This is a genomic window from Streptomyces sp. Mut1, from assembly GCF_030719295.1.
In the GTDB taxonomy this organism is placed as follows: domain Bacteria; phylum Actinomycetota; class Actinomycetes; order Streptomycetales; family Streptomycetaceae; genus Streptomyces; species Streptomyces castrisilvae.
This window is the reverse complement of the sequence record NZ_CP120997.1, coordinates 4,960,139-5,016,507: the sequence shown is the minus strand read 5'-3', so window position 1 is coordinate 5,016,507 and position 56,369 is coordinate 4,960,139. Positions and strand designations below refer to the sequence as shown.

The 56,369-nt window shown below is 71.3% G+C and carries 52 protein-coding genes, 2 pseudogenes and 1 CRISPR repeat array (2 of these 55 running past the window's edge); of the genes and pseudogenes, 24 read left to right on the top strand and 30 right to left on the bottom strand.

Annotation, left to right across the window (positions count from 1 at the left end; translation table 11 throughout):
• From hutH to P8A18_RS21875, 5 genes are all read right to left on the bottom strand, one after another.
• Positions 1-1,126, bottom strand: the 5' portion of a protein-coding gene (gene hutH, locus P8A18_RS21895) for a histidine ammonia-lyase (RefSeq protein WP_306056865.1). 425 nt of this gene lie to the left of the window's left edge; 1,126 of the gene's 1,551 nt are visible here — the first part of the coding sequence; the start codon lies at positions 1,124-1,126; the stop codon falls past the left edge of the window.
• An 80-nt stretch (positions 1,127-1,206) separates the two neighbouring features.
• Positions 1,207-2,391 (bottom strand): GGDEF domain-containing protein, encoded by a 1,185-nt coding sequence (locus tag P8A18_RS21890; protein ID WP_306056864.1) that lies wholly within the window; start codon positions 2,389-2,391, stop codon positions 1,207-1,209.
• A gap of 85 nt (positions 2,392-2,476) precedes the next feature.
• Positions 2,477-3,289 carry an enoyl-CoA hydratase/isomerase family protein gene (locus tag P8A18_RS21885; protein WP_306056863.1) on the bottom strand — a complete coding sequence of 271 codons (813 nt, stop codon included), beginning with the start codon at positions 3,287-3,289 and terminating at the stop codon, positions 2,477-2,479.
• Positions 3,290-3,432: 143 nt separating this feature from the next.
• Complete coding sequence (locus tag P8A18_RS21880; protein WP_306056861.1) at positions 3,433-4,614, bottom strand: adenylate/guanylate cyclase domain-containing protein; 1,182 nt, start codon at positions 4,612-4,614, stop codon at positions 3,433-3,435.
• A 126-nt stretch (positions 4,615-4,740) separates the two neighbouring features.
• Positions 4,741-5,604, bottom strand: a complete 864-nt coding sequence (locus P8A18_RS21875) for a biotin--[acetyl-CoA-carboxylase] ligase (RefSeq protein ID WP_306056860.1) — start codon at positions 5,602-5,604, stop codon at positions 4,741-4,743.
• Positions 5,605-5,726: 122 nt separating this feature from the next.
• Here P8A18_RS21875 and P8A18_RS21870 point away from each other — a divergent pair, with 122 nt between their 5' ends.
• From P8A18_RS21870 to P8A18_RS21855, 4 genes are all read left to right on the top strand, one after another.
• Positions 5,727-7,319 (top strand): acyl-CoA carboxylase subunit beta, encoded by a 1,593-nt coding sequence (locus P8A18_RS21870; protein WP_306056858.1) that lies wholly within the window; start codon positions 5,727-5,729, stop codon positions 7,317-7,319.
• Positions 7,320-7,333: 14 nt separating this feature from the next.
• Entirely contained in the window at positions 7,334-7,540 is a 207-nt protein-coding gene (locus tag P8A18_RS21865) for an acyl-CoA carboxylase epsilon subunit (RefSeq protein WP_018519110.1), read from the top strand.
• A 77-nt stretch (positions 7,541-7,617) separates the two neighbouring features.
• A complete protein-coding gene (mmpB, locus tag P8A18_RS21860; RefSeq protein WP_306056857.1) occupies positions 7,618-7,746 on the top strand; it encodes a morphogenic membrane protein MmpB in 129 nt (42 codons plus the stop codon).
• Positions 7,747-7,832: 86 nt separating this feature from the next.
• The gene (locus P8A18_RS21855) at positions 7,833-8,441 is read left to right on the top strand and encodes a Maf family protein (RefSeq protein WP_306056855.1); all 609 of its coding nucleotides are present in this window, start codon (positions 7,833-7,835) and stop codon (positions 8,439-8,441) included.
• A 16-nt stretch (positions 8,442-8,457) separates the two neighbouring features.
• Here the strand turns inward: P8A18_RS21855 and P8A18_RS21850 are convergent, their stop codons facing one another.
• Positions 8,458-8,934 carry a hypothetical protein gene (locus P8A18_RS21850; protein WP_306056853.1) on the bottom strand — a complete coding sequence of 159 codons (477 nt, stop codon included), beginning with the start codon at positions 8,932-8,934 and terminating at the stop codon, positions 8,458-8,460.
• A 372-nt stretch (positions 8,935-9,306) separates the two neighbouring features.
• Between P8A18_RS21850 and P8A18_RS21845 the strand changes: the two genes are divergently transcribed.
• The gene (locus P8A18_RS21845) at positions 9,307-11,061 is read left to right on the top strand and encodes an acetyl/propionyl/methylcrotonyl-CoA carboxylase subunit alpha (RefSeq protein ID WP_306056850.1); all 1,755 of its coding nucleotides are present in this window, start codon (positions 9,307-9,309) and stop codon (positions 11,059-11,061) included.
• Between the two features lie 183 nt (positions 11,062-11,244).
• Positions 11,245-11,880: a TetR/AcrR family transcriptional regulator gene (locus P8A18_RS21840; protein ID WP_445978207.1), complete on the top strand. Its 636-nt coding sequence runs from the start codon at positions 11,245-11,247 to the stop codon at positions 11,878-11,880.
• Positions 11,881-11,931: 51 nt separating this feature from the next.
• Here the strand turns inward: P8A18_RS21840 and P8A18_RS21835 are convergent, their stop codons facing one another.
• Positions 11,932-12,882, bottom strand: coding sequence for a DeoR/GlpR family DNA-binding transcription regulator (locus P8A18_RS21835; protein ID WP_371933783.1), 951 nt, complete (start codon positions 12,880-12,882; stop codon positions 11,932-11,934).
• Positions 12,883-13,071: 189 nt separating this feature from the next.
• Positions 13,072-14,511, bottom strand: a complete 1,440-nt coding sequence (locus P8A18_RS21830; protein ID WP_018550425.1) for an NAD(P)H-quinone dehydrogenase — start codon at positions 14,509-14,511, stop codon at positions 13,072-13,074.
• A gap of 275 nt (positions 14,512-14,786) precedes the next feature.
• Here P8A18_RS21830 and P8A18_RS21825 point away from each other — a divergent pair, with 275 nt between their 5' ends.
• The 3 genes from P8A18_RS21825 (at position 14,787) to P8A18_RS21815 (ending at position 18,068) form a co-directional block, all read left to right on the top strand.
• Complete coding sequence (locus tag P8A18_RS21825) at positions 14,787-15,224, top strand: gamma-glutamylcyclotransferase family protein (protein ID WP_018519118.1); 438 nt, start codon at positions 14,787-14,789, stop codon at positions 15,222-15,224.
• Between the two features lie 165 nt (positions 15,225-15,389).
• Positions 15,390-16,214, top strand: coding sequence for a purine-nucleoside phosphorylase (locus P8A18_RS21820; protein ID WP_018550426.1), 825 nt, complete (start codon positions 15,390-15,392; stop codon positions 16,212-16,214).
• Between the two features lie 207 nt (positions 16,215-16,421).
• Entirely contained in the window at positions 16,422-18,068 is a 1,647-nt protein-coding gene (locus P8A18_RS21815) for a phospho-sugar mutase (protein ID WP_306056842.1), read from the top strand.
• A 52-nt stretch (positions 18,069-18,120) separates the two neighbouring features.
• Here P8A18_RS21815 and P8A18_RS21810 read toward each other — a convergent pair whose 3' ends face one another.
• Positions 18,121-18,759 carry a PH domain-containing protein gene (locus P8A18_RS21810; protein ID WP_306056841.1) on the bottom strand — a complete coding sequence of 213 codons (639 nt, stop codon included), beginning with the start codon at positions 18,757-18,759 and terminating at the stop codon, positions 18,121-18,123.
• Positions 18,760-18,940: 181 nt separating this feature from the next.
• On the opposite strand from P8A18_RS21810, the gene deoC reads away from it, so the two are divergent.
• Genes deoC through P8A18_RS21795 form a run of 3 tightly spaced genes read left to right on the top strand, consistent with a single transcriptional unit; the run spans position 18,941 to position 22,213 of the window.
• On the top strand, positions 18,941-19,888 hold the full coding sequence (gene deoC, locus P8A18_RS21805; RefSeq protein WP_306056839.1) for a deoxyribose-phosphate aldolase: 948 nt from the start codon (positions 18,941-18,943) through the stop codon (positions 19,886-19,888).
• Positions 19,889-19,893: 5 nt separating this feature from the next.
• The gene (locus P8A18_RS21800; RefSeq protein WP_306056838.1) at positions 19,894-21,333 is read left to right on the top strand and encodes an aldehyde dehydrogenase family protein; all 1,440 of its coding nucleotides are present in this window, start codon (positions 19,894-19,896) and stop codon (positions 21,331-21,333) included.
• A complete protein-coding gene (locus P8A18_RS21795) occupies positions 21,323-22,213 on the top strand; it encodes an aldehyde dehydrogenase family protein (RefSeq protein WP_306056836.1) in 891 nt (296 codons plus the stop codon). Before P8A18_RS21800 ends, P8A18_RS21795 begins: the two co-directional genes overlap by 11 nt.
• A 61-nt stretch (positions 22,214-22,274) precedes the next feature.
• Here the strand turns inward: P8A18_RS21795 and P8A18_RS21790 are convergent, their stop codons facing one another.
• Positions 22,275-22,691 carry a hypothetical protein gene (locus P8A18_RS21790; protein ID WP_306056835.1) on the bottom strand — a complete coding sequence of 139 codons (417 nt, stop codon included), beginning with the start codon at positions 22,689-22,691 and terminating at the stop codon, positions 22,275-22,277.
• A gap of 141 nt (positions 22,692-22,832) precedes the next feature.
• Here P8A18_RS21790 and P8A18_RS21785 point away from each other — a divergent pair, with 141 nt between their 5' ends.
• Positions 22,833-23,477 carry a uridine kinase gene (locus P8A18_RS21785; protein ID WP_371933701.1) on the top strand — a complete coding sequence of 215 codons (645 nt, stop codon included), beginning with the start codon at positions 22,833-22,835 and terminating at the stop codon, positions 23,475-23,477.
• Between the two features lie 345 nt (positions 23,478-23,822).
• Here P8A18_RS21785 and P8A18_RS21780 read toward each other — a convergent pair whose 3' ends face one another.
• The gene (locus P8A18_RS21780; RefSeq protein WP_026249389.1) at positions 23,823-24,566 is read right to left on the bottom strand and encodes a SigE family RNA polymerase sigma factor; all 744 of its coding nucleotides are present in this window, start codon (positions 24,564-24,566) and stop codon (positions 23,823-23,825) included.
• A 211-nt stretch (positions 24,567-24,777) separates the two neighbouring features.
• Between P8A18_RS21780 and afsQ1 the strand changes: the two genes are divergently transcribed.
• The 5 genes from afsQ1 to P8A18_RS21755 all read left to right on the top strand — a co-directional run bounded on the left by afsQ1 (position 24,778) and on the right by P8A18_RS21755 (position 28,571).
• Positions 24,778-25,455 carry a two-component system response regulator AfsQ1 gene (afsQ1, locus tag P8A18_RS21775; RefSeq protein ID WP_026171255.1) on the top strand — a complete coding sequence of 226 codons (678 nt, stop codon included), beginning with the start codon at positions 24,778-24,780 and terminating at the stop codon, positions 25,453-25,455.
• Positions 25,452-26,993 carry an ATP-binding protein gene (locus tag P8A18_RS21770; protein WP_306056831.1) on the top strand — a complete coding sequence of 514 codons (1,542 nt, stop codon included), beginning with the start codon at positions 25,452-25,454 and terminating at the stop codon, positions 26,991-26,993. Before afsQ1 ends, P8A18_RS21770 begins: the two co-directional genes overlap by 4 nt.
• Entirely contained in the window at positions 26,990-27,607 is a 618-nt protein-coding gene (locus P8A18_RS21765; protein ID WP_306056830.1) for a hypothetical protein, read from the top strand. Before P8A18_RS21770 ends, P8A18_RS21765 begins: the two co-directional genes overlap by 4 nt.
• Positions 27,608-27,714: 107 nt before the next feature.
• The gene (locus P8A18_RS21760; protein ID WP_018550438.1) at positions 27,715-28,263 is read left to right on the top strand and encodes a VanZ family protein; all 549 of its coding nucleotides are present in this window, start codon (positions 27,715-27,717) and stop codon (positions 28,261-28,263) included.
• 95 nt (positions 28,264-28,358) lie between these two features.
• The gene (locus P8A18_RS21755; RefSeq protein ID WP_306056828.1) at positions 28,359-28,571 is read left to right on the top strand and encodes a PspC domain-containing protein; all 213 of its coding nucleotides are present in this window, start codon (positions 28,359-28,361) and stop codon (positions 28,569-28,571) included.
• Positions 28,572-28,652: 81 nt separating this feature from the next.
• On the opposite strand, the gene P8A18_RS21750 is transcribed toward P8A18_RS21755, so the two are convergent.
• A complete protein-coding gene (locus P8A18_RS21750; protein ID WP_306056826.1) occupies positions 28,653-28,967 on the bottom strand; it encodes a hypothetical protein in 315 nt (104 codons plus the stop codon).
• A 134-nt stretch (positions 28,968-29,101) separates the two neighbouring features.
• Entirely contained in the window at positions 29,102-30,256 is a 1,155-nt protein-coding gene (locus P8A18_RS21745) for an adenosine deaminase (RefSeq protein ID WP_306056825.1), read from the bottom strand.
• Between the two features lie 102 nt (positions 30,257-30,358).
• Between P8A18_RS21745 and P8A18_RS21740 the strand changes: the two genes are divergently transcribed.
• Entirely contained in the window at positions 30,359-31,120 is a 762-nt protein-coding gene (locus P8A18_RS21740) for an alpha/beta hydrolase (protein ID WP_306056823.1), read from the top strand.
• A 612-nt stretch (positions 31,121-31,732) separates the two neighbouring features.
• Here P8A18_RS21740 and cas2e read toward each other — a convergent pair.
• From cas2e to P8A18_RS21695, 9 genes are all read right to left on the bottom strand, one after another.
• Entirely contained in the window at positions 31,733-32,092 is a 360-nt protein-coding gene (gene cas2e / locus P8A18_RS21735) for a type I-E CRISPR-associated endoribonuclease Cas2e (protein WP_306056822.1), read from the bottom strand.
• The gene (gene cas1e, locus P8A18_RS21730; RefSeq protein ID WP_306056820.1) at positions 32,089-33,063 is read right to left on the bottom strand and encodes a type I-E CRISPR-associated endonuclease Cas1e; all 975 of its coding nucleotides are present in this window, start codon (positions 33,061-33,063) and stop codon (positions 32,089-32,091) included. The genes cas2e and cas1e overlap by 4 nt, the downstream gene beginning before the upstream one ends.
• Before the next feature lie 4 nt (positions 33,064-33,067).
• On the bottom strand, positions 33,068-33,838 hold the full coding sequence (gene cas6e, locus P8A18_RS21725; protein WP_306056818.1) for a type I-E CRISPR-associated protein Cas6/Cse3/CasE: 771 nt from the start codon (positions 33,836-33,838) through the stop codon (positions 33,068-33,070).
• Positions 33,838-34,569: a type I-E CRISPR-associated protein Cas5/CasD gene (cas5e, locus tag P8A18_RS21720; RefSeq protein ID WP_306056816.1), complete on the bottom strand. Its 732-nt coding sequence runs from the start codon at positions 34,567-34,569 to the stop codon at positions 33,838-33,840. The genes cas6e and cas5e overlap by 1 nt, the downstream gene beginning before the upstream one ends.
• Positions 34,566-35,783 carry a type I-E CRISPR-associated protein Cas7/Cse4/CasC gene (cas7e, locus tag P8A18_RS21715; protein ID WP_306056814.1) on the bottom strand — a complete coding sequence of 406 codons (1,218 nt, stop codon included), beginning with the start codon at positions 35,781-35,783 and terminating at the stop codon, positions 34,566-34,568. The genes cas5e and cas7e overlap by 4 nt, the downstream gene beginning before the upstream one ends.
• 146 nt (positions 35,784-35,929) lie before the next feature.
• Positions 35,930-36,616, bottom strand: coding sequence for a type I-E CRISPR-associated protein Cse2/CasB (gene casB, locus P8A18_RS21710; protein ID WP_306056812.1), 687 nt, complete (start codon positions 36,614-36,616; stop codon positions 35,930-35,932).
• Positions 36,613-38,355: a type I-E CRISPR-associated protein Cse1/CasA gene (casA, locus tag P8A18_RS21705; protein WP_306056810.1), complete on the bottom strand. Its 1,743-nt coding sequence runs from the start codon at positions 38,353-38,355 to the stop codon at positions 36,613-36,615. Before casA ends, casB begins: the two co-directional genes overlap by 4 nt.
• Positions 38,348-41,290, bottom strand: coding sequence for a CRISPR-associated helicase Cas3' (cas3, locus tag P8A18_RS21700; RefSeq protein WP_371933700.1), 2,943 nt, complete (start codon positions 41,288-41,290; stop codon positions 38,348-38,350). Before cas3 ends, casA begins: the two co-directional genes overlap by 8 nt.
• Positions 41,291-41,518: 228 nt before the next feature.
• Positions 41,519-43,379: direct repeats of the CRISPR family, unit length 29 nt; unit sequence CTGCTCCCCGCACGCGCGGGGATGGTCCC.
• 720 nt (positions 43,380-44,099) lie between these two features.
• Entirely contained in the window at positions 44,100-45,050 is a 951-nt protein-coding gene (locus P8A18_RS21695) for a LysR family transcriptional regulator (RefSeq protein ID WP_306056807.1), read from the bottom strand.
• Positions 45,051-45,113: 63 nt separating this feature from the next.
• Between P8A18_RS21695 and P8A18_RS21690 the strand changes: the two genes are divergently transcribed.
• From P8A18_RS21690 to P8A18_RS21680, 4 genes and pseudogenes are all read left to right on the top strand, one after another.
• Entirely contained in the window at positions 45,114-46,433 is a 1,320-nt protein-coding gene (locus tag P8A18_RS21690) for an MFS transporter (protein WP_306056805.1), read from the top strand.
• Between the two features lie 71 nt (positions 46,434-46,504).
• Positions 46,505-46,615: pseudogene (locus P8A18_RS34340) on the top strand (murein L,D-transpeptidase); the annotation flags it as partial.
• Positions 46,616-46,618: 3 nt separating this feature from the next.
• Positions 46,619-46,711 (top strand): annotated as a pseudogene (locus P8A18_RS34335) (murein L,D-transpeptidase); the annotation flags it as partial.
• Between the two features lie 103 nt (positions 46,712-46,814).
• Entirely contained in the window at positions 46,815-47,849 is a 1,035-nt protein-coding gene (locus P8A18_RS21680) for a sigma-70 family RNA polymerase sigma factor (RefSeq protein ID WP_306056803.1), read from the top strand.
• 76 nt (positions 47,850-47,925) lie between these two features.
• On the opposite strand, the gene P8A18_RS21675 is transcribed toward P8A18_RS21680, so the two are convergent.
• Positions 47,926-48,795, bottom strand: coding sequence for an SDR family NAD(P)-dependent oxidoreductase (locus tag P8A18_RS21675; RefSeq protein WP_306056800.1), 870 nt, complete (start codon positions 48,793-48,795; stop codon positions 47,926-47,928).
• A 168-nt stretch (positions 48,796-48,963) separates the two neighbouring features.
• Between P8A18_RS21675 and P8A18_RS21670 the strand changes: the two genes are divergently transcribed.
• On the top strand, positions 48,964-49,539 hold the full coding sequence (locus P8A18_RS21670; protein ID WP_306056798.1) for a TetR/AcrR family transcriptional regulator: 576 nt from the start codon (positions 48,964-48,966) through the stop codon (positions 49,537-49,539).
• A gap of 31 nt (positions 49,540-49,570) precedes the next feature.
• On the opposite strand, the gene P8A18_RS21665 is transcribed toward P8A18_RS21670, so the two are convergent.
• From P8A18_RS21665 to P8A18_RS21635, 7 genes are all read right to left on the bottom strand, one after another.
• Positions 49,571-49,891, bottom strand: a complete 321-nt coding sequence (locus P8A18_RS21665; protein WP_306056796.1) for an STAS domain-containing protein — start codon at positions 49,889-49,891, stop codon at positions 49,571-49,573.
• An 81-nt stretch (positions 49,892-49,972) separates the two neighbouring features.
• Positions 49,973-51,250 (bottom strand): thymidine phosphorylase, encoded by a 1,278-nt coding sequence (locus P8A18_RS21660; protein ID WP_306056794.1) that lies wholly within the window; start codon positions 51,248-51,250, stop codon positions 49,973-49,975.
• 115 nt (positions 51,251-51,365) lie between these two features.
• The gene (locus P8A18_RS21655; protein ID WP_306061057.1) at positions 51,366-51,755 is read right to left on the bottom strand and encodes a cytidine deaminase; all 390 of its coding nucleotides are present in this window, start codon (positions 51,753-51,755) and stop codon (positions 51,366-51,368) included.
• Positions 51,756-51,766: 11 nt separating this feature from the next.
• Positions 51,767-53,032, bottom strand: a complete 1,266-nt coding sequence (locus P8A18_RS21650) for an ABC transporter permease (RefSeq protein WP_306056792.1) — start codon at positions 53,030-53,032, stop codon at positions 51,767-51,769.
• Entirely contained in the window at positions 53,029-54,147 is a 1,119-nt protein-coding gene (locus P8A18_RS21645; protein WP_018550459.1) for an ABC transporter permease, read from the bottom strand. The genes P8A18_RS21650 and P8A18_RS21645 overlap by 4 nt, the downstream gene beginning before the upstream one ends.
• On the bottom strand, positions 54,147-55,730 hold the full coding sequence (locus P8A18_RS21640) for an ABC transporter ATP-binding protein (RefSeq protein WP_306061054.1): 1,584 nt from the start codon (positions 55,728-55,730) through the stop codon (positions 54,147-54,149). The genes P8A18_RS21645 and P8A18_RS21640 overlap by 1 nt, the downstream gene beginning before the upstream one ends.
• 235 nt (positions 55,731-55,965) lie before the next feature.
• Positions 55,966-56,369: the 3' end of a BMP family lipoprotein gene (locus P8A18_RS21635; protein WP_306056789.1), read on the bottom strand. It continues 649 nt past the right edge of the window; only the last 404 of its 1,053 coding nucleotides appear in the window; the start codon falls outside the window, past its right edge; it ends in the stop codon at positions 55,966-55,968.

Genomic DNA, 56,369 nt, shown 5'->3' with positions numbered 1-56,369 from the left:
CGAGGAACGGCGGCAGCCCGTGCGAGCGGTTCTTGTCCAGCAGCCGGTCGGTGCGGCGCTCGGTGATCGAGCCGAGGTCGGCGGCGACGATCGCGAGGAAGTCCAGCACGTAGGCGACGGGCGCCCCGTGGAAGTTGCCGTTGGACTCCACCCGCCCGTCGGGCAGGACGACCGGGTTGTCCACGGAGGAGGCCAGCTCGCGGTCGGCGACGGTCGCGGCGTACGCGAGGGTGTCCCGGCCGGCCCCATTGACCTGCGGCGCGCACCGCACCGAGTAGGCGTCCTGGACGCGCGGCGCGTCGTCCTGGTGATGACCGGTGAGGCCGGACCCGGCGAGCACCCGCAGCATGTTGTCCGCGCTGACGCCCTGGCCGGGGTGCGGGCGGATGGCGTGCAGCTCGGGGGCGAGGACCTTGTCGGTGCCGAGCAGGGCCTCCAGGGAGAGGGCCGCGGTGATGTCGGCCGAGGTGTAGAGGGTCTTCAGGTCGGCCAGGGCCATGACCAGCATGCCGAGCATGCCGTCGGTGCCGTTGAGGAGGGCCAGGCCCTCCTTCTCGCGCAGCTCGACCGGGGTGATGCCGTGCGCGGCGAGGAGTTCACCGGCCGGGCGGACGGTGCCGTCGGGGCCCTCCGCGTCGCCCTCGCCCATCAGGGTCAGCGCACAGTGCGACAGGGGCGCCAGGTCGCCGGAGCAGCCGAGCGAGCCGTACTCGTGGACGACGGGGGTGATGCCCGCGTTCAGGACGTCCGCCATGGTCTGCGCGACCTCGGGGCGTACGCCGGTACGGCCGGAGGCGACCGTCTTCAGCCGCAGGAACATCAGCGCCCTGACGACCTCGCGCTCGACGTGCGGGCCCATTCCGGCGGCATGCGAGCGGACGATGTTGCGCTGGAGCTGCGCGCGGAGCTCCGGGCTGATGTGGCGGCTGGCCAGGGCGCCGAAGCCGGTCGAGACGCCGTAGACCGGCTCGGGCTTGGCGGCGAGCGCGTCCACGATCTCGCGGGCCGCGGCCAGCGCGGCCACCGCTGCGGCGGAGAGCTCGACACGGGCGTTGCCGCGGGCCACGGCGATGACGTCCTCAGCAGTGGTACCGGACGTCCCCACCACGACTGTATGCATATCCATATTCAGCAGCGTACGGATTGAAACCCTTCATGTCACCAGCGGTCGGCGGGTTGACCCCTTACGGCTTCCACGGGCGCCGGTCACAGTTCGGGGCGGTTGCCGCGGAGCCTGCGGCGGTCGTGCGGGGACTTCGGCGGGGAGTCGGCCAGCCGGATGACCTCGCCGTCGCGCCCCGCCACCACCGGGCGCGCCGAGCGGGCCGCCTTCGCCCGGTACTGAGCCGCGTCCGCGAGCCGGAAAAGCCGCCGGGCGGAGACCACCGGGCCGATCGGGTCCCCGGTGGAGGCGATCCCGCAGGCCACCCCGTTGCCGAATTCCAGCCCGGCCGCCCGCTCGCAGAGTTCGGTGGCCACGGCGACCACCTCGTCCGCCCCCGGCCCCACGGCCAGCAGGCAGAACTCGTCCCCGCCGAGCCGGGCGGCCAGCGCGCCGGGCAACATGGCCCCGCACCGGGAGAGCACCGAGCCGAAACGTTCCAGCAGCCGGTCGCCGACCGCGTGGCCATGGGTGTCGTTGACCCACTTCAGCCCGTTCAGGTCGCAGACCACCAGGCTGACCACGGCATCGTCCGCGCGGTGCCGCTCCACCGCCTCGTCCAGCCGCATGTCGACGGCCCGCCGGTTGGCGAGGCCGGTCAGCGGATCGGTGAAGGCGAGCTTGCGCACCTCCTCCAGGCGCTCGGTCTGGGCGAGCCCGGCGGCCACGACGGCGGCCAGCACGGTGGCGAAGTCGGCGTCCGCGCGCCCGAAGACCGGGGCGCCGGCCGGCCGCGCCACATACAGCTCGCCCCAGGCCCGCCCGTGCAGGACGATCGGCGCGACCACGCAGCACCCCCGCCCGCGCCGCCGCAGGGCCGCGACCCGCTGGTGGCAGTAGCCGGGCCCGTACCCGTGCGCGCCGCCGTCCCCCGCCTCCCGCCCGGTCTCCCCGTCCACCGGCCCCTCGGCGGTCTCCACCCAGGCGTCCGGCTCGCCGCCGCCGGCCCACCGCTCGTGCAGGAACTCGGTGATCTCCGGGAACTGATGGACCGGATAGACCTCCTCGTCGGGGAACTCCTCCTCGCCCTCGGCCCGCTCGCCCGCGTTGACCAGGACCTTCAGCCGCCCGCGCCCGCGCTCCCAGACCGAGAGCGCGGCGAAGCTGCCGCCCAGCGCCTCGCACGCCCCCAGGGCGGCCGCTCGCCAGCACCCCCGGGGGGTGTGCGCCGCGGCCATCGTCTGCGCAAGCGAAACCACGGCCCGCAGCCGCACATCGTCACCACCCATTGCGCCAGTTTAGGGCGATATGAGACAAGTGATCACTTAACGACTCCGGAGCGTGATCATTTGGGTCACATATGGATACCCAGGGTTACTCCCCGGGCCAGTTCGCCTTCCGCTTCTCGTTGAACGCGGCCACGCCCTCCGCCCGGTCCCCGGAGAAGGCCACCGACCGCCAGGCGGAGTCCTCGACTTCCAGGCCCGCCCGCAGGTCGAGCCCGTGCCCGAGCCGCAGCGCCCGCTTGGCCGCCCGCAGCCCGACCGGCGAGTTGGCCGCGATGCGCCCGGCCAGCGCGAGCGCCTCGGTCCGGTCCTCGCCCTCCCCCACCAGCTCGTCCACCAGGCCCAGCTCCCGCGCCTCGGCGGCCGGCACCCGGCGGGCGCTGAAGATCAGCTCGGCGGCACGGGCGGCCCCGACCCGGCGCGGCAGCAGCTGGGTGCCGCCGCCGCCCGGGATGACGCCGACGGAGACCTCGGGCAGCCCCACCACGGCGGTCGGGTCGGCCACGATCAGGTCGCAGGACAGGGCCAGCTCGAAGCCCCCGCCGAGCGCGAAGCCGTGCACCGCGGCGACGGTCGGCATCGGCAGCTCCAGCACCCCCGTGTAGGCGGCCCGCGCGGTGGGCCGCTGGCGCACCAGGTCCGCGTCGGTGAAGGAGTTGCGCTCCTTGAGGTCGGCGCCCACGCAGAAGGCCCGCTCGTGGCTGGAGGTGAGGACGGTGACCCGCACGTCACGGTCGGCGGCGAGCGCGTCGCAGGCGGCGCCGATCGAGCGGGCCATGTCGGTGGACACCGCGTTCATGGCCCTGGGCCGGTCGAGTACCAGCTCGGCGACGTGCTCCAGGCCCTCGTGGCCCCGTACGACGACGAACTCCCCGAACCGCTGCTCGGACGTCACGGTCATGGCTGCACCCCTGTCGGTTAACGAGCGTTACCGGAGGGATGATCGCAGAGCCGCCCCGCGAACGGGAGTGCCGGACCGGGCCGAAGGCGTACCGGCCCGAACCGAAAGAGCGCCGGACCGGGCCGAGGGAGCGTCGGACCGGCTCAGGTGGTGCCGCGGCGGGCCAGCAGCCACGGCTCGACCACGCCGAGGCCGCGCACCGGGCGCTGCCACATCGGCTGGAGCCCGAAGCGGTACGCGGGCACGGGGACGGGCTCCCCGTGCGCGCCTTCCTTCTCGGCCCGCTCGGCGGCCGCGGCGGCCTCCTCCGCGGCCCGCGCCTCCGAGACCGGGGCGTCGCCCGTGCGCGTCAGCTCCTTGGCGAACGCCCCGTCCACCAGGACCGCGTCCTTCGGCGCTATCGAGGTCAGCCGGCTGGCGAGGTTCACCGTGGTGCCGAAGACATCGCCCATCCGGGTGGTGACCGTGCCGAAGGCGATGCCGACCCGCAGCGCCGGCATCGTGTCGTCCGCGGCCATCGCCTCTATGAGGCGCAGCGCGATCTCGGCGGCGGTGCCCGCGTCGTCGGCGGCGAACAGGACCTCGTCGCCGAGGGTCTTGATGAGCCGGCCCCCGTGCGCGGCGACGAGGTCGGCGCAGGTGGTCTCGAAGGACTCGACGAGTTCGCCGAGCTCCTCCTCCTCCAGACGGCGGGTCAGCCGGGTGAAGCCGACGAGGTCCGCGAAGCCGACGGCCAGGCGCCGGTCGACCATCTCCTCGTCGTCGGCCGCCTGCACGACCCGGCCGGTGGCGGCGGCGAGCTGGCGCCGCCACACGTACACCAGGAATTCCTCCAGCTCCGGCAGGAGCAGCTCGACCAGCGGGTAGGTGACCTCGGTACGGGTCATGCCCGGCTCGGGCGGCTCGGTGAGACCCTCCAGGAACGAGTCGATCTGCCATTCCGCCAGCCGGGCGGTGGTCTGCCCGGTCGACCGGGCCACCTGGATCGCCATCGGCTCGCTGAGCAGCCCGGCCTCGACCAGACCGGACAGCCGCCGCAGCGCCAGCACGTCGGCCTCGGTGAGCGCCTTGGCCTGGCCGATGTCGGCGAAGCCCATGGCCCGCCAGAAGCGGGAGGCCAGGTCCATGGAGACGCCGGCGGTGCGGGCCGCCTGGAACGGCGTGTAGCGCCGGTCGGCGCCCAGGATCAGCTGTTCCAGCCGGATCGCGAGGGGGTCGTCGGTCGGCTCCGCCGTGTGGTCGACTTCGTGGTGCGGTGTGGCGTGGACCGAGGGGTCCGACGGAGGCTGCGTGCCATCGCCGGAGGTCGTGTCGTCGACGGTCACCAGCCGCCTCCTGCCCGTTCCCTGCGCACTGCCCTGCCGATCTGTCCGTCGGTGGATCACCTCAACGATACGGCAGGTGTGCCCTACCTCACGTCCTCAGGGCGAGGCCGCCCGGACCGGGACCGCTCAGGTCAGGCCGCCCCCGGCCCCTCGCAGGTGCACGATGTCCCCCGCCGAGACCGGTTCGCGCAGCCCGTCGCCGGTGGACAGGACCAGCCGCCCGTCCCCGTCGACGGCCACCGCCTCCCCGGTGAGCGTGCGGTCGCCGGGGAGCTGGGCCCGTACGGTGCGGCCGAGGGTCGCGCAGCCGGCCGCGTACGCCTCCTGGAGACCGCTCGCCGCCGCGTCGCCGTCCGCGTCGCGCCACAGCCCGTACCAGTGCTCCAGGGAGCGCAGGACGCCCCGCAGCAGCGTCTCGCGGTCGGTGGAGACGGCTCCGGCCAGGCCGAGCGAGGCCGCGGTGGGGGCGGGAAGTTCGTCGGCGCGCAGGGACACGTTGAGGCCGATGCCGATGACGACGCCGTCCCCGGCACGCTCGGCGAGGATGCCGCCGGTCTTGCGCTCCTGGCCACCGACTGTGACCAGCAGGTCGTTGGGCCACTTCAGGGCCATGTCCACACCCGCGCTGCGCGCCAGGCCGGTCGCCGCCGCGACCCCGGTGAGCAGCGGAAGCCAGCCCCACCGCTCGGCGGGGACGGTGCCGGGGGCCAGGTAGACCGAGAAGAACAGGCCGGAGCGGGCCGGGGCCGTCCAGGCGCGTTCCAGGCGCCCGCGTCCGGCGGTCTGCTCCTCGGCGACGAGGACGGTGCCCTCGGTGAGGGAGGCCGCCCGCGCGGCGAGGTCGGTGTTGGTGGAGCCCGTGCTCTGCACCACGTCCAGGGCGGTCCACAGCCCGCCGGGCCGCAGCAGGCCGCGGCGCAGCGCGGGGACGTTCAGGGGCGGCCGGTCGAGGTCCGACCAACGGCTCTGTGGCGCATCCGAAGGTGTCATGCAACCCACCCTAGGTGTGTCAAACGACGCACTGCCGAACCGTATCCGCGCCGATACGCTACGGCTCAGTAGCCGACCAGCAGCAGAGTCGTCCCCGTGACCAGGCAGGGAGCCGCCACCCGATGTCCGAGCCGGAAGAGATCGACATCCACACCACCGCGGGCAAGCTCGCGGACCTGCAGCGCCGCATCGGCGAGGCGACCCACGCGGGGTCCGCGCGCGCGGTGGAAAAGCAGCACGCGAAGGGCAAGCTGACCGCACGCGAGCGCGTGGATCTGCTGCTCGACGAGGGTTCCTTCGTGGAGCTGGACGAATTCGCCCGGCACCGCTCGACGAACTTCGGCATCGAGAAGAACCGGCCGTACGGGGACGGTGTCGTCACCGGCTACGGCACGGTCGACGGCCGCCCCGTGTGCGTGTATTCGCAGGACTTCACCATCTTCGGCGGCTCGCTGGGCGAGGTCTACGGTGAGAAGATCGTCAAGGTGATGGACTTCGCGCTGAAGACCGGCTGTCCGGTCATCGGCATCAACGACGGCGGCGGCGCCCGAATCCAGGAGGGCGTGGCGGCGCTGGGTCTCTTCGCGGAGATCTTCCGGCGCAATGTGCACGCCTCGGGTGTGATTCCGCAGATCTCGCTGATCGTCGGCCCGTGCGCGGGCGGCGCGGTGTACTCCCCCGCGATCACCGACTTCACGGTGATGGTCGACCAGACCTCGCACATGTTCATCACGGGCCCCGACGTCATCAAGACGGTGACCGGTGAGGACGTCGCCTTCGAGGAGCTGGGCGGCGCCCGTACGCACAACACCACCTCCGGCGTCGCGCACCACATGGCGGGCGACGAGAAGGACGCCATCGAGTACGTCAAGTCGCTGCTGTCCTACCTCCCGTCGAACAACCTCTCGGAGGCCCCGGCCTTCCCGGAGGAGGCGGACCTGGCCACCACCGACGAGGACCGCGAGCTCGACGCGCTCATCCCGGACTCGGCGAACCAGCCGTACGACATGCACACCGCGATCGAGCACGTGCTGGACGACGGCGAATTCCTGGAGACCCAGGCCCTGTTCGCGCCGAACATCATCACCGGCTTCGGCCGGGTCGAGGGCTACCCCGTCGGCGTCGTCGCCAACCAGCCGATGCAGTTCGCCGGCTGTCTGGACATCAACGCGAGCGAGAAGGCGGCCCGCTTCGTCCGCACCTGCGACGCGTTCAACGTGCCGGTGCTGACGTTCGTGGACGTACCGGGCTTCCTGCCGGGCGTCGACCAGGAGTACGGCGGCATCATCCGGCGCGGCGCCAAGCTGATCTACGCGTACGCGGAGGCGACCGTCCCGCTGATCACGGTGATCACCCGCAAGGCGTTCGGCGGCGCGTACGACGTCATGGGCTCCAAGCACCTGGGCGCCGACATCAACCTCGCCTGGCCGACCGCCCAGATCGCCGTCATGGGCGCCCAGGGCGCGGTCAACATCCTGCACCGCCGCACGATCGCCGCCGTCACGGACGCCGACGCGAGGGAGGCGACCCGGGCCGGGCTGATCACGGACTACGAGGACGCGCTCCTCAACCCGTACGTGGCGGCCGAGCGCGGGTACGTGGACGCGGTGATCATGCCGTCCGACACCCGGGCCCACGTGGTGAAGGGGCTGCGCCAGCTCCGCACCAAGCGCGAGTCCCTCCCGCCCAAGAAGCACGGCAACATCCCCCTCTAGAAAGGGTCCTGGCCATGATCAAGGTCGTACGGGGCAACCCGACCCCGGAGGAGCTGGCCGCCGCCCTGGCGGTGGTTCAGGCCCGTGCCGCGGCGGTGTCCGCCGTGTCGTCCGGCACCCCGGAGCCGCCCGCGGGATGGTCCCACCCGAGCCGCCTGGCCCGGCGCGGCCGCCACCTGCCGGGCCCGCGCGCCTGGGCCCGGACCTACTGGCCCGCGTAACCGCTGGTGACGTGTGGGGCGGCGGTTGAGTACCCGTACTCAGGCGCCGCCCGAGGGCCGCCCGGGAGGATCAGGTCATGCTCTGGTCCGACCCCGAGAACAAGCCCCCCAAAGAACTGCGCGACGCGGAGAACATGATGCGCCGCGCGGGCCTGGTCCTGGCCCTGGCGATGGTCGTGGCGATGTTCGTCCTGGGCACGCGCTGAAGGACTCAAGCCCCGCAGGCGACCGGCGAGCGGGGGCCCGGGGGCGGAGCCCCCGCAACGAACCCGCACGCCCCCGCCTCCGTACGATGGCGGCCATGACCGCCCAGCGCCTCGTACTCGCCTCTGCCTCCCCCGCCCGCCTCGGCCTCCTGCGCCAGGCCGGCTTCGCACCGGAGGTGATCGTCAGCGGCGTCGACGAGGACGCCCTGAGCGCCCCCACCCCCGCCGAACTCGCCCTCGTGCTCGCCGAGGCCAAGGCGGCGGTCGTGGCGGCGCTCCCGGAGGCCGCCGGCGCTCTGGTGATCGGCTGCGACTCGGTGCTCGAACTCGACGGCGAGGCGCTCGGCAAGCCGGCCGACGCCGAGGAGGCCACCGCCCGCTGGAAGTCGATGCGCGGCCGGGCCGGGGTGCTGCGGACCGGGCACAGCCTGACGGACACCGCGACCGGCCGGACGGTGTCGCGGACGGCGTCGACCACGGTCCGCTTCGGTGAGCCGTCGGACGCCGAGATCGCCGCCTACGTGGCCTCGGGCGAACCGCTGTACGTGGCGGGGGCGTTCACCCTCGACGGGCGCTCGGCGCCGTTCGTCGACTCCATCGAGGGCGACCCGGGCAACGTCATCGGGCTTTCGCTGCCGCTGCTGCGGCGGCTGCTGGGCGAGCTGGGAATCTCGGTCACCGACCTCTGGGCCTGAGGCCCGGCGGCTCCGCTCAGGCGGGGGCGGGCGCGGCCGGTTTCTCGGGCTCCGGCCCGGTTCCGGCCTTCCGCCCGGCGTCCGGCGCGGCGCCCTCGGGGCCGTACGCCACCAGCGCCAGCACGATCAGGCCGAGCACCACCATCATCCAGGCGAACGCCGCCCAGCCGACGAGCCCGACGGTCAGCGCCCCGAGCACCCCGTGGACGACCGCGCAGCAGATGAGCACGGTGCGCGCGACGCGGCCGGGGGCCCGGTCGCGGGCGCCCGCGAGGACGAGGAGCGCGGCGCACAGGAGCAGGAAGAGACCGGACACGCCGCCGAGCACCCAGGTGCCCTTGGACATGGCGCCGGGGTCCGTACCCGCCAGGGACATGTCCTGGTTCTTGACGACCGTGCCGAGGACCACGTTGATGATCACGATCCCGACGGCTTCCACGGCCAGCACGAGCGCGGCTATGAAAGCCACCAGCCTGCGCGCCACGACGCTCACCCCCTGTTACCTGCAGTACGTGCGATAGCGCGGACCTTACTAACGAGTAATGGCCACGACAAGAGCCGGGGAGAACCCCGGCGGACCCCTATCCGTCCGGGCTTTCGTGCGTCGGGCAAAGAATTACCCACCCCTTAGTGGGAACTCCACAAAGAATCACGGCCAGTCGCTGCCCGTGCCGATAGAGACCTGGGCCACACCTGATCGCTACTGTGCGGTTTCAGAACCCGGCGTACCGTGGTGTCACAAGGGATTTCGCGACTTGAGCATGGCTCGAATCACACTCCGTGTGGGCAAGCTCACCATTGGGGACGGGTCGTAGGACCGTGTCGGTTGTCCCTAAACTCAGCTTGTTTCAAGGAGGGAGCCATCGTGCGCAAGGTGCTCATCGCCAACCGTGGCGAAATTGCTGTCCGTGTTGCTCGGGCCTGCCGGGACGCGGGAATCGGGAGCGTGGCCGTCTACGCAGACCCGGACCGCGACGCTCTGCACGTGCGTGCGGCCGACGAGGCATTCGCTCTGGGCGGTGACACCCCGGCGGCCAGCTATCTGGACATCGCCAAGGTGCTCCAGGCTGCCAAGGACGCCGGGGCGGACGCGATCCACCCGGGTTACGGCTTCCTCTCGGAGAACGCCGAGTTCGCCCAGGCCGTGCTGGACGCCGGTCTGACGTGGATCGGCCCGCCGCCGCAGGCGATCCGGGACCTCGGTGACAAGGTCGCCGCCCGCCACATCGCGCAGCGCGCGGGTGCCCCGCTCGTCGCGGGCACCCCGGACCCGGTCGAGGGTTCCGCCGAGGTCGTCGCCTTCGCCGAGGAGCACGGGCTGCCGATCGCGATCAAGGCCGCCTTCGGTGGTGGCGGTCGCGGTCTGAAGGTCGCGCGCACCCTGGAGGAGATCCCGGAGCTGTACGACTCCGCGGTCCGTGAGGCCGTCGCCGCGTTCGGGCGCGGGGAGTGCTTCGTGGAGCGCTACCTCGACAAGCCGCGCCACGTGGAGACCCAGTGCCTGGCCGACACCCACGGCAACGTGGTCGTCGTCTCGACGCGTGACTGCTCGCTCCAGCGCCGCCACCAGAAGCTCGTGGAGGAGGCCCCGGCCCCCTTCCTGTCCGACGAGCAGAACGCCCAGCTGTACGCGGCGTCGAAGGCGATCCTGAAGGAGGCCGGCTATGTCGGCGCCGGCACGGTCGAGTTCCTCGTGGGCATGGACGGCACGATCTCCTTCCTGGAGGTCAACACCCGCCTCCAGGTGGAGCACCCGGTGACCGAGGAGGTCTCCGGCATCGACCTGGTCCGCGAGATGTTCCGCATCGCCGACGGCGAGGAGCTGGGTTACGACGACCCCGCCGGCCGCGGTCACTCGATCGAGTTCCGGATCAACGGCGAGGACCCGGGCCGCGGCTTCCTGCCGGCCCCGGGCACCGTCACCCGCTTCGACCCGCCGACCGGCCCCGGTGTCCGGCTCGACGCGGGCGTCGAGTCCGGCTCGGTCATCGGCCCCGCCTGGGACTCGCTGCTGGCGAAGCTCATCGTGACCGGTGCGACGCGTGAGCAGGCGCTCCAGCGCGCGGCCCGCGCACTGGCCGAGTTCCACGTCGAGGGCATGGCCACCGCCATCCCGTTCCACCGCGCGGTCGTGACGGACCCGGCGTTCACCGCCGACCCGTTCCGCGTCCACACCCGCTGGATCGAGACGGAGTTCGTCAACGAGATCAAGCCGTTCGCCGCTCCCGCCGAGGCGGACGCGGACGACGAGTCCGGCCGCGAGACGGTCGTCGTCGAGGTCGGCGGCAAGCGCCTGGAGGTCTCGCTGCCCTCCTCGCTCGGCATGAGCCTGGCCCGTACCGGCCTCGCGGCGGGCGCCAAGCCCAAGCGCCGCGCGGCGAAGAAGTCCGGTTCCGCCGTCTCCGGCGACACCCTCGCCTCCCCGATGCAGGGCACGATCGTGAAAATCGCCGTGGAGGAGGGCCAGGAGGTCAAGGAGGGCGACCTGATCGTCGTCCTGGAGGCCATGAAGATGGAGCAGCCGCTGAACGCGCACCGCTCCGGCACGGTCAAGGGCCTGTCCGCCGAGGTCGGCAGCTCGATCTCGTCGGGCGCGGCCATCTGCGAGATCAAGGACTGACGCCGGGGCCCGTCCCCGCACCCCACCGCCGCCCCGGTCATGTCATTGGACGTGACCGGGGCGCCGGCCATTCGGGACCCGGGTACGGGCCGTACCGCCGGCCGCGCGATGGCATCCTGGGAACCGGGAGACAGGGAGGACCGCACCATGGCGATGAGCACGGCAGGGACGCCGGCCCGGCCCATGCGTGCTGACGCGCGCCGCAATTACGGCCGACTGCTGGCCGAGGCCCGTAGCGCCTTCGCGGAACACGGCACCGACGCGTCCCTGGAGGACGTGGCGCGGCGTGCGGGCGTGGGCATCGGCACGCTGTACCGCCACTTCCCGACCCGGCACGCGCTGATGAGCGCCGTCTTCGAGGAGGCGGTGACGTCCCTCATCACCCGCTCCCGCGACCTGGCCGAAGCGGAGCGGCCGTGTGCCGCGCTGGTGGAGTGGCTGGGTGCGATCGTCACTCATGCGGGTGAGTATCGCGGCCTGGCGCAGGCGCTCATGTCCACCTGCCGCGACGAGAGTTCGGCCCTGGCCCGGTGCAATACGCCGCTGCGCGAGGCGGGTTCGGCGCTGCTGACCCGCGCGCAGGAGAGCGGCTCGGTCCGGGCGGATGTATCCATGGACGACCTGATGCAACTGACCAACGCCATCGCCCTGGCCGCCGAACAGTCCCCGGACGACCCGGAACTGGCGGACCGACTCCTGACCTTGACCCTACGAGGCGTGCGATCAACCCCTTCCGGCAAGGGCCGACACCCCATCTCAAGCCCCGCCGACGACCATTCAAGCCCCGCCGAGGACCGCTCAAGCCCCTCCGGCGATTGAGGAGCGGGGGTCCGGGGGCAGCGCCCCCCGCAACGAACCCGAGCCCGCGCCCTACCGCCGCCGAAGATCCGCCACCCGAGCCCGCTCGCGCTCCCGCTCCCGATCCCCACTCCCCGGCTCCACCGGCACCCCCCGCAACGCCTGCCCATGCGTACGCCGCTGCCCGGGCAACGGCATCTCGCGCCGCGCCCCCCGCCCCGCCCCCGAAGCGCCGTCACCGGACACCGAGGCGGCCCCGGACGCGGCGGCAGCCGCCCCCGCCCCCGCGACAGCGATCTGCACGCCCTGGTCGGCCAGCGCCTGCAACTCCGACGCCGCCCGGTCGTCGTGCGCGGCGGGCTCGTCCGTCACCAGATGGGTGATGAGATCCGTCGGCACGGTCTGGAACATCGTGTCGGAGCCGAGCTTGGTGTGGTCCGCGAGGACCACCACCTCCGCCGCGGCCTGCACCAGCGCCCGGTCCACGCTCGCGGAGAGCATGTTGGACGTGGACAGCCCGCGCTCGGCGGTGAGCCCGCTCCCGGACAGGAACGCGCGGGAGACCCGCAGCCCTTGGAGCGACTGCTCGGCGCCACTGCCCACCAGGGCGTAGTTGGAGCCGCGCAGGGTGCCGCCGGTCATCACGACTTCCACCCGGTTGGCATGGGCCAGCGCCTGGGCGACGAGCAGTGAGTTGGTGACGACGGTCAGGCCGGGAACGCGCGCGAGCCGGCGGGCCAGCTCCTGCGTGGTCGTACCGGCACCGACCACAATGGCCTCGCCCTCTTCGACGAGGCCGGCGGCCAGGTCGGCGATGGCCGTTTTCTCCGCGGTGGCGAGGTGGGATTTCTGCGGAAAGCCGGACTCCCGCGTAAAACCGCCCGGCAAGACCGCACCGCCGTGCCGGCGGTCGAGGAGTCCTTCTGCCTCCAGCGCCCGCACGTCCCGCCGTACGGTCACTTCGGAGGTCTGGACGACGCGGGCGAGCTCACGGAGCGATACCGCCCCGTTGGCGCGCACCATTTCGAGGATCAACTGACGACGTTCTGCAGCGAACACGAAACTGACAGTAACGTGACCGCCCGAGTGTTTTCAGCAGTTTGCGCCGAATGGAAGAAGTTGGACATCCAGGCGGCCACCAAGTGGTATAGGCGGCCGCCTTGTTGTCCTCTCCTGATCGGGCGGCGGTCGCGCGGCCGCCCGACTCGGCGGTTACGCCTCGCCCGTGCGCTTACGGCTGTGCAACTGTCGGGCCACTTCGGCGATCGAACCCGACAGGGACGGGTACACGGTGAAGGCGTTTGCGATCTGCTCGACCGTCAGATTGTTGTCGACCGCGATCGAGATGGGGTGGATCAGCTCGCTCGCACGGGGGGCGACGACGCAGCCGCCGACCACGATGCCGGTACCGGGCCGGCAGAAGATCTTGACGAAGCCGTCCCGGATGCCCTGCATCTTGGCGCGCGGGTTGCGCAGCAGCGGCAGCTTGACGGCCAGGGCCTCGATCTTGCCCGCGTCCACGTCCGCCTGGCTGTAGCCGACGGTGGCGATCTCCGGGTCGGTGAAGACGTTCGATGAGACCGTCTTCAGGTTCAGCGGGGCCACCGCGTCGCCCAGGAAGTGGTACATCGCGATCCGGCCCTGCATGGCGGCGACGGAGGCGAGCGCGAAGATGCCGGTGACGTCACCGGCCGCGTAGACCCCGGGCGCGCTGGTGCGGGAGACCTTGTCGGTCCAGATGTGGCCGGACTCCTTGAGCCGGACGCCCGCCTCCTCCAGCCCCATGCCGGCGGTGTTGGGGATGGCGCCGACCGCCATCAGGCAGTGCGAGCCGGAGATGACCCGGCCGTCGGCGAGGGTCACCTCGACCCGGTCGCCGACGCGCTTGGCGGACTGGGCGCGGGAGCGGGCCATGACGTTCATGCCGCGGCGCCGAAAGACGTCCTCCAGGACGGCGGCGGCGTCGGGGTCCTCGCCGGGCAGGACCCGGTCGCGGGAGGAGACGAGGGTGACGCGTGAGCCGAGCGCCTGGTAGGCGCCGGCGAACTCGGCGCCCGTGACACCCGAGCCGACGACGATGAGCTCCTGCGGCAGCTCGTCGAGGTCGTAGACCTGCGTCCAGTTCAGGATGCGCTCGCCGTCGGGGAGGGCGTCGGGGATCTCCCGGGGGTGGCCGCCGGTCGCGATCAGCACGGCGTCAGCGGTGAGCGTCTCCTCCGTACCGTCGGCCGCCGCGACGACGACCTGGCGGGAGCCGTCGGCGGCCTGGAGGCCCTCCAGCCGGCCGCGCCCGCGCATCACGCGTGCGCCGGCCCGGGTGACGGATGCGGTGATGTCGTGGGACTGGGCGAGCGCCAGGCGCTTCACACGGCGGTTGACCTTCCCCAGATCGACACCGACCACACGCGCGGCCCGCTCCATGTGGGGCGTGTCGTCCGCGACGATGATGCCCAGCTCCTCGTACGAGGAGTCGAAGGTGGTCATCACCTCCGCCGTCGCGATCAGGGTCTTCGATGGCACGCAGTCGGTGAGGACGGACGCGCCGCCGAGGCCGTCACAGTCGACGACGGTCACCTCCGCGCCGAGCTGGGCGCCCACCAATGCCGCCTCGTACCCGCCGGGTCCGCCGCCGATGATCACGATCCGGGTCACGAAAAGTCCGCCTCGCGTTTCTCGTCCCGCGGCCGTCTGCTGCCCCGGCCGGGGGTCCGGGGGATCGCCCCGGGGGAATGCAGTACGTACTTCATTGTCCCGCACGCGCCAAGGTGCTTCGCCCCGGGGCCCTCCATACGTGCGCCGGGGCGCACGGCGCACGGCGGGACCGGGGGATCCGCCCCTTCGGGCAGCTCCCCTGATTCCCCTTCTCCCGGGGGGCCTTCCTCACAGGAACCGCCGCTCCCGGCGCCACCTCCCGTACCCTCGGTTCCATGTCGCTCTACGCCGCGTACGCCGGCAACCTCGACGCGCGGCTGATGACGCGCCGCGCCCCGCACTCACCGCTGCGCGGCACCGGCTGGCTCAACGGCTGGCGGCTGACCTTCGGCGGGGAGCAGATGGGCTGGGAGGGCGCGCTGGCCACCGTGGTGGAGGCGCCGCGCTCACAGGTGTTCGTGGCCCTGTACGACCTGGCGCCCATGGACGAGGACTCCATGGACCGCTGGGAGGGCGTCGGGCTGGACATCTACCGCCGCATGCGGATCCGGGTGCACACCCTGGACGGCGAGGAGCCGGCCTGGATCTATGTGCTGAACGGCTACGAGGGCGGGCTGCCGTCCGCCCGCTACCTGGGCGAGATCGCCGACGCGGCCGATTCCGCGGGCGCGCCGCACGATTATGTGATGGAACTCCGCAAACGCCCCTGCTGACCCCGGGGGCGGCCCGGGGCGTCGCGGAAGCGGCCCTGACCTGCCCTTTCGCGAGCGGCGGGGCCGTCGGCCGGGGCCCGACTATGGGAACACACGAACGATCGTGGCGAGACTCTGTACGGGATCATCTACGCGCGTAGGGAATCAGCGGTTACGCTCATCCGCGTGAACGCATCACTTATTCCGGACCACATCCAGGGCGACCCGTACGCCGCCGCCGACGACGCCGCCGCCCGCCTGCGCGAGCTGACCGGCGCCGAGACCCACGACGTCGCCCTCGTGATGGGCTCCGGCTGGGCGCCCGCCGGTGCCGCGCTCGGTGTCCCGGAGGCCGAGTTCCCGGTGACCGCGCTCCCCGGCTTCCCCGCGCCCGCCGTCGAGGGCCACGGCGGCACGGTCCGCTCGCACGTGATCGGTGACAAGCGCGCCCTGGTGTTCCTGGGCCGTACGCACTTCTACGAGGGCCGCGGCGTCGCCGCCGTGGCGCACGGGGTGCGCACCGCGGTCGCCGCGGGCTGCCGGACCGTGATCCTGACGAACGGCTGCGGCGGTCTGCGCGAGGGGATGCGCCCCGGGCAGCCGGTCCTGATCAGCGACCACATCAACCTGACCGCCGCGTCGCCGATCGTCGGCGCGAACTTCGTCGACCTGACCGACCTGTACTCGCCGCGGCTGCGGGCGCTGTGCAAGGAGGTCGACGCGACGCTCGAAGAGGGCGTGTACGTGCAGTTCCCCGGCCCGCACTACGAGACGCCGGCCGAGATCGGCATGGTACGCGTCATGGGCGGCGACCTCGTCGGCATGTCCACGGTCCTCGAAGCGATCGCGGCCCGCGAGGCGGGCGCGGAGGTCCTCGGCCTCTCCCTGGTGACAAACCTGGCGGCGGGGCTCAGCGGCGAGCCGCTGAACCACGAGGAGGTCCTTCAGGCGGGCCGCGACTCGGCGACCCGGATGGGGTCCCTGCTGGCCCGGGTACTGGACCGAATCTGAGGGACCACTGTGGGGGCGCTGCCCCCACACCCCCGGGACGGAGCCCCAGAACCCAGCCCCTCCGGCGCTTGAGGAGCGGGGTCCGGGGCGGAGCCCCGGTTACGGGAAGGGGCGGGTAGGGGAACAGGCCCGCCGCAGGCGCAACGCACCCGCACCACCCCGCACCGCCCCCACCCCACCGCACCCCCTCCCCGAAAGGCGGACACCGTGACGACCACGCCGGACCTCCTCACCCGGGCCAGGACCTGGCTCGCCGAGGACCCCGACCCCGAGACCCGCGACGAGCTGGCCAAGCTCATCGACGCGCAGGAGCTGGACGAGCTCGCCGCCCGCTTCGCCGGCACGCTCCAGTTCGGCACCGCCGGGCTCCGGGGCGAGCTGGGCGCGGGCCCCATGCGGATGAACCGGGCCGTGGTCATCCGGGCCGCCGCCGGCCTCGCCGCGTACCTCAAGGACCAGGGCCAGGCCGGCGGTCTCGTCGTCGTCGGCTACGACGCCCGCTACAAGTCCGCCGACTTCGCCCGGGACACGGCGGCCGTGATGACGGGCGCCGGTCTGCGCGCGGCGGTACTCCCCCGCCCCCTTCCCACCCCGGTCCTCGCGTACGCCATAAGGCACCTGGGCGCCGTCGCGGGCGTCGAGGTGACCGCCAGCCACAATCCGCCGCGCGACAACGGATACAAGGTCTACCTCGGCGACGGCTCGCAGATCGTGCCGCCGGCCGACGGCGAGATCGCGGCCGCCATCGCGGCGGTCGGCCCGCTGGAGACCGTCCCCCGCCCCGGCGACGGCTGGGAGACCCTCGGCGACGAGGTGCTGGACGCGTATCTCGCGCGCACGGACTCCGTACTCGACGCCGCTTCGCCGCGTACCGCCCGCGTCGTGTACACCGCGATGCACGGTGTCGGCGCCTCCGTGCTCACCGCCGCCTTCGACCGGGCCGGCTTCCCCGCCCCGGTGCTCGTCGCGGAGCAGGCCGAGCCGGACCCCGCGTTCCCCACCGTGGCCTTCCCCAATCCGGAGGAGCCCGGCGCGATGGATCTCGCGTTCGCGACCGCGCGCCGCTCGGACCCCGACATCGTTATCGCCAACGACCCGGACGCCGACCGCTGCGCCGTCGCCGTACCCGATCGGGCGGCGGACGGCGGCTGGCGGATGCTGCGCGGCGACGAGGTCGGCGCGCTGCTCGCCGCCCACCTCGTGCGCCGGGGCGCCTCCGGCGTGTTCGCCGAGTCGATCGTCTCGTCGTCGCTGCTCGGCCGGATCGCCGAGAAGGCGGGCCTGGGCTACGAGGAGACGCTGACGGGCTTCAAGTGGATCGCCCGCGTCGAGGGGCTGCGCTACGGGTACGAGGAGGCGCTCGGCTACTGCGTCGACCCGGACGGCGTCCGCGACAAGGACGGCATCACGGCCGCGCTGCTCGTCGCCGAGCTGGCCTCCGTACTCAAGGAACAGGGCCGCACGCTCCTGGACCTGCTGGACGACCTCGCCCTGGAGCACGGCCTGCACGCGACGGACCAGCTCTCGGTCCGGGTGCAGGATCTCTCGGTCATCGCGGATGCCATGCGCCGCCTGCGGGAACAGCCCCCGACGGCTCTGGCCGGCCTGCCCGTCACCCGCGCCGAGGACCTGTCCGTCGGCACGGACCGGCTACCGCCCACCGACGGGCTGCGCTACGGGCTGGAGGGCGCCCGGGTGATCGTCCGCCCGAGCGGCACCGAGCCCAAGCTGAAGTGCTACCTGGAGGTCGTGGTGCCCGTCGCCGCGCCCGACGGCCTCCCGGCGGCCCGCACCCGGGCCACCGAGCTGCTGACGGCCATCAAGCGGGACCTGGCCGCCGCGGCCGGTATCTGACGCCCGGGGCCGGCCGGGGTGCCCGAGCGGCGCCCCGGTCCGGCGCTCCGGCTCAGCCCAGTGCCCCCAGCACCACCAGCAGCACCACGCCCACGACCGACGGAGCGATGACCTCGTACGCCCAGCGCACCGACCTCACGGGGGCGTCCGGCGCGGGCTTGTCGCCGGCGCGTTCGGAGAGCTCGCGCAGGTCCGCCACCGCCTGGTCCGCCACGGCGACACGGGCCTTGGTGTCGCGTACATCGGCGGTCGCGGAAGTACGGCGGTAGGGGTCGTCCAGTGCCTGCCGGGACTGCTGGCGGGCGGCCTTCTTGCGCTGTCGCAGCGACACCGGCACGGCCCAGAGCTGGTACTTCGTGCCGTCGTGGGTGAACAGCTCACTCGAATACCCGGCCCGTACATCGGCGACGTCGGTCCAGGGCAGCGTGATCGTGCGGAACGGGTTGCGGACCCGGACGCGCCGGTCGTTCGCGAACACCACCGGGCGCAGTGTGAAGGCGACGATCAGCGGCACCACGGTCAGCAGCCCGGCGAGCGCCATCCACGGCGCGCGGCCGTGGCCCCGGAACGCGGCGTCGCCGCCGATCCAGCAGATGAGCACGAGCAGCAGGACACCCCCGGCCAGCCCGGCGGGCGACCGGAAGGTCCGGTCGGCGTAGGTGGGCTCGGTGGGAGGCGTGGGGCTCGTCATGAGCCCGATTGTGCCTGACGCGGCCGGGGGGCGTGAGGGGCGGCTGCCCGGTGCTCGCGCGCCGGTGCGCGATCCGTGGACGCGCCGGTGCGCGATCCGTGGACGCGCCGGTGCGCGATAAGCGGACGACCTGGGCCGCTGTACAGGTCGCTACGCGCGTAGATATGCTCAGGTGGTGACCATGCCCACCACCCTCCCCGCATTCGCCGACGCGACGGCGTCCGACAGTGCGCTGCGCCGCTTCCTGCACGGGCTGCCCGGCGTCGACGCCGTCGGCCTCGAAGCGCGCGCCGCTTCCCTCGGAACCCGTTCGATCAAGACGACGGCCAAGGCCTACGCCATCGACCTCGCCATCTCCATGATCGACCTGACGACGCTGGAAGGCGCGGACACCCCCGGCAAGGTCCGGGCGCTCGCCGCCAAGGCCGTCAACCCGGATCCGACCGACCGCACGACCCCGCGCACCGCCGCGGTCTGCGTCTACCCCGACATGGCGGCCACCGCGTCCGCCGCCCTGGCCGGCTCCGGCGTGAAGGTGGCGTCCGTGGCGACGGCCTTCCCCGCCGGGCGGGCCGCGCTGGACGTCAAGCTCGCGGACGTCCGGGACGCCGTGGCGGCAGGGGCCGACGAGATCGACATGGTGATCGACCGGGGCGCCTTCCTGGCCGGCCACTACTCGAAGGTCTACGAGGAGATCGTCGCCGTGAAGGCGGAGTGCGGGAACGCCCGCCTGAAGGTCATCTTCGAGACCGGCGAGCTGTCCACGTACGACAACATCCGGCGGGCCTCCTGGCTGGGGATGCTGGCGGGCGCGGACTTCATCAAGACCTCGACCGGCAAGGTGGCGACGAACGCCACGCCCGCGAACACCCTGCTGATGCTGGAGGCGGTGCGCGACTTCCGCGCGCAGACCGGTGTCCAGATCGGGGTGAAGCCGGCCGGCGGCATCCGTACCTCCAAGGACGCGATCAAGTTCCTCGTCCTGGTCAACGAGACCGCGGGCGAGGACTGGCTGGACAACCACTGGTTCCGTTTCGGCGCCTCCAGCCTGCTGAACGACCTGCTGATGCAGCGCCAGAAGCTCAGCACCGGCCGTTACTCCGGCCCCGATTACGTGACGGTGGACTGATACCCATGGCATCTGCATTCGAGTACGCACCCGCGCCCGAGTCGCGGTCGGTCGTCGACATCGCCCCCTCGTACGGCCTGTTCATCGACGGTGAGTTCACCGACGCGGCCGACGGCAAGGTCTTCAAGACCGTCTCGCCGAGCAGCGAGGAGGTGCTGTCCGAGGTCGCGCGGGCCGGCGCCGACGACGTGGACCGGGCCGTGAAGGCGGCCCGCCGGGCGTTCGAGAAGTGGTCGGCGCTGCCCGGCTCCGAGCGCGCCAAGTACCTGTTCCGGATCGCCCGGATCATCCAGGAGCGCAGCCGTGAGCTGGCCGTCCTGGAGACCCTGGACAACGGCAAGCCGATCAAGGAGACGCGCGACGCGGACCTCCCGCTGGTCGCCGCGCACTTCTTCTACTACGCGGGCTGGGCCGACAAGCTGGACCACGCGGGCTACGGCCCGAACCCGCGCCCGCTGGGCGTGGCCGGCCAGGTCATCCCGTGGAACTTCCCGCTCCTGATGCTGGCCTGGAAGATCGCCCCGGCCCTCGCCACGGGCAACACCGTGGTGCTGAAGCCCGCCGAGACGACGCCCCTGTCGGCGCTGTTCTTCGCGGACATCTGCCGCCAGGCGGGCCTGCCCAGGGGTGTCGTCAACATCCTGACGGGGTACGGCGACGCGGGCGAGGCGCTCGTCTCGCACAGCGACGTGAACAAGGTCGCCTTCACCGGCTCGACCGCCGTCGGCAAGGCCATCGCCCGCCAGGTCGCGGGGACCGACAAGAAGGTCACCCTGGAGCTGGGCGGCAAGGGCGCCAACATCGTCTTCGACGACGCCCCCATCGACCAGGCCGTCGAGGGCATCGTCACGGGCATCTTCTTCAACCAGGGCCAGGTGTGCTGCGCGGGCTCCCGGCTGCTGGTCCAGGAGTCGATCCAGGACGAGCTGCTGGACGCGCTCAAGCGGCGGCTGTCCACGCTGCGCCTCGGCGACCCGCTGGACAAGAACACCGACATCGGCGCGATCAACTCCGCTGAGCAGCTGGCCCGGATCAGCGCGCTCGTGGAGACCGGCGAGGCGGAGGGCGCGGACCGCTGGTCGGCCCCCTGCGAACTGCCCTCGGCGGGCTACTGGTTCGCCCCGACGCTGTTCACCAACGTCACCCAGGCGCACACGATCGCCCGCGACGAGATCTTCGGCCCGGTGCTCTCCGTACTGTCGTTCCGCACCCCCGACGAGGCGGTCGCCAAGGCCAACAACAGCCAGTACGGCCTGTCGGCGGGCATCTGGACGGAGAAGGGCTCCCGCATCCTCGCGGTGGCGAACAAGCTCCGGGCGGGTGTCGTCTGGGCCAACACGTTCAACAAGTTCGACCCGACCTCGCCGTTCGGCGGTTACAAGGAGTCGGGCTTCGGCCGCGAAGGCGGCCGCCACGGCCTGGAGGCGTACCTCGATGTCCGATAACCGTCTGAGCGTCTTCAAGACCTACAAGCTGTACGTCGGGGGCAAGTTCCCCCGCTCCGAGAGCGGCCGGGTGTACGAGGTGACGGACTCGAAGGGCAAGTGGCTGGCGAACGCGCCCCAGTCCTCCCGCAAGGACGCGCGCGACGCGGTCGTGGCCGCCCGCAAGGCGTTCGGCGGCTGGTCGGGCGCGACCGCGTACAACCGCGGCCAGATCCTCTACCGCGTCGCGGAGATGCTGGAGGGCCGCCGCGAGCAGTTCGTACGCGAGGTGGCCGAGGCCGAGGGGCTGTCGAAGTCCAAGGCGGCGGCCGTCGTGGACGCGGCGGTGGACCGCTGGGTCTGGTACGCGGGCTGGACGGACAAGATCGCCCAGGTCGTGGGCGGGGCGAACCCGGTCGCGGGTCCGTTCTTCAACCTGTCGACGCCCGAGCCGTCCGGCGTGGTGACCGTCCTCGCGCCGCAGGAGTCCTCGTTCCTGGGCCTGGTCTCGGTGATCGCCCCGGTGATCGCGTCCGGTAACACGGCGGTCGTGGTGGCCTCCGCGAAGTCCCCGCTGCCCGCCCTGTCGCTGGGCGAGGTGCTGGCCACATCGGACCTGCCGGGTGGTGTGGTCAACATCCTGTCGGGGAAGACCGCGGAGATCGCCGCCCCGCTCGCCGCCCACCAGGACGTGAACGGCATCGACCTGACGGGGGCGGACGCGGATCTGGCGAAGGAACTCCAGATCGCGGCGGCCGACAACCTGAAGCGCGTCTCCCGCCCGCACGACGGCGACGACTGGTCCGCCGACCCGGGCACGCACCGCCTGACGGCGTTCCTGGAGACCAAGACGGTCTGGCACCCGACGGGCGCCCTGGGCGTGTCGGGCTCCTCGTACTGACGTACGCGTGGGCGCGGCCCGTGCCCGGGAAGTTTCTCCGGGGCACGGGCCACGCTCCGTGTCAGCCGTGCAGCGCGCCCACGACCTGACCGACGACGGGCAGGTCCTTCAGCGCGCCGCCGCTGGTCACCGGGTCGGTGACCAGCCCCGTGGACAGCGGCTTGAAGTCGGCGATCTGGGTGCCCACCACGTTGTCCAGCGGGTCGACGCCGGTGCCGGCCAGCGGGTCGAGCCGCAGGTGGGTGACGGGCGCGATGCTGTTGTCGAGCGACTGGCCGAGCGCCCCGGTCACCGCGCCGCCGGCCGCCTCGGTGGCCTCCCCGAGGCTGGTGTCGGTCCCGGTCGCCTGGACGAGGGGCAGCGGCGCGGCCTGCGCCGCCGCGCCCCCCGCGCCGAGCGCGGCACCCACCGCGGTGACGGTCAGACCTGCGCGCAGCAGGGTGCGGCGCCGGGGCTTGGAAAGTGCGTGACGTGCCATGGATTTCCCACCTGATCGGGCCGAACGGACCATCGGCCGAGTAATCGAGCGAGTGCACAGCGTAGTTGAGGTGTGATGCGCGGTACCAACAAGACCACCCAGGGGTCCCCTGTGCGGGTCAATGCCTCACACTCGTGTCCTGTGAGTTCCCAAGCGCTTTCGACCCGTGTCGTCCTGCTGGCCGGCCCCTCCGGCTCCGGCAAGTCCTCCCTCGCCGCCCGCACCGGCCTCCCGGTGCTGCGGCTGGACGACTTCTACAAGGAGGCGGGCGACCCCACGCTGCCGCTCGTCGAGGGCAGTACAGACATCGACTGGGACTCCGCTCTCTCCTGGGACGCCGAGGCCGCGGTGGCGGCGATCGCAGAACTCTGCCGCACCGGCCGGACCGACGTACCGGTGTACGACATCTCCACCAGCTCCCGCACCGGGCACGAGACCTTCCACATGGAGCGCACCCCGCTCTTCGTGGCCGAGGGGATCTTCGCCGCCGACATCATCGGACGCTGCCAGTCGCTCGGCCTGCTGGCCGACGCCCTGTGCCTGCGCGGCCGGCCCTCCACGACGTTCCGCCGCCGCCTCCTGCGCGACCTGCGCGAGGGCCGCAAGTCAGTGCCGTTCCTGCTCCGGCGGGGCTGGCGCCTGATGCGCGGCGAACGCCGCATCGTGGCCCGCCAGACGGAGTTGGGCGCCCACCCCTGCGACAAACGGGAAGCGCTGGGCCGCCTGGCAGCGGCGGCAGCGGGCCGCCGCCGCGCGGCGGCATCTTCAAGTCCCTCCGCCGATTGAGGAGCGGGGGTCACCATCCGGCCCGTCCGTCGTCGTTTGAGGAGCGGGGGTCACCATCCAGCCCGTCCGTCGTCGTTTGAGGAGCGGGGCTCACCATCCAGCCCCTCCGCCGGTTGAGGAGCAGCGGTCACATCCAGCCCCTCCGGCGATTGAGGAGCGGGGGCCCGGGGGCGGAGCCCCCGAACGCACCGCGGGGCCGGACAGGACCCCCCGGCCCGTCCGACCCCGCAGCTTCCCCGTATCCCCGTTCCCCCGTATCCCCCGTACCCCGTTCCCCCGGGCCCCCCGACCCCGTTTCCCCCGTAACACCACCGCCTCCCCCGAAGCGGCAGCTCCCCCGTTCCTTCAGGCCACCAGCTCGCCGAAGGACTCCTCCTCGTCACGGCCGAAGCTGAGGACCTCGTCCTCGCGCAGCCGGCGGAGCGACCGCCAGATGCTCGACTTCACCGTGCCGACACTGATGTCGAGGATGGACGCGATCTCCGGGTCCGTGCGGCCCTCGTAGTACCGAAGGACCAGCATCGTGCGCTGGAGTTCCGGCAGCCGCGCCAGCGCCTGCCAGAGCACGGCGCGCAGCTCCGTGCCGCGCATCGCGTCCGTGTCGCCCGCCGTCTCCGGCAGTTCCTCGGTCGGGTATTCGTTCAGCTTGCGCCTGCGCCAGGCGCTGATGTGGAGATTGGTCATCGTGCGGCGCAGATAACCGCCCACCGCGGCCTTGTCACTGATCCGGTCCCACGCCCGGTACGTCGAGAACAGGGCGCTCTGGAGCAGGTCCTCGGCCTCGAACCGGTCACCGGTCAGGTGGTAGGCGGTGGCGTACAGGGAGGCGCGGCGCTCCCGGACGTAGGCCGTGAACGCCGCTTCGGCGTCCTCGGACCGTGCCGGTGCCTGCCGCTCCCCCGAGCCCTCCCCGTACGAGCTTCCCCCGCTACCCGCGTCAACCACCGTCATGAATGACGTGTGCTGACGCCCGGCGCCTCGAACGCACCCCCGTCCGTTCACTGCGGCGCCGGACTTCTCGGTGCTCCGCCCGACATCGTGGAGACGCGTGACAACTGCGCTTGCGTTGATGCTGTGAGTTGCGTTCATCTCGCGCCCCCCATCGGTGGAGTCCGTCCGTCCTTGTGCCAATGAGCTTGCCGGGGCAGTTTCATGGGGGTGTCCGCCGACTGTCACAGGCCTGTCACAGGGCCCTGTGAGGGCCCGAAATCGGGCTTGTTGCTGCATGAGGGACGTATGGGGCGCGCATCAGGGGGGACCAACTGTCGAACTGGAACGCCCCATGGGTCAGAATGACCAAGTGCCTTTCCTGTTGCTGATCGAGGACGACGACGCCATCCGCACGGCCCTCGAACTCTCACTGTCACGCCAGGGCCACCGTGTGGCCACCGCGGCGACGGGAGAGGACGGCCTCAACCTGCTGCGTGAGCAGCGCCCCGACCTGGTCGTGCTGGATGTGATGCTGCCCGGGATCGACGGTTTCGAGGTGTGCCGGCGCATCCGGCGCACCGACCAGCTGCCGATCATCCTGCTGACCGCGCGCAGCGACGACATCGACGTCGTGGTGGGCCTCGAGTCCGGCGCCGACGACTACGTGGTCAAGCCTGTGCAGGGGCGGGTGCTCGACGCCCGTATCCGCGCGGTGCTGCGCCGCGGCGAACGGGAGTCCACCGACTCCGCGACGTTCGGGAACGTGGTGATCGACCGGTCCGCCATGACCGTCACGAAGAACGGCGAGGATCTGCAGCTCACGCCGACCGAGCTGCGCCTCCTGCTCGAACTGAGCCGCCGGCCGGGCCAGGCCCTGTCCCGGCAGCAACTGCTGCGCCTGGTGTGGGAGCACGACTACCTCGGTGACTCCCGGCTGGTGGACGCCTGTGTCCAGCGGCTGCGCGCCAAGGTGGAGGACGTACCGTCGTCGCCGACCCTGATCCGTACCGTGCGGGGCGTGGGATACCGGCTGGACTCGCCGCAGTGAGCACGGCTGTGCGGCGGAGCCTGCTGGCCGGGCTCCGCTGGACCAGCCTGCGGCTGCGGCTCGTCGTCGTGTTCGCCCTGGTCGCGCTGACCGCCGCGGTGTCGGCGTCCGGGATCGCGTACTGGCTGAACCGCGAGGCCGTACTGACGCGTACGCAGGACGCGGCGCTCGGGGACTTCCGTCAGGAGATGCAGACGCGGGCGGCCTCGCTGCCGCCGCGCCCGTCCAAGGAGGACCTCCAGACGGCGGCCGTGCAGATGGCGAGCAGCAGCCCCGGCTACAGCGTGCTCCTGATCGACGAGCGCGACCCGGGCAAGCCCATCGTCGGCAACTCCGACCTGGACACCTTCACGCGCAGCAACGTACCGCCGTCGCTCCAGAAGCAGGTCAGCAAGAAGCAGCCGGTCAAGGCGGGCAACAAGTACGAGTACCACCTGTTCTGGCAGCGGACCTCGATCCGCGGTACGCCGTACCTCGTCGCCGGTACGAAGATCATCGGCGGCGGGCCGACCGGCTACATGCTCAAGTCGCTCGACCAGGAGCGCCAGGATCTCAGTTCCCTGGCCTGGTCGCTGGGGATCGCCACGGCCCTCGCGCTGGTCGGCTCGGCCCTGCTCGCCCAGGCCGCCGCGACGACCGTGCTGCGCCCGGTGCAGCGGCTCGGGGACGCGGCCCGCAAGCTCGGCGAGGGCAAGCTCGACACCCGGCTCGTGGTGTCCGGCACCGATGAACTGGCCGATCTCTCCCGCACGTTCAACAAGACGGCCGGCTCGCTGGAGAAGAAGGTCGCGGACATGAGCGCGCGCGAGGAGGCCAGCCGCCGTTTCGTCGCCGACATGTCGCACGAGCTGCGCACGCCGCTCACCGCGATCACGGCCGTTGCCGAGGTGCTGGAGGAGGAGGCCGACAGCCTGGACCCGATGATCGCGCCCGCCGTGCACCTGGTGGTGAGCGAGACCCGGCGCCTCAACGACCTGGTGGAGAACCTGATGGAGGTGACCCGCTTCGACGCGGGCACCGCCCGCCTGGTCCTGGACGACGTGGACGTCGCCGACCAGGTGACCGCCTGCATCGACGCCCGCGCCTGGCTGGACGCGGTGGACCTGGACGCCGAGCGCGGCATGATGGTCCGCCTCGATCCGCGCCGGCTCGACGTGATCCTGGCCAACCTGATCGGAAACGCGCTGAAGCACGGCGGTTCGCCGGTCCGGGTCTCGGTGCGCATCGAGGGCGAGGAACTGGTCATCGAGGTCCGCGACCACGGTCCCGGCATCCCGGAGGACGTCCTGCCGCACGTCTTCGACCGCTTCTACAAGGCGAGCGCCTCCCGGCCGCGCTCCGAGGGAAGCGGGCTCGGGCTCTCCATCGCCATGGAGAACGCCCACATCCACAACGGCGACATCACCGCCCGGAACTCGCCGGACGGCGACGGCGCGATCTTCGTGCTGCGCCTGCCGCGCGACGCCGAGGCGCTGGGCCGTGACACCGAGGACCACGACGCACCGATACCGGACCACCAGGAGGACGACCCGACGTGAGGCGCAGCGAACGCCGGGGACACCGCCCCGTCGCCGCCCTGGCCGGTGCCGCACTCTGTGCCGTACTGGTCGCGGGCTGCGGCATCCGCACCACATCGGTGCCGGTCGACGCCGGAGCCGCCCCGTCCCGGGTGCCGTGCGCGCTGCACGCCGAGGACGTCGCCGCCGAGGCCGAGCGGGGCGCCCCCGTACAGATCTATCTGGTCTGCGCCTCGCAGCTGGTGACGGTGGACCGTGCGGTGCAGGTCGAGGCGGCGAAGTCGGACCGTCTTCAGGTCGCCACCGAGCTGCTGACCGAACTGCGCCGCCGCCCCACCGCCTACGAGCAGCAGGCGGGCTTCTCCACCGACGTCCCCAAGGCGCTCCGGGTCTACGGGCCCGGCGCGGGCGACGCGAAGGAGGCGCTGCGGCTCAGCCAGCAGCCGGAGGACCTGCCGGCCGAGGCGCTGGCCCAGATCGTCTGCACCTTCGCCGAGAACGAGGAGCTGGCGCCCGGGGAGACGGTGACGCTGGGCGGCCCGGGGAAGTACCCGGCGCGCGGCTATCTGTGCACGGCGGAGACGAAGGCCAGCCCGAAGGCGGTACCGACGCTGGGCTCGGTCGGACTGCCGTAAGGGCCCCTCCGCCGGGCCCGTCCGTGTGGCCGGTGGTCCCGCACAGTGAGGCAGGTCTCCCCGGCCCGTGCGGAACCGATCCTGCCGCCGCCCGCGTCTAGGGCTTCGTGCGTCAAGGTACGGACGGCCAGGCCGTCATCCGCTTCCGCGCGGTCGGGGTGTCGCTGCTCCTCGCGCATCTGCTGCTCGTCGGGTGGCTCAGTCTGCGCCCCCTGGACGTGCCGTGGGTGACCGCCGCCAACCTCTCACCGTTCGCCGGTATCAAGGCCGATCTGTCGCTCGGGCCTGCCGTCGCGGCCCGCCGGATCGGCGCGGGGCTTCTGCTGCTGGCGCCGCTGGGCGTGCTGCTCCCGATGGCGGGCGGCCGGCTCCACGTCTCCCCGTGGTCCTCGCTGGCCCGGACGGTCGCGGCCGGTGCGCTGATCTCGCTGGCCATCGAGCTGGGGCAGACCGGGGTGCCCGGTCAGGTGGTCGACGTCGACTCGATGTTCCTGAACACGGCGGGCGTCGCGATCGCCCACGTCCTGGTCGTACCGGTGGGCCGGGCGCGGCTGCGACGGGGCGGCCCCAGGCGGGTACGGGAGGTGTCGCGGAGCGGTCACGAGGCCCCTCAGGGTTCGACCCCGACGATTTCCAGGGTCGGGATGGCCCCGTAGAGCGACGCTTTGCCCCGTTCGTCGCGCGACCATGGAGATACAGGGAGCGGCGCAACGAACCGCTCCCACCGCAACGGTTCGCGAAGGAGCCCATCATGGCCGCACTTGCCCGCCCCCGCGACGGACGCATGCTCGGCGGAGTGTGCGCGGCGCTGGCCCGGCGCTTCGGTACGTCCGCGAGGACCATGCGCATCATCTTCCTGGTCTCGTGCCTGCTGCCGGGACCGCAGTTCCTGCTCTACCTGGCGCTGTGGGTGCTGCTGCCCCAGGAGGAGGGGCGCTCCTCCTCGGCGGCGAGCGCCTGGTAGCCGTACCGCCCCCGTACGCACGCCTGTGGGCGGCCACCCGGTCGGGATGGCCGCCCACAGGCGTGCGGTGGTGCGGAGGGCTCAGCTGCCGAGCGGCAGGCCGTTGGCGGAGAGGCCGCTGGTGGTCAGACCGCCGGCCGGCATGCCGCCGAGGAGGCCCCTGACGGGGGTGGTGGCGTCGCCCAGAACCTTCGTCTGGCTGGTGCCGAGCAGCTGGTCGGCGGTGTCCTGGACCGGCAGCGTCGACGTGGCGTCGGCGACCGCACCGGCGACGGGCAGGACGCTGCTCGCGGCTTCGAGCGGCAGCGCGGAGGCCGAAGCGGTACCGGCGGCGGCAGCGGCGAAGGCGGCACCGAGAGCGGCGACACCGAGAGTCCTGGCAGCAGACTGCTTCATATGACATTCATCCTTGGGGAAGGGGATGTGAGCGGCTTCGCAACGTAGTCAGCCGCACCCCTTCCCCGCAAACGTCGATCACCCCGGAAAACGGCCGCCCTTCCCCTTACCCGGCCGTTTTCCGTCCGGGCGCATCAGCCCGCGAGCGAGGAAGAAACGCTGGTCGCAGCCGTCTGCTCAAAAAGCCACTCGGACTTCAGCTCGGCATATCCGGGCTTGATGACGTCATTGATCATCGCCAGACGTTCATCGAAAGGAATGAATGCTGATTTCATCGCATTGACGGTGAACCACTGCATGTCGTCGAGCGTGTATCCGAATGTCTCGGTCAGTTTCTCGAATTCCTGGCTCATGCTCGTACCGCTCATCAACCGGTTGTCCGTGTTGACGGTGGCCCGGAAGTGCAGCTTGCGCAGGAGTCCGATGGGGTGCTCGGCGTACGAGGCGGCGGCCCCGGTCTGGAGGTTGGACGTCGGGCAGAGCTCCAGCGGGATGCGCTTGTCCCGTACGTACGAGGCGAGGCGGCCCAGCTTCACCCCGCCGTCCTCCGCGACCTCGATGTCGTCGATGATGCGGACCCCGTGGCCGAGCCGGTCGGCGCCGCACCACTGGATGGCCTGCCAGATCGACGGCAGCCCGAAGGCCTCGCCCGCGTGGATGGTGAAGTGGTTGTTCTCGCGCTTGAGGTACTCGAAGGCGTCCAGGTGCCGGGTGGGAGGGAACCCTGCCTCGGCGCCCGCGATGTCGAAGCCGACGACGCCCTGGTCCCGGTAGCTGTTGGCGAGCTCGGCGATCTCCAGCGACCGCGCGGCGTGCCGCATCGCGGTGAGCAGGGCGCCGACCCGGATGCGGTTCCCGTCCCGCCGGGCCCGCCGCTCACCCTCACGGAAGCCCTCGTTGACGGCCTCCACGACCTCTTCGAGGGTCAGCCCGGCCTCCAGGTGCTGCTCGGGGGCGTACCGCACCTCGGCGTAGACGACACCGTCGGCCGCCAGGTCCTCCGCGCACTCGGCGGCGACCCGGAACAGCGCGTCACGGGTCTGCATGACCGCGCAGGTGTGGGCGAACGTCTCCAGATACCGCTCCAGCGAACCGGAGTCGGCGGCCTCCCGGAACCAGATGCCGAGCTTGTCCGGCTCGCTCTCGGGCAGCGCGTCGTAACCGGTCGCCGCCGCGAGGTCGACGATCGTCCCGGGGCGCAGGCCGCCGTCGAGGTGGTCGTGCAGAAGGACCTTGGGGGCACGCCGGATCTGATCCTGGCCGGGCACATTGAGGGTCGGGCTCATCATCCACGCACTCTAACGCCTACGCGCGTAGAGCGCGCCGGCCGATGCGTAACAGAGACCGCGAATACGGGTGGCGTACACCCTTCCTTCTGACACTGTTACGTCATGGCACAGCGCGCACTCCCCCTGCCTGCGGCAAGGCTGGGACGGGCCGTCGGAGCGGCGGCCGGAGCAACAACGGTCGGCGGCGTGGTCCTGCTGCTCCCGGACGGCGAGCCCCACTCCCACCGCCGCCCCTCCCCCCTCTCCTACGCCCGCCGGCTCCCGCTGGCCCGCGCCCTGGCCCGCGCGGGCCGCACCGACGGCCTCGCCGCCCACGTGGTGCGCTACCGCTGCCGCGGCTGGAACGCGGACGAGGCCCACCTCGCGGCGGACGCCGAGTGGGCGGTGGACGAGGCGGTACGCCGCTACGGCGACGTCCCCGTCTGCCTGGCCGGCCACGGCATGGGCGCCCGCGCGGCCCTGCGCGCCGGCGGCCACCCGGCGGTCACCGCGGTCCTGGCCCTGGCCCCCTGGCTCCCGGCCGACCCCTCGGCCGACCCCGAACCGGTCAAACACCTGGTCGGCCGCCCCGTCCTCCTCGTCCACGGCACCAATGACGCGCACTGCGACCCGGAGCTGTCCTTCCGCCTCGCCGAACGCGCCAAGAAGTCCAACCGCGACACGTGCCGCTTCGAGGTCCACTCGGACGGCCACGCGCTGCGCCAGCACCGCACGGAGATCGCGGCGCTGGCCGTCGACTTCGTACGGGGCGCCCTGTTCGGCCACGCGTACGCCCGGCCGGTGACCGACGCGCTGGCGGCCCCGCCGCCACTGGGGCTGCGGATGCCACTGGCGGCGGGGTTCGGGGAGTCGTTGGGGGGGTAGGGGGCGTCCCCGCGGGCGCGGGGAGCAGATGACCGACGGCGACCGGCTCGTCCTGGGGTCACCCCCGCGGGTGCGGGGAGCAGTCACGGGCCGTCTCGGCGGTGAACAGGTCCCGGGGACCATCCCCGCGCGGGTGCGGGGAGCAGAGCGCGCCCCACGTCGCCTTACCGGGCCAGCCGGGGCCATCCCCGCGGGTGCGGGGAGCAGTGGCAACGTTGGCCGTTGCCCGATCAGCCGGCGGGACCATCCCCGCGCGCGGGGAGCAGTCGGCCGGTTTCTCGAAGACGTTCACATTGTGGGGGTCATTCCCGCGCACGCGGGGAGCAGGGCCACGTCGTTGCCCGTCAAGGCGCGGGCACGGGACCATCCCCGCACGCGCGGGGAATCAGGAGCAGGCCCGCGCTCGCCGTCGTGTGCAACGGGGACCATCCCCGCACGCGCAGGGAGCAGACCTCCAGCTGCAACACACCGTCGAGCGTGAGGGGACCATCCCCGCACGCGCAGGGAGCAGGCTGCCTGACCTGCGGCTTTACTCCGCCGGAATACCGTTCCGCACCACTTTCACCGAAACCATCAAAGAACCCAAAATGCACACCCCTGCGCACCGCACGTCTACCCCCTCCCGAACCGCCGCCTCTTGGCCGCTCTGCTCCAGCCCGGTTTCGGGCCCTCCGGCGACTGCTTCCTGGTCGCCGCACCCTCGCTCGGGCGGCGGATCAGGGTCAGGCCCTCGTGGTCGGTCGGGTGCCACTTGTGGTCGTGCGTCCGGAAGGTGAAGCCCTGCTCGGTGTTGGCCGTGTGGGCCAGCAGGGCGCGGCCCTGGTCCGCGTACTCCTGGACTTCCGCCCAGAGGACGTCGCGGACTCTCGCCGAGGGGTTGCCGATGAAGACGCCTGCGGAGATCTCAAGGAGCCAGCGCGTGAGAAAGCCACGCAGACCGGCCGGACAGTTGGTGAGCACGATCACCGTCACCAGAGCATCTCCTCGTCCTCGTAGCCATCCGGCCCGCCGTGGTTTCGGCCTGCGGCGACCTCGACTCCGCCATCGCTCTGGAGCGTGACCACGTCTCGGTCAACGGAGGCGCTAGCCGCGTCCGCGCCGCCGGCAAGGAGCAGGTGCTTGATGTCGTCCACGCAACGGTCCAGCAAGGACATCTCATTGATGCGGTCGCGCAGAGCCCTCCGAGTGCGGGAAGCAACGTCCTCCTCGCTCTCCGCGGCCACGTCGAAGGCCAGAGGGATGCCGACCTCCGTCTTGTACAGGTCGGCTATGTCCAGGACGAAGGAAAGCTCGTGGCCGGAGTGCACGAAGCCCAGGGCCGGGCTGCAGCCGAGGGACGATACGACGGCGTGGGCCACTCCGTACATGCACTGGGCTGCCGCGGTGATCGCCTGGTTGACCGCGTCGCCGGCGGCGAAGTCGCCCGGGACGTACTTGCGGCCCCGCCAGCGAATGCCCGTACGGGCCGCCTCGGCACGGTAGCAGTCCTTCACCCGGCGGCCCTCTCGGCCGAGGAGCCCCTTGCGGGTGAGCCCCTCGGGGTCCTCGTCCGGGAAGCGCAGCCGGTACATCGCACGGGCCACGGACAGGCGGCTGCGTGCGTTGGCCCATTGGACCGCCTGTGCCTCCGCGAGCGCGGACGAGCGGGTCAGCGCACGGCCGCCCGCGTAGTAGCGCACGCCCCGTTCACCGACCCAGGCCACGGCGGCACCGGTCTCCCCGAGCACGCTCATCGCCTGATGCGTGATCCGGGTTCCGGGGCCCAGGAGCAGGGTGCCGATGGTCGCGGAGGGAATGTGCGTGGTTCCCTCCGCGTCCTCGGCAGTGATCGCGTTCGCGTCCCGGTGCACCACGCAGCGCTCCAGGTAGATGAAGGACAGCCGCTCACCGGTACGGGTGAGGTGGCGAGGCGTGAGCGCGCTGCGCTGGGAGACCGTGGCCACCGGTTCACTCCGTTCCGTCGAGCGGCGCCAACGTCAGCAGGCCGCAGCCGTACGCCTTCGCCTTGCCGATCCCCTGTGCCAGGGCCCTGCGCATCGCCACCGGGTCCGTCACCTCCAGGTGGCCGTCGAACGTGACCGTCACCAGGCTGACGCGGTTTCCCCTTTTCCCCTCAGCGCGCGCCTTGTCGAAGGCGAGCCCCCTGCGGTCACCAACCGTCAGTCGATACCGGTCGCCGTGGTGCTCGTGACCGCGATACGTGGTCCCACCCGGCAGCAGGCGTTCGCTCTGCGGCTTCTCGACCACATGGAAACCGCAGCGCTCCTGACGGTCGAGAAGCCATCCCATCTGGTGGACCGGGGTGATGTGCGCGGTGCGTTTACGTGGCTCGTCCGGCTTCCGCCGGATGTCGTGAACAGGGTTGGCCGTCAGCCGGAACGCCCACCGCTGTCCCTGGGCCAGGCGGTCGAGGAACGGGGCATACGGCCGGGTCTGCCAGCCCGGATTCCCAGGATCGGCGGCCGCGGGCCAGCCCGCCTGTTCCACCAGGTGCGTCAGATCGGGCTTCTCCGGGCTCACCACGTACAGCAGTACCTCGGCCCGCGCGTTCTGGTCGATGCGCCACAGCACTCGCGGGCCGTTGGGAGCGGCAGCGGTCTGCGTGGGCAGGAGCCCGGGGAACGACGCCATGACGGCCGCGTGCAGCACCTGCGGCGAGGACAGCAGACGGCGCGCGCCCGTGCGCGCCGTGTTCATACGGAAGCGGGTCAGGAACATCAGACGCTCTCCTCCAGGGCGTCGAACGGATCGTGCCGAGGCCGTCCGGCCTGTTGGCGCACGACGTCCGGGTTGGGAACGTTCACCGACCTGCTGACCACCGTGCGCAGGGCGTGTCGGCGTTGCTCAGCCGCGAAGCTCAGGGGCTGGTCGCGCTGGTGATCCGCGTCGTGCTCGTCCTCGTCCGCCTCACGGAGCACGGTGAGGGACACCATTGCCTCATCCTGGTGCCTGCGGCGGTACCAGGCAGCGGCCTGCCATGGCTCGTCCGTCAGCGCCTGCTGAAGCGAATCGCCGTCGCGCAGCCCCAGCTCCACCGGCTGCGCGGGCGGGCAGGAGCGGCGGCCGAGGAACGGCGGGTACGCGGGAGCCCGCAAGGCCCCGAACAGGCGGGTGAGGAGGCCGGTCTCGCCCGCAACCGCCGCTACAAATACAGCATCGGCCAGGTAGAAGCGCTCGGACAGGGGCATGGAAGCGCCGGTGACACCGTGGTGTGCTGTCTGGAAATCCCGTACGCGGCTGCCGGGTTGGTCAATCCGAACGCCGAACCTCAGACCGTCCGCGAGGGTAGCCAGTGCCTCGTCGTCACCTCGTTCGATGCCTGCCGCCGCCGCGAGCAGGCCGATCACTCCGCTCTTCGTCGGTGCCGATTCCGTCGTGCGACGGGCGAAGCGGGCCGACGAACCCCAGGACTGCATGGGGCCCGCCAGCCTCAGGGCCAGCACGCTCATTCGGGCTTCTCCAGGCGCTCGGCGACGGCCTGCCCCACCGAGGCGACGAGTTCGCCGATGCTCGCGGACTCCGTACCGATGTCCGCGAGTTTCCTGGTGTTCGGGCCGACGCGAAGCACCCACGTGAGCGTGGAGCCCTCGTCGCCGTACGCCCGCTCGACGTCCGGGATGTACTCCGCGAGGCGCGCGCATGCCTCGGACACGTGACCACCGAGGTCTCCGCGTACCGGCTCCTCGAACGCCGCGACGAAGCTGACGGGGCGGGTGGTCCGGAGCTTGACGACGACGGCGTCGGGCAGCGTGTGGTGGCCGAACGTGTTGATCTTTCCGGTGGGCAGGGACTCCACGAAGCCCTGGATGAACGCTTCGGCGGCACGGCGCACCGGGGTGATCTTCGACTCGTCCTCGCGCAGCCCCTCCCCCAGGTTGGCTGCCAGCTGGTGGATACCGAGGGCTGCGTAGCGATAGAGCGTCGCCGAGTTGAAGTCGACGGTGCCGATCATTCCGGCTCCCGGCTCGGAGTCCTTGTTGTGATCGTCGACCGCCGTGTAGTAGTCGGACTCGTTGTCCACGCGGTGGACGCTGATGGCATGGGCGACCTGCACCGCCGCGTCCACGTTGAAGTCGGTCGAGTCGGCGACCATACGTCCGAACAGGGCGATGTCGACCGAGTGACGGGTGTCCGCGATCTGCTTCACCCGGGCCTTGTTGTCCTTGTCCTTCAGGAACTTCGCGATGTCGGCCGCGCCCTCGACGGCGAACCGGGCCAGTCCGTCGAGCTGCCGTGTGCTGAGGAAGACCAGGTACTTGGCCTGGGGCGGCCGATCCTGCGTCTCCTCATCGGCTCCAGCATCATCCGCCCCCGCCTTCTTCGAACTCTTGCGCTTGGGGACCTCGATCTTGAGCCCTGTGGCGGCGACGACCTCGGCCGCCAGCTCCAAGGCGTCGGACTCCGTCACGGAAGCGTCGTGCTCGCGGATTCGGTCGGCGAGCACCTCTACGACCTTCTTGGTCCGTACGCCCAGCTCGCTGGGGTCGAGGAGGTTCTTCGCCCCGAAGTAGTCCCGGGTGGCCTTCTTCCATGCCTGGCTGGAGACCCGGGCGCGGGGCGCTCCCCCGTACACCGACGACTTCGGGGAACCGGTGTCGTCGCGATTCAGGTTGCTCGGTGGAACGGTCTGCAGGGCGTGCACATCGAGGTAGAAACGGTTCACGAGGCGTCCTTGTCGTACTGGCTGGTGTGTGGAGGCTGCCGAGGCCGGCGGGCCATCGGTTGTTGTTCGGAGGCGGGTGCTGATGCCGGTGCCGGTGCTGTTCCGCGGATGGCTCGGACGAGCGGCGGCCGGCGCCCAGCGGGGGTCTACAGCCCGGCGGCGGCTTGTTCGCCGCCTGCCGGCTCGTCGCCACCCGGCCCGTGGCCGTCGCTCGGCTCCTCCCCCTGCCAGGCGTGGAACGAGCGTCCCCATTCCCTGCGCACATGGTCGGGGCCGTCCGGCCACTGCCACGCGTAGAGCTGGCCGGCGAGCAGCGCGTAGTCGAGGGAGAACTGCTCGCGGCGCAGCAGCAGAACGATGTCTCTCAAGCGCTGCCCGAGGGTGGGCAGGTCCGGCGCGGTTCCGGCCCGGACCAGCCGCTTACGGAGCGGCTCGTCGATCTCGTCCCGCTTCATCATGCGACGCACAGCGGCACCCACCCCGCGTGGTTTCCCGCGGCCGTCCCTTTGGTGCATGCCCGCGTCGCGGCGGGACTGCTGATGCAACGCCCATAGGGTGAGAGCCGTGTGGAGGGCGTTCTCCGCGTGTTCGAGCTCGGTCTCGCTCAGTTCACGAGCGTCCTCGCGCCGGACGTGCAGGGGTGAGGTGTCGACAAGGTTCCACAGGTCGGGCAACCGCTCCGGCTTCTGCCCGGCACCTCTGCGCAACCTCGCGAGAGCCGCGACGGCGCTCGACTCGTCGGCCAGATATCCGCGTTGGTACACGGCGATGCGCTCGGCGGCGAGCTCTTCAACTCGCTTGCGAGGCGAAAGCGGAATGATGGTCGTCGTCATACGTGCCCCTCAGTGACGGGTGCGGCAGCGGCCGAAGCGGACATGGCGGCGGCAGGCACGGTGGCTTCTGATTCGCCGCCTGTGTCCGTCGGTTGGCCGGAATCCCGGGGATGGCCCAGGCAGGTGCCGAGGCGGTAGCGGAACCAGTTGTCGGCGAGGCCGGCGTTCAGCCATTCCGTGCGCGACTTGACCGTGATGACCCGGCCCTGCCAAGCGGCATCGCCGGCCCGGTCGATGAGGCCGTCCCCGAGTCCGCCCACGATTCGGTGTACCTGCCGCTGCCACTCGGCCCGTGCCGCGTACGGGTCTGCGCTGCCGTCCAGAGCGGCGAGCCAAGTCCGGTAGTGGGTGCCCAGCACGTGGAACCCCGAGTCGCGCGCCGTGGCCCTGGGCCCCTCGCTGTCGGTGCCGGCGGCACGGGCGAGGTTCGTCGCGAGGTCACCGAGCGCGGTGACGGCCTCCTCGGCGTCGGTGACGGCGCTGATCGCCTGCTCCGCGTACTCGCTCTTGCGCTCATGGAGCAGGACCACCGCCATGGACACGTGGTCGTCGACGACCTCGTCGATCACCGACTGCTGCGTCCCGAACCGGGCTCCGACGATGTGCGCCCTGACCAGGAAGTCCTCATCCAGCTCGTCGCTCGTCACGAGCTGGGAGATCCACTCGAAGAGCCTGGGCGGCAGGTAGTCCGCGGCTTCCGCACCCTGTGCCGGTGCGCCCCTGTTCGCGATCAGGGAAGCGAGCCCTCGCCACGCCGAGCGGGCCGGATCGTGCTCGCGGGGCATGTAGGCAGTCGACTCGCCGTGCTTCTTCTCCTGCGTCTTGCTGCGCCGCCACGCGGTCATCGGCTCGCAGCCGTGCTTGTTGCGGGCGGTGAGCGGGTCACCGTAACCGAGCACCACGCCGTGTACGCCGTCGCCGTCCGCGTGGAGGAGGAGGCGCCGGCTCTGCCAGGTGTAGAGGTCGCGGACGCCGGTGGGGCGGCGTACGGGCTCCGCGCCGGGTCCGCACGCATCGCGTCGCCAGGCGGGAAGGTCGTCACCGGCGTCCCAGTCGCTGAGGCCGACGGTGTCCGCGGGCGCCACCATGTTGAGCAGGAGGGTTTCGCGCAGCGTGCGTCCTTCGGCGAAGACTCCTCCCAGATTGCCTGCCCAGCCGACCCCGAGCGGGTAGACCCGGCCGCCCTTGACCCGGCTGTCGCCCACAACACCGGTCTTGATGCCGGACGTGTCGTACGCGTGCGCGTGCACGACCCATCGGGCGGCTTCCGCATACGTCAGCCGGTCGACAGCCGGCATACGGGAGCTGAAGAAGGGTGCCCCGTTGGGCACGTCGGCAACGATCCGGTTCAGGGACGAGACCTCGCCCTTCGCTGTGTGCAGTCCGGCCACCTGGAAGAACGGCGTACGGTCGTCGAAGAGGCCGAATCGGCGGTGATGTTCATCGAGGTAGGCCCCGACCGGCGCGAAACAGTCGTCGTCGGCCCACAGTTCCGCCCAGTGTTCGACGTCCCGTGGTCCGCCGAGTGCGTCGTGCGCGACGGCGAGCAGGAGCCGCAGCAGGGCGAATTCCTGGGTGGGCAGGTCTCCGACGAGCCGGCGCAGGCCATGCGCCTGGTCGAAGACCTGCCGCAGCGAGAGCTCACCATGTTCGCCGCCCTGACCTAAAACCAGAATCCAAGGATCCGCAGTGAGATCGAACGACAGCGCAAGGGTCGCGTTTTCATCAGTTTCAGGCACGGGTCACCTCAAGGCCGTCGCTCTCGCTGTAGCTCAGGGAAAAGCCTGCCAGGTGGGTCTGACAATCCTCGTCCAGCGCGAGAATCAGCTGGCCGGAGAGCCACTGGCTTTCCTTCACCTGCCAAGCGGGTACATACAGTTCCTCCAGCTCGGCGATTGCCCGCTCCATGACGTCGGCGTACGAGAACTGGATCGGCAACCTCAAGCCACAACTCGCCGCCGCACGCGCGGCCTGCCGGGTCGGCACCTGGTCCAGGGGCAGGTCCAGCCCTCCGAGCGGATTGCCGCGCCGGTCGGGAGCGAGCCACGGAACCGTTACCAGCGTCCCGTCATCCCGCCGCTGGACCACGACGACCTCCAAGCTCTCCCTGCTGTCGCGGACCTGAGCGCGCCCGGCCAGGCTGTCGTCCGCGTCGCCCACCCCCGCCGCGACCCACCCGAACAGCGGCCTGCCCGCCTTGCCCACTTTTCCGAGCCGGAACACGGCCGCACGCTCGGCCTGGTCCGCGCGGTGCTGCTCGTAGCGGTCGCGCGCATCGGCCATCGCGTCCGCCCAGCCGTCGGGGCAGTCGGCGTCGTCCGCGTACGCGGCCTGAACGAGAGGGCTGATGTCGTCGGGCAGCCGTACGGGGCGCGCCTCCCCCTGCTCGAAGTGCGGCAGAAGGGCGGTGGCCGACCGAAGGAGCGTGTACGCCCCGTACACGGCAACCGACCCCCGTACGGGTACGGGCACGTCGGCGTCCCAGTCGGCGCCGGTGACCAGGCAGCGCGCGCGACGCAGCCGCTCGGGGCGGTCCTGCTGGCCCGCGCCGCGCATGTGCCTGTGCAGGCGGCCCATGCGCTGGAGCAGGAGGTCGACCGGGCAGAGGTCGGTGACGAGCAGATCGAAGTCGACATCAAGGGACTGCTCCGCCACTTGGCTGGCCACGACGATGTGCGGTCCGGCCGGACGTCCGTCCGCCTTGCCCGGAGGACCGAAGCGTTTGAGAAGGTCCGCGTCCTTTGCCGCCCGGTCGACGTCGATGAAGCACGAGTGCGCGACCGTGACGTGCTCGTCGCCGAACATCCTTCTGAGCGCCTTCGCGGTCTCCAGCACTCGCTTGACGGTGTTGCGTACGACGAGTGCGCAGCCACCCCCTTCCAGCTCGTGGGCGAGCCGTCCGACGAGGGCATCGACGTCGTCTTCGATCCGTTCGAGTACGACGTCCGTTCCGCGGCCGGAGGCATCGGGGCTCCGCACGACCGGCGGACGGCCGTGACCCACAGCGGTCAGCAAGGGATAGGCGGTGACCTCGGCGACCTCCTCGAACGCCGGCTGGACATCGCTCGCTTGGATCTCCGCGCCGGAGTACGCCTCCACGAGCTCGCGTCGTCTGCGGGCGGGAAGGGTCGCGGACAGGATCACGACAGGCACCCGGTACGCGCCGAGCCAGGCCAGCACGCGATCGAGGTACACACTCATGTAGGTGTCGTAGGCGTGCGCCTCGTCAATGACAACGACCTTCCCCACCACCGCCAGGTGACGCATCGCCAGGTGACGGCTCTTGAGGCCGGCGAAGAGGAGCTGGTCGATGGTCCCGGCGACGAAGGACGACAGCATGGCCTTCTTGCGTCCCCGCAGCCAGGCGTGCGCGACGAGTTCGGTGCGAGCCGCGTGTTTCGTGTCACGGGGACGCCAGCGCGGCGCCTGCGGAGCGTCGAGGTCGACGGCGACGATCCGTTGACCGCTGTCCCGCATCAGCTCAGCGAAGTCCTCGTTCAGTGCGGCCTTGGAGTGGGCGAGGAGTACGGATTGCTGGGCGCCCCGGGCGGACGGGAGCCGTGCGATCCAGTCCAGGAGACGGGGAAACATGGCGTTGCCCGTGGCCATGGTGGGAAGAGCGAAGAAGGCGCCGCCTGCCCCGGAGCGGGCGGCGAAGACCTCGGCGACGGCGAGAGCGGCCTCGGTCTTGCCCTCGCCCATGGGCGCCTCGATCACCATCAGCCCTGGCTCGCCCATGGAACGAGCCAGTTCGACGGCGGCCTCCTGCACAGGCCGGGCCTTCGCACCCTCCGGAAGGCCGAAGCGGGACGCGATGAGCTGCTGGGCGTCCTCAACGGGCTCGTCCGGGGACCAGGGGGCAGGCAGGTCGAGACCCCGCCAGGCGGCGGCCACCCGCTCCGCACCGCTGCGGGCGGCGTCCTGCGGAAAGTACGGGAAGAGGTCGGCGTTGCTGGCGATCCAGTCGGCGACGATGACAAGCGAGGTGAGCAGCACCTGCGCGGTCTGCGGCAACCGCACGTCCCGCCAGGCGTCCAGCCGGTCCTGTACGCGGTACTCCTCCGCACACGCGTCGAGCAGTTCGCCCTGCACCCGCCGCCAGACGTCCCGGCTCGCCCCGGGGCTGCGCAGCAGGTGCCCGTGCTTGTGCAGGGCGGCGATCTGACCCGGCTCCGGCGGCACGCCGTGATGTCCGCCGACGACGACGGTGAACTGCCCGGTCTGCTTCACCGCCCAGCCGTGCCGCTCACGCAGCCACTCCCCCAACAGCGCCTGGCCGGCGAGCCCGTGCGGGGCGATCCTGCGGTCCGGGCCGAGGGCTTTGGCCGAGCGCATCTCCAGCCCGGCATCACGCATGCGATCGGCAAGCTGATCAACCTGGCAGGCGAAGGCGGGCGTCGCCTTCCCGATGTCGTGCGCCCCGGCCAGCCAGACGGCGAGCCGCCTCCCGTCGCGTTGTCCGCCGGGGAGCGCCGAGCTGATGAGTCCCTTGACGTTGACGGGCAACCACGTGTCCCACAGCAGCCCCGCGATCGCGGCGCTGTCCTCCATGTGCCGCCACAACGGCAGCCAGCCGTCGGAGTCCCGATCATGCTTGGCCCACACGGTGCGGGCGGTGGTGGTGAGCCTGGCGTGGAGCCCGGGGCGGGCGGCGCCGTGCCTTGCGGTGGTCATGGGTCATGGATATAGGAAGTGGGAGGGGCGGAGTGTTCATACGATGAAAGTTGCGCACATTCGAGGGTGGTTAGCGAGAATGCCGCACGGGAGGGACGAGGGACATGGATAATGCCCCTCCGGGTTGGGCAACTTGGACCACCTAAATACCTTGGGGGCGTTATGTCGGATTGCATGAAAGTGGTCAGAAACCGCACCCCCACCGGGTAAAGTCGCAGGTCGCGCAGTCTGCTCCCCGCACGCGCGGGGATGGTCCCCGGTGCAAACCGTGACAGCCACCGGGGGGCAACTGCTCCCCGCACGCGCGGGGATGGTCCCCTGCTGACCCTGACGCTGCCGCTGGTGGCGCTCTGCTCCCCGCACGCGCGGGGATGGTCCCAGGCGGAGGGGGCCCGGTCGGACGCCGTCCTCCTGCTCCCCGCACGCGCGGGAATGGTCCCGGCCATCAGACGGTCTCCTCTACGGTCTCGGTCTGCTCCCCGCACGCGCGGGGATGGTCCCGGCGTCGACCTCCAGGTCGTGGACCCCACCACCTGCTCCCCGCACGCGCGGGGATGGTCCCTCCCCCGAAAGGCCTTCGCCGTTGATGTCGTCCTGCTCCCCGCACGCGCGGGGATGGTCCCACCGTCGATCCACGCGGCCTTCCACTCCGCCTCTGCTCCCCGCACGCGCGGGGATGGTCCCAGCCCCCTGCGGCTCATCCCCCTCCCCGCCCACTGCTCCCCGCACGCGCGGGGATGGTCCCCTGGAAGTCGTGCTGCCCTGGTGGAGCCGCTCCTGCTCCCCGCACGCGCGGGGATGGTCCTCCGCGGTGCCGTTGTGGGAGTAAAAGTCAGCCCTGCTCCCCGCACGCGCGGGGATGGTCCCTCGACTGGATTCGCCCCCTCACCGTTGCCGGCGCTGCTCCCCGCACGCGCGGGGATGGTCCCCTGGCCGACGGCGTCTGGCACCACCTCGTCTACTGCTCCCCGCACGCGCGGGGATGGTCCCGACGGGGCCCCGGACCACGTGCTGAACGAGATCTGCTCCCCGCACGCGCGGGGATGGTCCCGAAACCAGACACGTAATCGCTCCGATTCGTCTCTGCTCCCCGCACGCGCGGGGATGGTCCCTTCGATAGGTCGGCCGGTCTCGTCTCTCGTGACTGCTCCCCGCACGCGCGGGGATGGTCCCTGGGTTCCCGTCGTGCCGCAGCATGGGCCGGCCTGCTCCCCGCACGCGCGGGGATGGTCCCTCCAGCAGCTCCGGCCCGTCTTCACCGACCCACTGCTCCCCGCACGCGCGGGGATGGTCCCTGGTAGCCGTCCATCGTCTCGGCCCGAATCGCCTGCTCCCCGCACGCGCGGGGATGGTCCCGGAGCAGATCCGGGTCTCGGAGATCGTCCGCAGCTGCTCCCCGCACGCGCGGGGATGGTCCCTGGGTACGGCGGTAGGCATCCTGCATCGTGCCCTGCTCCCCGCACGCGCGGGGATGGTCCCGCCATGCCGCCGCCTGTCAGGCGCTCTACTGCCTGCTCCCCGCACGCGCGGGGATGGTCCCCAAGACCGGCGGCCACTCGGTGGAGATCACCTCTGCTCCCCGCACGCGCGGGGATGGTCCCGGCATGTCCGGCGGCGTAACCGTTCCGTTGACCTGCTCCCCGCACGCGCGGGGATGGTCCCATCATGAACGCCGTGTTCCTGGCCTGCCAGGCCTGCTCCCCGCACGCGCGGGGATGGTCCCGCCGGGGCGCTGGACATGTCCGGCGGGAAGCTCTGCTCCCCGCACGCGCGGGGATGGTCCCACACCTGGGGCGGACGTGTATGACGTTCTCTTCTGCTCCCCGCACGCGCGGGGATGGTCCCCATGCCACTGCAAGTACCGGGCGAGATCGGCGCTGCTCCCCGCACGCGCGGGGATGGTCCCCCGCCGGCCGCCCGGACCCCACCCGGGCGGCCCTGCTCCCCGCACGCGCGGGGATGGTCCCGACCAGCCGGCACCGGTTTTCGCCGTTCCGGTCTGCTCCCCGCACGCGCGGGGATGTTCCACGCACCGTCCGCTCGATGGACCGGTCCGACTTCTGCTTCCTGCACGCGCGGGAATGGCCCCCTTCCGCAGATTCAGCAGCTCCGTAACAAGCAATCACGCCAATGTACTGGCGAGAAATCTCCGAAATCTCTTGATTGAACGACGAGTCTGCCGATCCTTCCCTAATCTCGCCTCACGTCGGCGCACACCGTGCACCCCTCAGACAGGCAGGATCAAGATGGACATTACTCAGCGAACCATCGCGGGAAGACCACAAAAGGCCGACTACTCTGCACACTCGTGTGCAGCGCTGGCACGAGCGGTGACGGTGAGCGTCATCGCCACGCTCGGGACGGTCCTCAGCTTGGCAGGGGCATCCGTCAACGAAGTAGCCCGGTTACTCGGCGCATGCGTTCTTCTCGGAACTCTTGCATCGGCAAGCGGCCGCTACGGGGCACGATTCACCCGGACCGTCATCCAAGGCATACTCGGAGCAGGTAAGTAAGCTCCTCGCGACAGCGGGGATGGCCCCGACGAGTCTGCCGCGCACAACTGCTCCCCGCACACGCGGGGATGGTTCCGTCGGGGCCTCAGCGTCTCCGGTGATTCGCTCCGCACCATGCGCAGACCCGGACCAAGGCAGAATCCCAGGCCGCAACACGCACCGGACCCGCCCGCCCCCAAGCCTTCGGGTCAGGGGCCGGGCCGCGAAGGGATCGCGCTTCACTCCACGCGCCTCGAACGCCGTATGGTGCTGTCGCGTCACCGCACCTCTGCGGGTGGGAGCCACAGACCCCGCCCCTATGCCAACAAGCTCCCCCGCCGCCCCAGCAGGAACTTCTTGAACGCCGCCACCGGAGCCGTGTCCGGGTGGCCGTCCAGCCAGGCCACCCCGATCTCGCGTACCGCCCGTGGTGCCGTCACCGTCAGTTCCACCACCCCCGGCCGGGCCACCGCCGGGGGCGGGAGCAGGGCCACGCCCAGGCCCGCCGCGACCAGGCCGCGCAGTGTCTCCGCCTCCTCGCCCTCGAACGCGACGCGGGGGACGAAGCCCGCCTCGGTGCAGAGGTCGTCCGTGATGCGGCGGAGGCCGTAGCCGGGTTCGAGGGTGACGAAGGTTTCGTCGGCGGCTTCGGCGAGGCGGATGCGGCGGCGGGTGGCCAGGCGGTGGTCGTCGGGGACGACCAGTCGGAGGCGTTGTTCGTCCAGGCGGCGGGTGACGAGGTCGGGGGCGTCCGGGACCGGTGAGGTGAGGCAGAGGTCGAGGCCGCCCGCGCGGAGGCGTTCGATCATGGCTTCGCCGTAGTTCTGGACGAGTTGGAAGCGGACCCGGGGGTGGTCGGCGCGGAAGGCGCGGATGAGGGCGGGGACGGTTTCGGAGCCCATCGTGTGGAGGAAGCCGAAGGCGACCCTGCCCGCGGTGGGGTCGGCGTCGGCGCGTACCGAGTCGGCGGCCTTCTCCACCTCGGCGAGGGCGCGCTCGGCCGAGCCGAGGAAGGTGCGGCCGGCCGGGGTGAGCGAGACCGTGCGGCCCTTGCGGGCGAACAGGGCGACGCCGAGGTCCTGTTCCAGCCGGACCATGGCCCGCGAGAGCGTGGACTGCGGGACGCCCAGTTCGTGCGCGGCGCGGGTGACGTGCTCGTGGCGGGCGACCGCCTCGAAGTAGGCGAGGCGGGGCGCGAGTACCGCGCGGATGTCTTCTTCGTAACTGCCCGGTGACAGCCGTGGCTGTGAGCTGTGTTGATGCGCCATGGGATTGATTATTCGCTGTTTGTGCATTGGACGCATGAATGGCGGGCTGCCTAGATTCCTTGCATGCCTCCCGCCAGTACCGGGGCGTCCACCCTTACCGTGGCCGCCTCGACCCCGTCGTCCCCCGTCACCACCACCGTCGCAGCCGGGTCCGACACCGCGGACCGGCTCGAACCCGGGCGCCCCGGCTACCGCCGGATGAGCTTCGCCCTCTTCGCCGCCGGTGTCGCGACGTTCGCGCTCCTCTACTCCACCCAGGCCCTGCTGCCCGCCGTCTCCGCCTCCTTCGGCGCCACGGCAGGGCAGGCGAGCTGGACGGTCTCCGCCGCGACGGGCGCGCTGGCGCTGTGTGTACTGCCGATGAGCGCGCTGTCCGAGCGGTTCGGGCGGCGGCAGATGATGACCGCGTCGCTGGTGGTCGCGGTGACCGTCGGGCTGTTCGTACCGTTCGCCCCCTCCCTGGGCTGGCTGATCGCGCTGCGCGCCGTCCAGGGTGCCGCGCTCGCCGGACTGCCCGCCTCCGCGATGGCGTACCTGGCGGAGGAGGTCCGGCCGAAGGCGCTCGTCGCCGCGATCGGGCTCTTCGTGGCCGGCAACAGCATCGGCGGGATGAGCGGCCGCATCCTCACCGGCTGGGTCGCCCAGCTGTGGGGCTGGCGGGCGGCGCTCGGCGCGGTCGGGCTGCTGGCCGTGGCCTGCGCGGTCGTCTTCCACTTCATGATCCCGCGCGCCCGGCACTTCACCCCCGGTTCGCTGAACCCGAAGGCCCTGGCGAAGACCGTGGGCACGCACCTCGCCGACCCGCTGCTGCGGCGGCTGTACGCGATCGGCGCGCTGTTCATGACGGTGTTCGGCGCGGTCTACACGGTGATCGGCTACCGGCTCGTGGAGGCGCCGTTCAGCCTTCCGCAGGGGATCGTCGGCTCGATCTTCCTGGTCTACCTGGTCGGTACGGTTTCCTCGGCCGCGGCGGGGAAGCTCGTCGCCCGGCTCGGGCGCCGGGGTGCGCTGTACCTCGCCGTCTCCACGACGGCCGCCGGTCTGCTGCTCTCGCTCGCCGATCAGCTGGCGGCCGTGCTCCTGGGCCTGGTGCTGATCACGGCCGGCTTCTTCGCCGGGCACGCGGTCGCCTCGTCCTCGGTGAGCCGCACGGCGACCACCGGCCGCGCCCAGGCGTCCGCGCTGTACCAGTCGGCGTACTACCTGGGCTCCAGCGCCGGCGGCACGCTCGGCGCCGTCGCCTTCCACACGGGCGGCTGGGCGGGCACGGTCGCACTGGGACTGCTCGCGGTCCTCGGCGTCGTCACCATCACGCTGTACGGAACCCGGGCCGCCCGCGCCGAACGGCTGCGGCCGATGCCGGTTGCGGCCGTACGGAACTGAGACGTACGGCCCCGGTGGCGGCCGTGCGGAACTGAGACATGCGGCGCACAGTCAACCACTCCCTGTTACGCGGGCCCGTCACCCGGCGCACCATGCAGACGCTCACCGCGCAGAAGACGACGGCCGGGAAGAACCCGAACAAGGCCGGGATGCGTCCCGCCGACAAGGGGCGCATCGCGTGCTTCGGCAACATGCGCACCTCGGACGCGAAGTCATACTGGAACGTGTTGAAGAACGGCGACGACGTCTACGTGTACGGCCGCAAGCCGGGGACCTGACCGCCTTCAGCTCTTTCCGACCCCGTTGTCAGTGCCCTGCGATAGCTTCCGAAGTGCTGGTGGTAGTGAGCGGTGTCACAGCGCGACAGGGATGGAACGGGCAATGACTGATCTGACGGCGGCAGCGACGGAATCGGGCACGGGGACCGGTGCGGCGGCCGATATCGACAGCCGTCTGGAGGGACACCGGGTCGAGCTGACCGGTTACTGCTACCGGATGCTCGGTTCGGCCTTCGAGGCGGAGGACGCGGTCCAGGACACGCTGGTGCGGGCCTGGCGCAACTTCGACAAGTTCGAGGGCCGCTCCTCGCTGCGGTCCTGGCTGTACCGCATCGCGACCAACGTCTGCCTGGACATGCTGAACGCGGGCAAGAAGCGGGCGAGGCCGGTCGACCTGTCCGGCCCGACGCCGCTCGCGCAGGCCGCGCTCAACCCGCTGCCGGAGAACACCTGGCTGGAGCCGATGCCGGACGGCCGGATCATCCCCTCGGCCGACGACCCGGCCGAGGCGGCGGTGGCGCGCGAATCGGTACGGCTGGCGTTCGTCGCCGCGCTCCAGCACCTGCCGCCGAAGCAGCGGGCCGTGCTGATCCTGCGCGAGGTGCTCGCGTGGAAGGCGAGCGAGGTCGCGGAGTTGCTCGACACCTCCGTCGCCTCGGTCAACAGCGCCCTCCAGCGCGCCCGCGCCACGCTCACCGACCACGAGTCCGTGGCCGCCGACGCGGCGAACCCCCTGGACGAGGAGCAGGCCAAGCTGCTGGAGCGGTACGTGGCGGCGTTCGAGGGCTACGACATGAAGGCTCTGACAGCGCTGCTCCACGAGGACGCGGTGATGACGATGCCGCCGTTCGACCTCTGGCTCCAGGGCCACGACGACATCACCGGCTTCATGACGTCCTTCGGCGCGAGCTGCGCCGACTCCCGCCTGATCACCGTCTCCGCCAACGGCACCCCGGCCTTCGCCCACTACAAGCCGAATCCGGAGGGGCCCGGGTTGGTGCCGTGGGCGCTCCAGGTCATCGACATCTCGGACGGCGCGATCACGGCCATGCACTGCTTCCTGGACACCGCGCGCTGGTTCCCGCTGTTCGGGCTGCCGGACCACTTGGACGCGGAGGGCGTGCCCGAAGGGGCGTGAGAGGGCGGGAGGGGGTGCTCGGTTGCGGGCCCGGCCCCGGGCCGGCCGGACCGGCTCACGTCCGCGGCAGGGGGCTTCACGCGGTGTGCTCCTGCTTCTGCTTCTGCGGCTGCGGCTGCTCCTGCGCCTGCGCCTGCGGCTTCGGGGTGGTGGGCGCCGGGGTCAGGACCTTGCGGGTGATGCGTTCGGCTATGGCGGCGACCACGGTCCGGGGGCGGCGCGGTGTCAGGTGGGCGGTCAGGGCGTTGCCGAGTCCGGGGGCGAGGTAGCCGCGGTCGCGGTCCAGTGCGCGCAGGGCGGCGCGTACGACGGGCTCGGGGGTGGTCATGGAGCCGGTGACGGCCGCGTTGCGGGTGCCGATGACGTCGAAGAACGCGGTCTCGACCGGGCCGGGGCACAGCGTGAGCACCCGGATGCCGCGTCGGCGGTACTCCTGCCGCAGCGCGAGCCCGAAGTTGAGCACGAAGGCCTTGGACGCCCCGTAGACCGCGAAGTACGGGGAGGGCTGGAAGGCGGCGTTGGACGCGACGTTGACCACCGCGCCGCGCCCGCGCTCCAGCATGCCGGGCAGCAGTGCGTGGGTGAGGTCGACCAGCGCGACGACGTTGACCATCAGCTGGTCGTGGTCGCGGGCGCCCGGTATCTCCTCGAAGCGGCCGCAGGTGCCGAAGCCCGCGTTGTTGACCAGGAGGTCGACGGTCAGACCGCGGGCCGCCAGCTCGTCGGCGATGCGGCGGGCGGCGTCCGGCTCGGCGAGGTCCTGGACGACCACTTCGGCGCGCACGCCGTGCTCGGCGCTCAGGTGCTCGGCGAGCGCGGCGAGCCGGTCGCCGGAGCGGGCCACGAGGATCAGGTCGTGCCCCTGGGCGGCGAGTTGCGCGGCGAACTCCGCGCCGAGGCCGGACGAGGCTCCGGTGACGAGGGCGGTGCCGGTGCTGCTGGACATGAGTGCTCCTTTGATCGGCTGATCGACTCATCGACTGATCCGCGTCAACTGATACATCAGCGTACCGATAACTCCATCAACTGCAACACTCATGATGCAGTTAGAGCACAGAGCGCACCAGGTCTGTAGTGTGTTACGCGGTAAGTGGTCGAGCAGGGAGGCAGCGACATGGGCGAGCCGGCGGGACGGGCATTGCGGGCGGACGCGGAGCGCAGCGTGCGCGCGGTGCTGGAGGCGGCCGAGCGGGTCCTCGCGGAGGACCCCGGCGCGTCCATGGAGCAGATCGCCGCGGCGGCCGGTGTGGCCCGCACGACGATCCACCGGCGGTTCGCCAACCGGCAGTCACTGATCGAGGCGCTGGCACTGTCGGCGGCCCGTCAGCTCGCCCAGGCGGTGGACGACGGCAGGCCGGACACCGCACCGCCACTGGTGGCCATGCACCGGATCACGGCCAACGTCCTCCAGGTCAAGGGCGCCTGGGCATTCGCGCTGGAGCTGCCGGCCGACCCGGACAGCGAGGCCGCCGCCCTCCAGCAGGACATCGACCGCCGCTGCGTCGCCGTACTCACGCGGGCACGGACGGAGAAGCTCATCGACGAGTCGGCCGACCTGGACTGGGTGCGGCGGGTCTACTACGCGCTCATCGGCGAGTCCCTGCGCGGCAACCCGGACGGGTCCGACCCGGACGCCCTCGCCGCCCGCATCATCGAGACCTTGCTGCACGGAGCGGGCCCGGGCGCCTGACCCCCGAGCACCCGGACCTCCCCGCCCCGCCTCAGAACGTCACCTCCCCCAGCCCCACCAACTCCAGCAGCGCACGAAGCCCCGGGGGTGTCCCCCGTAGGCGCAGGCGGCGGCCGTTCGCTCGGCGGGCGGTCAGGGCGAGGCGGGCTATGGCCTCGACCGTGGTCAGGTCCGGGTGGGCGATGGCTCTCACGTCGCAGTCCACCACGGGGGTGTCCGACGTGGACAGGAGCGCTTCCAGGTCCGCGCAGAGGTGGCGGACGGCCTCGCGGGTGAGGTGGCCGGAGACGACGAGGGCGGGTGGGGGCGAGGCGTCCATATGGGGGAGACCGCCGGTGCGCCGGAAACTCATCGGGGGGCCGCCGCGCGGATATGACGAACGGGACCGGTGGCGGGCCACCGGTCCCGTTCGTCCGTGCGGGGAAGGCGCGGGTCAGGCGATACGTTCCCGCACCACCGGGGTGGCCGTGAACGGGGTGCCCGACGGGGCGATGTCGTAGGCGTCGGGCAGTGCCTTCAGGGCGTAGTCGAACTTCTCCGGGGTGTCCGTGTGCAGGGTCAGCAGCGGCTGGCCCGCGGTGATCTCGTCGCCCGGCTTGGCGTGGAGTTCGACGCCCGCGCCGGCCTGGACCGGGTCCTCCTTGCGGGCGCGGCCCGCGCCGAGGCGCCAGGCGGCCACGCCGATGTCGTAGGCGTCGAGGCGGGTCAGGACGCCGGAGGAGGAGGCCCTGATGACGTGCTGTTCGCGGGCGACCGGGAGCGTGGCGTCGGGGTCGCCGCCCTGGGCGGAGATCATGCGGCGCCAGACGTCCATGGCGGAGCCGTCGGCGAGGGCCTTCTCCGGGTCGGCGTCCTTGAGGCCGGCCGCGTCCAGCATCTCGCGGGCGAGGGCCAGGGTGAGGTCGATGACGTCCCTGGGGCCGCCGCCGGCCAGCACCTCGACGGACTCGCGGACCTCCAGCGCGTTGCCCGCGGTCAGGCCGAGGGGGGTGGACATGTCGGTGAGCAGGGCGACCGTGCGGACGCCGCTGTCGGTGCCGAGGGCGACCATGGTGGAGGCGAGTTCGCGGGCGTCGTCCAGGGTCTTCATGAAGGCGCCGGAGCCGACCTTGACGTCCAGGACGAGGGCGCCGGTGCCCTCCGCGATCTTCTTGGACATGATCGAGCTGGCGATGAGCGGGATCGCCTCGACGGTGCCGGTGACGTCGCGGAGCGCGTACAGCTTCTTGTCGGCGGGGGCCAGGCCGTCGCCCGCCGCGCAGATGACGGCGCCGGTGGTGTCGAGGACGTCCAGCATCTCGGCGTTGGAGAGGTGCGCGCGCCAGCCGGGGATGGACTCCAGCTTGTCGAGCGTGCCCCCGGTGTGGCCGAGGCCCCGGCCGCTGAGCTGGGGGACGGCCGCGCCGCAGGCGGCGACCAGCGGGGCGAGCGGGAGGGTGATCTTGTCGCCGACGCCGCCCGTGGAGTGCTTGTCGGTGGTGGGGCGGGAGAGGGTGTCGAAGTTCATCCGCTCACCGGAGGCGATCATCGCGGCGGTCCAGCGGGCGATCTCCGTACGGTTCATGCCGTTCAGCAGGATCGCCATGGCCAGCGCGGACATCTGCTCGTCTGCGACCTCGCCGCGGGTGTACGCGTCGATGACCCAGTCGATCTGCTCGGGGGTCAGCTCGCCTCGGTCCCGCTTGGTGCGGATGACGGAGATGGCGTCCATGGTCTGGAGTCCTTCCGGCCGTTACGTACGTACGCATGAGTCCTGTTGACTCTACGCGCATAGAGGGTGAAAGAGACGCCGGGTGGGCCCGGAGAGCGGGCCCACCCGGCGGTGGTCAGCCGAGGTGTGCGGGGCCGAACGCCTGCGGCAGCATCTCGTCCAGCGTGCGCAGGCCGTCCGGGGTCTCCAGGACGAGCTCCGGTCCGCCGAACTCGTACAGCAGCTGGCGGCACCTGCCGCACGGCACCAGGACCTCGCCCGACCCGTCCACGCAGATGAAGTGGGTCAGGCGGCCGCCCCCGGTGGCGTGCAGCTGGGAGACCAGGCCGCACTCGGCGCACAGACCGATGCCGTACGAGGCGTTCTCGACGTTGCAGCCGGAGATCGTGCGGCCGTCGTCGACCCGGGCGGCCGCGCCGACCGGGTAGCCCGAGTACGGGGCGTACGCCCGGGACATCGCGTCCCGGGCGGCCGTACGCAGCGCTTCCCAGTCGGCCGGGGCCATGGCGCCCGTCGTCACTTGCCCTCGCCCTTGCGGTACGGCAGGCCGTCGGCCTTGGGCATCCGCAGCCGCTGTGCGGACAGGGCGAGCACGAGCAGCGTCGTGACGTACGGGGCGGCGTCGACGAACTGGCTCGGGACCTGGTCGGTCAGCAGGTACCAGGTGAACAGCAGCGCGGAGCAGGCGGCCGAGATCACCGCGGCCACGTACTTCTTCCGGTACAGCTGCCACAGGACGGCGATCACCAGCAGGATCGCCAGGAGCAGCAGCATCGCGTGGACGTTCTCCGCTCCGCCGCGCAGCTTGAGGCTGTCGGTGAAGCCGAAGAGTCCGGCGCCCAGGGCCATGCCGCCCGGCATCCAGTTGCCGAAGATCATCGCGGCGAGACCGATGTAGCCGCGGCCGCCGGTCTGGCCCTCCTGGTAGATGCTGCTGGCGACGATGGCGAGGAAGGCGCCGCCGAGCCCGGCCAGTCCGCCGGAGATGGTGACGGCGATGTACTTGTACTTGTAGACGTTCACGCCGAGGGTCTCGGCGGCCACCGGGCTCTCGCCGCAGGAGCGCAGCCGCAGTCCGAACGCCGTGCGCCACAGCACCCACCAGGTGACGGGGATCAGCAGCAGGGCGACGACGGTCAGCAGGGACAGTCCGGTGACGAGCCCGCCGATGATGCCGGCGAGGTCGGAGACGAAGAACCAGTGGTGCTGTTGAAGATCCTGGAGCCAGTCGGAGAGCCCGGGGATGGTGATCTTGTCGATCTCCTCCAGGCGGGGGGACTGCTTGGAGGAGCCGCCGGGGTCGTTGGCGAAGGTGAAGTTCGACAGGTAGCGGGTGACGCCGACGGCGAGGATGTTGATCGCCACACCGGAGACGATGTGGTTCACGCCGAAGGTGACCGTCATGACCGCGTGCAGCAGGCCGCCGAGCGCGCCGCCGATGATGCCGAACGCGACGCCCGCCCACGGGCCCCACTGGAATCCGGCCCAGGCACCGAACCAGGTGCCGAGGATCATCATGCCTTCGAGCCCGATGTTGACGACACCGGCCCGCTCCGCCCACAGACCGCCGAGACCGGCGAGGCCGATGGGAACGGCCAGTTCCAGGGCGCCCGCGACCTGGCCGACGGAGGTCACGTCGTCCGCGCCGCTGATCAGCCGGACCAGCGAGACGAGAGCGAGCGCGCCGGCGACGATCAGCAGGACGACGGGCAGGGAGAGCTTGTGGCGGCCGCCGCCCTTCTTGGGGGCGACGCGTGCGGCGGAGACTTTGCTGGTGCTCACAGGGCCGCCTCCTTCTCGGTCGTGAGGGCGTGGCCGGCGGCGAGCTCTTCGCCGACCTTCTGCTGCTGACGGCGGGTCCCGTAACGGCGGACCAGTTCGTAGCTGATGACGACGGAGATCACGATCAGGCCCTGCATGATCGTGGCGATTTCCTTCTCGAAGCCGAACTGGTCGAGCGGGGAGGACGCCTTGTCCAGGAACGCGATCAGCAGGGCGCTGAGGGCGATGCCCACCGGGTGGTTACGGCCGAGCAGGGCGATGGTGATGCCGGTGAAGCCGATGCCGACCGGGAAGTCGAGGCTGTAGGTGTGGGTGTCGCCGAGCAGCGTCGGCATGCCCGCCAGGCCGGCGACCGCGCCGGAGATCAGCATCGAGGTGAGGACCATCTTCTTGGCGTCCACGCCGGATGCCTGGGCGGCGCTCTCACTGGCTCCGGTGGCCCGCAGGTCGAAGCCGAAGCGGGTGCGGTTCAGGACGAACCAGTAGACGAGGCCGCAGCCCGCGGCGACGAACGTGAAGCCGTAGATCTCGCCGGACTCGGCGCCCAGGGACAGCCCGGGGAACCAGCCGGACTCGTGGATCTCGCCCGTCGTCAGGTTGTTGGAGCCGGCTGCCTGGTCACCGAAGTTCTTCGGCAGGATGAGCCAGGCGATCAGTGCGGTCGCGATGGAGTTGAGCATGATCGTGGAGACGACCTCGCTCACTCCCCGGGTCGTCTTGAGGATGCCCGCGATGCCCGCCCAGAACGCGCCGACCAGCATCGCCACGATGACGATCAGGGCGATCTGGAGCGCTCCGGGGAGGTTGACGCTCGCGCCGACGAGGGCGGCCATCATCGCCGCGAGGCGGTACTGGCCGTCGACGCCGATGTTGAAGAGGTTCATCCGGAAGCCGACCGCGACCGCGAGTGCGGCGAGGTAGTACGTGCCGGCCTGGTTGATGATCAGTACCTGTACGTCGGAGTACGACGCCTGCTCGAACAGCAGCCGGTACAGCTCGAAGGGATCGCGGTCCGACACGAGCAGCACCAGGGTGCTGAGCACGAAGGCGACGACCAGGGCGAGCGCCGGCCCGGCGAAGCCCAGGATCAGCCGGTCCTTGTCGAGTTTCTTCATCAGGCCTCGTCCTCCGGTGCTGCTTCGAGGTGACCTGCGGCGGCGCCGGTCATGGCCGAGCCCAGTTCCTCGGGGGTGATGGTCGCGGGGTCGGCGTCCGCGACGAGCTTGCCGCGGTACATGACGCGCAGGGTGTCGGAGAGTCCGATCAGCTCGTCCAGGTCCGCCGAGATGAGCAGGACCGCGAGCCCTTCGCGGCGGGCCTCGCGGATCTGGTCCCAGATCTGCGCCTGCGCGCCGACGTCCACGCCACGGGTGGGGTGGGCGGCGATCAGGAGCTTCGGCGCGTGGCTCATCTCGCGGCCGACGATCAGCTTCTGCTGGTTGCCGCCGGAGAGGGAGGCGGCTGTGACCTCGATGCCGGGGGTGCGTACGTCGTACTCGCGCACGATCCGCACGGTGTCCTGGCGGGCGGCCCCGGGGTCCAGCAGGAAGCCGCGGCTGTTGGGCTTCTCGGTGACGTGTCCGAGGATGCGGTTCTCCCAGAGCGGCGCGTCCAGCAGGACCCCGTGCCGGTGCCGGTCCTCGGGGATGTAGCCGATGCCGCGCTCGCGCCGCTTGCGGGTGGGTACCCGGGAGATGTCCTGGTCGCCCAGGGTGATCACGCCGCTGTCGGCGGACTTCATCCCGATGAGCGCGTCGATCAGCTCGGTCTGGCCGTTGCCCTCGACGCCCGCGATGCCGAGGACCTCACCCTTGTGGATGGTGAAGCCGACATCGGACAGGACGTCGCGGACGGTGCCGTCCGGGTCCGTCATCGTGAGGGAGAGCCCCTCGACGCGGAGCATCGGCTCATCCGTCACCGTGGACTCACGGGTCTCGGGCGAGGGCAGTTCGCTGCCGACCATCAGCTCGGCGAGCTGCTTGGTCGTGGTCTGCGCCGGGTCGGCGGTGCCGACGGTCGTACCGCGCCGGATCACCGTGATCTCGTCGGCGACCGAGAGGACCTCGCCGAGCTTGTGCGAGATGAAGATGACGGTCAGGCCCTCGGCCTTGAGCTCGCGGAGGTTCGCGAAGAGCGCGTCCACCTCCTGCGGGACGAGCACCGCGGTCGGCTCGTCGAGGATCAGGATGCGGGCGCCGCGGTAGAGGACCTTGAGGATCTCCACCCGCTGCCGGTCGGCGACCCCCAGGTCCTCGACGAGCGCGTCGGGCCGTACGCCCAGGCCGTAGGCGTCGGAGATCTCCTTGATCTTCTTCCGGGCGGCGGCGCCGATGCCGTGCAGCTTCTCGCCGCCGAGTACGACGTTCTCCAGGACGGTGAAGTTGTCGGCGAGCATGAAGTGCTGGTGCACCATGCCGATGCCGCGCGCGATGGCGTCGCCGGGGTTGCCGAACGAGACCTGCTCGCCGTCCACCGCGATGGTGCCCTCGTCCGGCTTCTGCATGCCGTAGAGGATCTTCATCAGGGTGGACTTGCCGGCACCGTTCTCGCCCACGAGGGCGTGGACCGTGCCCTTGTGGACGGTGATGCCGATGTCGTGGTTGGCGACGACGCCGGGGAAACGCTTGGTGATGCCGTGCAGTTCTACGGCGGGGGGACTGCTGGACGCGTTGATGACGCACTCTCCTTGGCCGGACAGGAGCGGGAGCAGGGGCAGAGGGGCGGGGTGAAGTTATCGCGCCTGAGGGCTGTCTACACGCGTAGCGTTGCTGAATCGTCAGACGCTCGCGTGCGGCAGGGCCGGGACACCGGGGTCCGCGGCCTGTCCGAGAGTGCACTGCGACGGGCGGAACTCACTTCGAGGAGTATCCCGCAGGCCCGGAGCGGCGATGCCACGCGCTCCGGGCCTGGGGCCAGCCGTACGACGGGGGTCGTTACGGGGTGGTCTTGACGGTGATCTTGCCGTCGATGATCTCCTGCTTGGCCTTGTCCACGGCGGCGACGACGTCGGTCATCTCGGTGAACTTCGGGTTCGACGTGGCCAGGCCGACGCCGTCCTTGTCCAGGCCGTAGCGGATCTCACCGGACTGCGGCTTGCCGTCCTGCACGGACTTGATCAGGTTGAAGACCGAGTCCTCGACGTCCTTCGTGACCGAGGTCAGGATGGACTCCTTGTAGGCCGCCAGGCCCTTCTGGTTGTACTGGTCGGAGTCGACGCCGATGTTCCACTTGCCGGCCTTGGAGACGGCCTCGATCGCACCGGAACCGGCCAGACCGGCCGCCGAGTAGATCACGTCGGCCTTCTTGTCGAGCTGGCCCTGGGCCGCGGCCTTGCCGA

Excerpts from the sequence above, each read along its gene's own strand:
- P8A18_RS21890 (WP_306056864.1), bottom strand. The coding sequence starts at position 2,391 with ATGGGTGGTGACGATGTGCGGCTGCGGGCCGTGGTTTCGCTTGCGCAG.
- P8A18_RS21885 (WP_306056863.1), bottom strand. The coding sequence starts at position 3,289 with ATGACCGTGACGTCCGAGCAGCGGTTCGGGGAGTTCGTCGTCGTACGG.
- P8A18_RS21875 (WP_306056860.1), bottom strand. The coding sequence starts at position 5,604 with ATGACACCTTCGGATGCGCCACAGAGCCGTTGGTCGGACCTCGACCGG.
- P8A18_RS21870 (WP_306056858.1), top strand. The coding sequence starts at position 5,727 with ATGTCCGAGCCGGAAGAGATCGACATCCACACCACCGCGGGCAAGCTC.
- P8A18_RS21865 (WP_018519110.1), top strand. The coding sequence starts at position 7,334 with ATGATCAAGGTCGTACGGGGCAACCCGACCCCGGAGGAGCTGGCCGCC.
- mmpB (WP_306056857.1), top strand. The coding sequence starts at position 7,618 with ATGCTCTGGTCCGACCCCGAGAACAAGCCCCCCAAAGAACTGCGCGAC.
- P8A18_RS21855 (WP_306056855.1), top strand. The coding sequence starts at position 7,833 with ATGGCGGCCATGACCGCCCAGCGCCTCGTACTCGCCTCTGCCTCCCCC.
- P8A18_RS21840 (WP_445978207.1), top strand. The coding sequence starts at position 11,245 with ATGCGTGCTGACGCGCGCCGCAATTACGGCCGACTGCTGGCCGAGGCC.
- P8A18_RS21835 (WP_371933783.1), bottom strand. The coding sequence starts at position 12,882 with ATGGTGCGCGCCAACGGGGCGGTATCGCTCCGTGAGCTCGCCCGCGTC.
- P8A18_RS21825 (WP_018519118.1), top strand. The coding sequence starts at position 14,787 with ATGTCGCTCTACGCCGCGTACGCCGGCAACCTCGACGCGCGGCTGATG.
- P8A18_RS21810 (WP_306056841.1), bottom strand. The coding sequence starts at position 18,759 with ATGACGAGCCCCACGCCTCCCACCGAGCCCACCTACGCCGACCGGACC.
- deoC (WP_306056839.1), top strand. The coding sequence starts at position 18,941 with ATGCCCACCACCCTCCCCGCATTCGCCGACGCGACGGCGTCCGACAGT.
- P8A18_RS21800 (WP_306056838.1), top strand. The coding sequence starts at position 19,894 with ATGGCATCTGCATTCGAGTACGCACCCGCGCCCGAGTCGCGGTCGGTC.
- P8A18_RS21795 (WP_306056836.1), top strand. The coding sequence starts at position 21,323 with ATGTCCGATAACCGTCTGAGCGTCTTCAAGACCTACAAGCTGTACGTC.
- P8A18_RS21790 (WP_306056835.1), bottom strand. The coding sequence starts at position 22,691 with ATGGCACGTCACGCACTTTCCAAGCCCCGGCGCCGCACCCTGCTGCGC.
- P8A18_RS21780 (WP_026249389.1), bottom strand. The coding sequence starts at position 24,566 with ATGAACGCAACTCACAGCATCAACGCAAGCGCAGTTGTCACGCGTCTC.
- P8A18_RS21755 (WP_306056828.1), top strand. The coding sequence starts at position 28,359 with ATGGCCGCACTTGCCCGCCCCCGCGACGGACGCATGCTCGGCGGAGTG.
- P8A18_RS21750 (WP_306056826.1), bottom strand. The coding sequence starts at position 28,967 with ATGAAGCAGTCTGCTGCCAGGACTCTCGGTGTCGCCGCTCTCGGTGCC.
- P8A18_RS21745 (WP_306056825.1), bottom strand. The coding sequence starts at position 30,256 with ATGATGAGCCCGACCCTCAATGTGCCCGGCCAGGATCAGATCCGGCGT.
- P8A18_RS21740 (WP_306056823.1), top strand. The coding sequence starts at position 30,359 with ATGGCACAGCGCGCACTCCCCCTGCCTGCGGCAAGGCTGGGACGGGCC.
- cas6e (WP_306056818.1), bottom strand. The coding sequence starts at position 33,838 with ATGTTCCTGACCCGCTTCCGTATGAACACGGCGCGCACGGGCGCGCGC.
- cas5e (WP_306056816.1), bottom strand. The coding sequence starts at position 34,569 with ATGAGCGTGCTGGCCCTGAGGCTGGCGGGCCCCATGCAGTCCTGGGGT.
- casB (WP_306056812.1), bottom strand. The coding sequence starts at position 36,616 with ATGACGACGACCATCATTCCGCTTTCGCCTCGCAAGCGAGTTGAAGAG.
- cas3 (WP_371933700.1), bottom strand. The coding sequence starts at position 41,290 with ATGACCACCGCAAGGCACGGCGCCGCCCGCCCCGGGCTCCACGCCAGG.
- P8A18_RS21695 (WP_306056807.1), bottom strand. The coding sequence starts at position 45,050 with ATGGCGCATCAACACAGCTCACAGCCACGGCTGTCACCGGGCAGTTAC.
- P8A18_RS21690 (WP_306056805.1), top strand. The coding sequence starts at position 45,114 with ATGCCTCCCGCCAGTACCGGGGCGTCCACCCTTACCGTGGCCGCCTCG.
- P8A18_RS21680 (WP_306056803.1), top strand. The coding sequence starts at position 46,815 with ATGACTGATCTGACGGCGGCAGCGACGGAATCGGGCACGGGGACCGGT.
- P8A18_RS21675 (WP_306056800.1), bottom strand. The coding sequence starts at position 48,795 with ATGTCCAGCAGCACCGGCACCGCCCTCGTCACCGGAGCCTCGTCCGGC.
- P8A18_RS21670 (WP_306056798.1), top strand. The coding sequence starts at position 48,964 with ATGGGCGAGCCGGCGGGACGGGCATTGCGGGCGGACGCGGAGCGCAGC.
- P8A18_RS21665 (WP_306056796.1), bottom strand. The coding sequence starts at position 49,891 with ATGAGTTTCCGGCGCACCGGCGGTCTCCCCCATATGGACGCCTCGCCC.
- P8A18_RS21660 (WP_306056794.1), bottom strand. The coding sequence starts at position 51,250 with ATGGACGCCATCTCCGTCATCCGCACCAAGCGGGACCGAGGCGAGCTG.
- P8A18_RS21655 (WP_306061057.1), bottom strand. The coding sequence starts at position 51,755 with ATGGCCCCGGCCGACTGGGAAGCGCTGCGTACGGCCGCCCGGGACGCG.
- P8A18_RS21645 (WP_018550459.1), bottom strand. The coding sequence starts at position 54,147 with ATGAAGAAACTCGACAAGGACCGGCTGATCCTGGGCTTCGCCGGGCCG.